Genomic DNA, 57671 nt, shown 5'->3' on the forward strand with positions numbered 1-57671 from the left:
ACGGACCGCGCGTGGTCGGCCACGGCCGACGCCTCCGCCGGGCCCAGGGGACCCGAGCGGGCGGCCGCCGCGTTGGCGAGGAAGTGCTCCGGCCGGGAGGTCGCCGTCAGGACGGTGGTGACCTGGGGGTGGGCGAGCACCCAGCGCAGCAGGGCCTCGGACCAGCTCGTACAGCCCAGTTCGCGCAGGAAGGCGGCGGGGGGCGGCGCTGCCAGCAACGCGCCTTCGCCGAACGGCCGCATCACGATCACGCCGATGCCGGCCTCGGCGGCGGCCGGGAGGATGTCCTCGGCCAGGGTGGGTTCCGCCGCGTTCATGTTGACCTGGACGAAGTCCACCCGGTCGGTGGCGATGACGTGGGCGAGGTCGGCCCGGGTGCCGCCCATGCCGAAGGCGTGGTCGAACTGGTAGGTGACGCCGGTGAAGCGGACCCGCCCGGCCGCCTTCTGCCGCTCCAGCCAGGCCAGGTTGGCCTGCCATCCGTTGAGGTTGTGCACCTGGAGGAGGTCGACGCAAGAGCGCGCGTATCCCGCGAGCTGGCCGGCGAAGACGGCTTCGACCGCCTCCGGTTCGGTGTCCCAGATCTTGGTGGCGACGAAGAACGACGGGTCCTCACGGAGCAGCCGCGCGAGTCGGGGTTCCGCGTCGGAGTAGACCGGGGCGGTGTCCACCAGCCGGGCGCCGACCGTGCGGGTGGCCTCGAGCAGCTCGGCCAGCCGGTCCGGGCCGGCCCGGTCGATCGTCCGCCAGGTGCCCAGTCCGAGGACCGGGAGGTCGACGCCGGCCTTGCGGGCCGGGCGCCTGGGCACGGTCGAGGTCATCGGTGATCCCTTCACTGCGAGAGGCCGGCGCACGGGGGTCGCGCCGGGTGTCAGGGCCCGAGGGGATCGTGGGCGGGGCCGGGAGGGTCCCCTCAGGCTGAGGCCGCGCCCGCGCCGGCCGGTTCCGCCTCCGGCGCGGGGCTGGTGATCTGCGTGGCGTCGAGGAGCCCGGGGAACCGGGCCTCGAGGTCGTCGCGCCGCAGGGTGATGATCCGGGTCGTGCCCCGGATCTCGGTGTGCATGACACCGGACTCGCGCAGCACCTTCAGGTGGTGCGAGAGCGTCGACTTGGCGATCGGGTAGACGAGCTGGCCGCAGGAGCGGGAGCCCTCGAGGAACATCACGCGGGCGATGTCCCGGCGAATGGGATCACTCAGCGCGTGCAGCACCCGGTCCAGGGAGACGTCGCACCGATCGGGGTGGTAGAGCGGGCTGCGCATGGGCGACCTTCTTCGTGTGGTGGGCACCAGGGCCGCGCCTTCCCGGCGAGTACCTCCAGGCCCGACAGATTCAACGTTCTACGATGATAGAAGAACCGAGTCGGCCGGTGGAGGTACAGAGGGCCTCGACGTCACGGGCTCATCCGCCGGGCACCAGCACGATCTTTCCGCCGACGCCTCCCCGCCGGGAGTGCGCCAGTGCCTCGCCGGCCCGCTCCAGCGGGTACCGGGCGACCACGGGCAGCTCGAACGGGGCGGTGCCCATCAGGTCCAGGGTGCTCGCCAGCTCCAGCGGGAGGTGCTCCAGCAAGGGGATCCCGCGTGCGCCGGCCGCCGGGTCCGGGACGATCGTGACCCGGCGGGCGGCGCCCGCGACGAGCCGGACAGCCGCCCCGGTGGACTCCGGCCCACCCGCGCAGTCGATGGAGGCGTGGAACGGCCCGTGTTCCGCGAGGCGTTCCGACAACCCTTCCCCGTACGCGACCGGGGTCGCCCCCACGGCACGGACCAGGCCGTGGCGGGCGGCCGAGGCCGTGCCGACGACCTCGCCCGCGCCCAGCAGCCGCGCGAGCTGCACCACGGCCAGGCCCACGCCGCCGGAGGCGCCGTGCACCAGCAGCCGCTCCCCGGGCCCCAGCCCCACCCGGCGCAGGGCCGAGTAGGCGGTGCCGACGGCCACCGGCAGGACGGCGGCCTGTTCGTCGGAGAACCGGTCGGGGCGCAGGGTGAGTTCGTCGGCCTCCTGGGAGGCCGCCACGGCTTCGTACTCCCGGAACGCGCCGGGCCGGCCGTGCCGGATGACGTGGTCGCCGACCCGGAAGCGGCGCACCCCGGCGCCGACCTCCACTACCTCGCCCGCCGCCTCGACGCCGAGGCAGCCGCCGGGCAGTTCCATCGGGACGTACTCACGGACCGCGCCGGAGAGGATCTTCCAGTCGACCGGGTTGACCCCGATCGCGGTGTACCGGACGACCACCTGACCGGGCCCGGCCACGGGATCGGGCACCTCCGCCGGGTACAGGACCCCGGGTTCCCCGTACTGGTCGAAGAGGACGGCGGTGCTCACGCGCTCACCTCCTGCTTGCGGAAGGCGCCGGCCGCCGCGTACACGCAGAGCGAGAGCAGGTAGGCGGCGACGGTGAACCCGGCCACGCCCCAGAAGCCCGTGACGTTGCCGAGGAGCACCCCTCCGACGGCGCCGCCGACGGTGGTACCCACGTACATCGCGGAGTTGGAGAGCGAGGAGACGGTGCCCCGGGCGGTCTCGGTCTGCGACTGCAGGATGCTCATGAAGACCGGGAAGACGCACCCGCCGGTCATCATCACCAGTGCCAGCAGCGTCAGCGCGACCGCCAGGTTCGGGGCGAGGGGGACCAGGCAGTACAGGACGGCCATGGTCAGCACGCCGGTCAGCAGGGACCGGTACAGACCCAGGCGCGCGACCAGGCGGCTGCCGAACAGGGAGCCGATCACGTTGCCCGCACCCACCGCCATCATCGCGGTGCCGACGGAGGCGACGTGCAGACCGAAGTCCTTGGTGAACCAGGACCCGAGGAAGGAGATCGCCTCGAAGTTGCCTGTCTGGAAGATGAGGTAGCCCAGCAGGTACCAGCGCAGCCGGCCGGTGCCCAGCACCGTCTTGTACACGCCGAAGACGGCCTTCGCCCCGCTCCCCGCGCCGGGCCGGCCCGGAACCGAGGGGAAGAGGCGGGCGAGCAGCAGCCACAGCGCCACCGAGAGGCCGCCGATGGCCCAGAAGGGCAGGTGCCAGGAGCCCGCGGCGAGCCAGCTGCCGAGCGGGATGCCCGCGAACTGGGCGATGGACAGCCCCGCGGTGGCGAAGCCCATCGTCCGGACGATCTCCTGGGGCTTGACCAGCACCGGGATGGACGCCCAGATCTGCGGGGAGACGAACGCGGCGCTCACACCGGCGAGGAACCGGAAGAGGATCATCGTCCAGAACCCCTGCGCGAACCCGCACAGCGCCGTCATGACGATGAACCCGGTCAGCCCGGCCAGCAGCACGCGGCGCCGGTCCCGGCCGTCCGATATCGGACCGGCGATCAGGGCGAAGACGGCGTAGCCCAGGGCGTACGCGCTCACCATCCAGCCCGCGATGTCAGGCGAGACGTCGAAGGCATCGGTCAGGGTCGGCAGCAGCGGGGCGACGAGGAAGGTGTCCGTCCCGATGACGAACATCGTGGCGAACGCGAGGAAGGCGACGGTCCGCGAGGAGCGGGCGGCCGGGGGCCGCGCGGATGTCGCGCCGGCCGTGGAGGATTCGGGTGAGGTGGTGGTCATGTCATCATCACCGCCCAGGAGCGGTTGAGTTTCCCTTCGAGCATGTGGAGTGCCTGTACCGCGATGAATCCCTCGTCGGTGGTCTCCGAGGGGGCGCCGGGTGCGCGGGAGAACCCTCCGTCGGCACTCTGGCGGTCGGCGATCCACCGGATGCAGGCCTCGGTGTCGGCCGGCAGCGCGCCCAGCATGTAGAGCCCGCCGATGGCGTGGTACGAGCCGACGAAGCTCTCCGCTCCGTCCGTCCGGTAGCGGAAGCCGCCGGTCCCGGTCTGCATGCCGCGCAGCCACCGGACCGTCTCGTCGGCGTGCGGCGGGCGCAGGCCGAGCGCGATCAGGGCGCCGATCGCACGGAAGGTCGCGAAGGTGTCGGACGGGGAGCCGGGCCGGTTGCCGTAGCCGCCGTCCGGGTTGCGGCACGCGAGCAGGTAGGCCGTCAGGTCGTCCTCCCGCTCGGGGCGGGCACCCAGGGCGACGAGGGTCAGGGTGGCGAGGTGGGAGTGCCAGGCGTCGCAGGGGAAGCCGGGCGCGTTGCCGAACCCGCCTTCCGGGCGCTGGCAGGAGCGCAGGAAGGCCACGCACGCGTCCCGGTCGAAGTCGGGGTGGTCCGCGCCTCCCAGTACGACGGCCGTCAGCACGGCGCAGTAGGTGGTGAACGCCTCGGAGGGCAGGCCGGGTTGTTCGCCGAAGCCGCCGTCCGGGTTCTGCGTGGCGAAGACACCGGTGAGCACACCGGGGGTGTTCGGCACCGGTTGGTCCAGGGCCAGCAGGTCGGACACCACGTGCAGCACCGAGAAGGTCTGTGCGGTGCGGTCGGAGCGCAGGCCGAGCGGGGACCGGTAGGGGGTGAGTCCGTAGCCCAGGCCGGAGGCGGTGGAGCGCAGCCAGCGCAGGTAGTGCTCGATGTCGATGAGCCCCTCGGACAGCCGCCCGGTGGTGACGTGTCCCAGGTCGTTGTCGAACGGGTCCGGCTCCGGACGCCCGGTCAGCGCCGGCGCGGTGCGGGGGGCGACCACCCGGTCTCCCAGGACGGCCAAGGCCAGCAGCTGGGTGCGCGCGTGCTTGCCGTGGAAGGGAACGTACGTGGTGTTGCCGACGGCGAACGCACCGGTGGTGCGCGGGGGCACCATGACGTGCCGGGCGAGGGGGACCGTCGGGTCGACGGGGGTGGAGAACCAGCTGCCCTGGCCGTGGAAGACACCACCCGCCACGGGGTCGGTGTTCCGTTCCAGCTCGGCTTCGGCCTCCTGCGCGAGGACCTTCAGGACCGGGCCGTACTCCGCGTCCGGATCGTCGAGCTCGGCGACGCTCCGCGCCGCCAGCACGAGGAGTGCGTGGTCGGCGACGAACTGCGCGGGGAACGGCGAGTCGGGGCGGCCGTGCAGGGCGGCGACGGCGTCGACGCGCACCGCCGAGTCGGCGGAGCTGCGGTCCCAGTAGCCGCCGGTGCCGACGTGCTGGTGGTGGTGGACGTGGACGAGGACCCGGCGGGCCCGGTCCGCGGCGCCGGCGCGGCCGCGCCGGTGGAGTGCCGCCCAGGCCATGGCGGCCAGGGCGGCCGGGCCGGTGCGGTGGCCGCGGAGCGTGTCCGGCACCCCGCGGGGGGTCAGCCGGTCCCAGACGGCGTCGCCGTGGACGTAGCGCTCCATCCGGTCGGCCGCCGCGTCGAGGAAGGCCGAACCGGTGCCCGGGGTGAGGGCGTCGGCGGCCAGGATGAGTACGGCGGTCTCCTCCAGCGGGCCCGACTCGTCCAGGACGATGCTCGCGGAGCGGTCGAGCCGGGCCGGCCAGTCGTGGCGCAGGACGGCCTCGACGACGCGCCGCAGGTGGCTCTCGGCTTCGGTGAGCAGGGCGTCGTCGCCGGTCAGCGTCCCGGCCCGGTGCAGCGCCCAGGCGGCGAGGGCCTGCACGGAGGGGGTGCGGACGTCGCCGATCGGGTGGGGTGCGCCGGTGACGTCGAGCAGTTCGCGGAAGCCCGGCAGGTCCGGGTCGCCGAACTCCCGGAGGGCGCCGAGCAGTTGATGAGCGAGGGCGGCGTCGTCCGGGCCGGGGAGGGTCAACAGGGCCAGGGCGGCGTCCCGCAGGGTGCGGTCGGGGGTGATCACGTCGGTGGAGTCGCGGCCGAGGACGGCCGGGATCCGGGCCCCTTCACCCAGGAGGTGTTCGCGGACGAAGGTGCGCAGAGAAGGAGGACTGGTCATGGGGTTCCTTTGGATCCGGAGCGCGTGGGTCGGGGCGCCCGCTCCCAAATTTCGTTATTCGAAGAAGTTCGAAGTATGGGCGAGCGTAGCAGAAGACGTGGTGTGACGACACGGGCAGGAAAGGGAGTTGGAGCCTGCGGCGGAGGTCAGGTGAGCGACAGGGCACGGCCGGGCCCGCCCGCGGTGGAGATCACGCCGGTGGTGAAACCGCCGGCGGGGACATCGCCGACGACGACGGAGTCGGGGGCGACGACCGCCCCGTCCCCGAGCCGGCAGGGGCCGACGATGGTCGCCCCCGCGCCGATGGCGACCCCGGCGCCGATCCGGACCGGCCCGCCCTGCCAGGGCAGGGAGCGGCGGCGCAGGTCATGACCGCTGGAGACGACCAGGACGCCGTCACCGAGGTCGGCCCCCGGCCCGATGTCGATGCCGCCGGACCCTTCGAGGATCGACCCGGCACCGATCGCGACTCGCGCACCGAGGCGTACGCCGCCGTGCGGTGACGGTCCGTCGGGGCGGCCCATCACGATCACCCCCGCACCCAGGTGCACGTCGACGCCACCGGAGAGGGCCGCGTCGACGAAGCCGCCCCCGCCCGAGGTCCAGCGGGCGGGCACGGGCATGCGTCCGGCGTCGCCGCGGGCCCGGACCCGTTCGATGATGGCGGTGAAGTCGGGCGCCTCGTCCTCCGCCACCTCGCGCCGGCGCAGCACGCGCGCCGGGCGGCCCACGACGATCACATCGGAGGGGACGTCGGCGACGACGTGCGCCCCGGCGGCGACGATCGCCCCGGGGGCGATGTCGACTCCGGGCTCCACCACGGCCCGCGCACCGATCCAGGCACCGGCCCCGATCGTGACGGGGGCGGCGCCCGGGCGTCCGATGCGGGACAGCGAGGCGATCTGACAACCGCTCGCCACGCGGACCCCGTCCAGCCGGCAGCGGAAGCCGACGAAGACCCCGCCCGCGAGGGCGGACCCGCTCACCGACGTACCGAACCGGATCCAGGTGCCGGGCCCGACGGTCGTTCCGGACGCCATCACGGTGCCGTCCTCCAAGAGCGCCGACGGCGCCAGGGAATGTTCCATGTAGCCGGAAATTAGTATCCCGCGGCCAGACTCCGCAACCGTCATCCGAGTTTCTGTCCGTTATCTCCGGCGCGTTCGCGAGGAACTGGAACAGTTCAGATTCACACCCCTTGGGGGAATGCTGAATTCCGATTCCACTTCCCAAGTGCGAACTTGACGAACCCATTGCCCTTCGTGTGGCCGCCGCCACGCCCCGCCGACCTGGGCAGTGGCTAGTATAGTGTTGCGCTGGCATGTTCGACGTTCTACGATCTTTGGACATCGCCTCCGAGCCGCGGCTGCACCCCGGCTCGAAGTGCACGAGGCAACGGGGGATCGCCGGACGGGCGATATCGTTCCGTTCCCTCTTCCTTCCGCATTTCCGGGCGGCGCCATGCGCCGCGGAATCCGAGTGGACACCGTCGAAGGGCGGATATATTCCATGCATGTATTAGTGACCGGTGGCGCCGGTTTCATCGGCGGCAATTATGTGAGAAGACTTCTCGACGGCCGGTCCGACCTCTCGGTCGACCGGGTGACCGTGCTCGACAAGCTGACGTACGCCGGCAACCTCGCCAGCCTCGCCCCGGTGGCGGACCATCCCGGACTGCGGTTCGTCGAGGGCGACATCGGTGACCCGGAGCTCGTCCCGAAGCTGCTGGGCGACGTGGACGCGCTGGTCAACTTCGCCGCGGAGACCCACGTCGACCGTTCCATCCACGACCCGGCCGAGTTCGTCCGTACCAATGTGCTCGGCACCCAGAACCTGCTGGACGCCGCACGGACCGCCGGCCTGCCGAGGTTCGTCCACATCTCCACGGACGAGGTCTACGGATCCATCGACGAGGGCGCCTGGACCGAGGAATGGCCCCTGGCCCCCAACTCGCCCTACGCGGCCGCCAAGGCGGGGGCCGACCTGCTCGCCCTGGCCTACACGCGGACCCACGGGCTGAACCTCTCCATCACACGCTGCAGCAACAACTACGGGCCGTACCAATTCCCCGAGAAGGTCATCCCGCTCTTCGTCACCACCCTCCTGCAAGGCGGATCGGTGCCGCTGTACGGCGACGGCCTCAACGTCCGCGACTGGCTCCACGTCGACGACCACTGCCGGGGTATCGACCTCGTCCTGGCCAAGGGCGAGTCCGGGGAGGTCTACAACATCGGCGGCGGCCGCGAACTGACCAACCGTCGCCTCACCGAAGTGATCCTCGACGCCTGCGGCGCCGACTGGTCCGCCGTCCGCCCGGTCGCCGACCGCAAGGGGCACGACCGCCGCTACGCCCTGGACGACTCCAAGCTGCGCGCCCTCGGCTACCGCCCGGAAGTCGCCTTCGAGGACGGCCTCACCAAGACGATCGCCTGGTACCGGGAGCGCACCGACTGGTGGCGCCCCCTCCTCTCCGCCACCCCCGCCGTCGCCACGAGCACGAGCGCCGACGCCGGCTGACGGTCCGTCCCACCTCACCCGCCCAAGGCCCGGCGCCCGTCGAACCGGCGCCCTGTGCCCAGTGCCCCGAAGGGGGAACCATGCGCGGCATCATCCTCGCCGGCGGCTCCGGCACCCGCCTGCGCCCGCTCACCAGCGTGCACTCCAAGCAGCTGCTGCCGGTCTACGACAAGCCGATGATCTACTACCCGCTGTCCGTGCTCATGCAGGCCGGGATCACCGAGATCCTGATCATCTCGGCCCCCGAGCACATCGACAGCTACCGGGCGCTCCTCGGTGACGGCGCACGCCTCGGTGTCTCGCTCACCTACACCGTGCAGCAGAAACCGAGCGGCATCGCCGAAGCCCTCGTCCTCGGCGGCCCGTTCGCCGACGGCCAGGACGTCTGCCTCATCCTCGGCGACAACATCTTCTACGGGCACCGGCTGCCCGACATGCTGCGCGCCGAAGCCGCCCGCCTCGACGGCTGCACGCTGTTCGGCTACCCGGTCAGCGACCCGGAACGGTACGGAGTGGCCACCGTCGACGAGGCGGGCACCATCCTCACCCTGGAGGAGAAGCCCACCGCCCCGCGCTCCAACCTCGCCGTCACCGGTCTGTACATGTACGACGGCGACGCGGTGCGCCGGGCCGCCGGGCTCACCCCCTCCGACCGCGGCGAGCTGGAGATCACCGACCTCAACCTCACCTACGTCCACGAGGACCGGGCCCGCCTGGTCAACCTGGGACGCGGCTCGGCCTGGTTCGACACCGGCACCCACGACAGCCTCCTGGAGGCCGCGATGTTCGTACAGGTGCTGGAGAAGCGCCAGGGCATCCGCATCTCCTGCCTGGAGGAGGTCGCCTACCGGATGGGCTACATCGACCGCGAGCAGCTGGCGCTGCTCGGCAAGGAGCTCTCCCCCTCATCCGGCTACGGACAGTACGTAATGGAGCTGGCGAGCGCCTGAGCCGCCCCCGGCCCGGATCCGGATCCCCCTCCGCCCTTCCGCCCCTCCGCTCTTCCGCCCCTCCGCCCCTCCGCCCTTCCGCCACTCCCCCACTCCGCCGTGGCCGTTGTGCTGCGGCCAGACGCTGCCTTGCCGCCGGCTCCGACCGGCCCACCGGGTTCCCGCCCGCCCGCTCGGCCGCTCGGACCGGCCCCGTACCCACCTCGAAAGGTGCCACAGATGAAGGTCCTCCACCTGCCCGCCGAGACCGGCACCGGCCACAACATGCGGGCCCTCGCGGTGGCCGCGAAGGTGCGCACGCTGTTCCCCGGAGCGGAGCAGCACGTGTACCTCGGTTCCAAGAGCGCCCTGTTCACCCCGATGTTCGAGGAGCTCGGCGTGCACGTGCACACCGCCTCCGATCAGCAGGACCACGCCAACACCTCGCAGCTCGCCCGGCGCTTCGACTGGACCTCGTACGTCACCGGCTACCTCAACCGGACCTTCATCAGCGGCGACCGGATGCTCGCCGCGGTCGCGCTGATCGGCTCGGTCCGGCCCGATGTGGTCGTCAGCGACTACAACGTCGCCGCCTGCCTGGCCGCCGAGATCTCCGGCGTCCCCTACGTCCTGGTCACCGAGCGCTACGACTTCACCCTCGGCCAGATCGACAACGCCGCGCTCCTGGAGGCCGGCTTCATCCTCGACGACCCCGATGAGGTCGACGCCATCCGGTCCTCGCTCACCACGCTCTTCGGCTGGGTGACCCGCCGGGCCCGCGCCGTCCTCACCGACAAGCCCAGCGTTCCCGAACTCGACCGCGGAACCCCGGTGTTCGAAGCCCTCGCGGCCGGCAACGGACACGTCGTCGGCCCGATCGTGCGCGACGAGTGCGCCGCCGACCCGGCTCCCCGCGCCGCGATCGACGCCCGTTTCGGTCTGCACGGCGCCGAGTACGCCATCGTCGGCTTCGGCGGCACCACCATGTTCACCGAGAACAAGGAGCGGCTGCTCGCCGAGTACCTGACCGCCTTCGAGAAGCTGCGCACCGACCACCCGAACGCCCGGCTCGTCGTGATCGGCCGCCAGACGTTCACCGAGGAGGTCGACGGGGTCGTCCTCGTCGACTACGTCTCCGACTGGCACTCCCTGGTCAAGCACGCCAAGGTCATCCTCTCGCCCCCCGGCTGGCTCTCGGTCACCGAGCTCGCCGTGATGGACGCTCCGGTCGCCTACGTGCTCAGCGGACGGGACGAGTACCACGAGCGGGAGGCCATGACCCGGCTCGACCACCTCGGATACGCCACGGCCACCGAGCCCGACGCCGACACCCTGCTCGCCATCCTGCGCACCGCCTTCGACGAACCGGAGGCCTTCCGCGGCCGGGCCGCGGAGGCGTCCCGGGCCATCGCGCCGACGGGCAACGGGGCCGAGGCGGCCGCGAAGCTGATCGGCCAGGTGGTGGCCGAGGCCTCCGCCGGCCGGGAGCCCGCCCAAGCGGCCTGACCGCCGCCCGGCCCGGCCGCACGTACCACCACCCCACCCCCACGCCACGAGACCGTCACCGACCCCAAGGGTGTTTCGATTGTCCGCGTACCCCGAATTTGCCGAGCCCCCCGCGCTGCCGTCGGCGACCCGCATGATGCTGCGCAACGAAGGCTCCACGACCGTGCTGCTGCAATCACTCATGGACTCCCCGCTCTCCGCCGAGGTACTGCCCGGCCCCGACCCGGCCGCTCTGCCGGCCTCCGGTCACCTGACCGACGTCTTCGGCGCCGGCCCCCACCCGGACCTGCTGATCCGTCGCTCCCGCCTGCGCGACCGCACGGGCGCCGTGGTCAGCGAGAACCTGATCACCTTCCGCCGGGCCGACGCGGCCCACGTGATACCCCGGGGCGACACCCCCTTCGGCCTGCACACGCGCAGCCTGGGCCTGTACGAACGCCGCCGGATCCTCGCCACCGGCCTCACCGCCGAACGCTTCGGCCTGTTTCCCGCCGGCGCGCCCGGCCGCGCCTACGAGATCGCCTTCTCCAACCACGCCACGGTCCTCGTGCACGAGGTCTTCAACCCCCGCTTCGTGCCCACCACGACCGAGGCCGGCACCCGGCCGCCCGCCGGGCTCCCCGACCACCAGCCCCGCTGGCCCGACCCCCGGGAAACGGCCCGCGTCCGACGGATCCTCACCCACGCCGACCCGCTCGTCCCGATGCAGGAAGCCCGCGCCCTGCGCACCGAACTCGCCGGCCCGTCCTTCCTCCTCCAGGGCGGCGACTGCGCCGAAACCTTCGCCGACAACACCCCGCTCTCCGTACGCAACCGTGTCGACCTGCTGCGCGCCATGTCCGAGCGGATCTCCGAGGGCTCGGGGGCCCGGGTCGTCACCGTCGGGCGGATCGCCGGCCAGTACGCCAAGCCGCGCTCGTCAGCCGTCGAACGACGCGGCGACACCTCCGCCCCCTCCTACCTCGGTGACGCCGTCAACGCCGCCGCCTTCACCGCGGCCGGCCGTGTCCCCGACCCGAAGAACCTGCTGCGCGCCTACCGCGAGTCGGCCAAGACCCTCTCCTTCCTGGCCGGTTCGGGGATCTACGCCTCCCACGAGGCCCTGCTCCTCGACTACGAACTCCCCCAGGTCCGCACCTCACCCGTCGACGGCGCCCGCTGGTCCCACTCCGGTCACATGCTGTGGATCGGTGAGCGCACCCGGTCGCTCAGCGGCCCGCACATCGGGTTCGCCGCCGCCATCGCCAACCCGATCGCCGTCAAGATCGGCCCCGGCTGCACTCCTGACGAACTCCTCGCCCTGCACGCGGTCCTCAACCCGGACAACGTCCCCGGCCGGCTGACCTTCGTACTGCGCATGGGCCGGGCCCTGGCCCACGAACGTGCCCGGGAACTTCTCACCGCGGCCTCCACCGTGGGCCTGGCCGACCGCTTCGTCAGCGACCCCATGCACGGCAACGGCGTCACCAGCCCGGGTGGGATCAAGACCCGCACCATGCGGGCGATCGAGGAGGAACTGTGCGGCTTCTTCGCCGCCTGCCGGGAGACCGGCACTCCTCCCGGTGGTGTCCACCTGGAGCTCTCCGGTGACGACGTCACCGAGTGCGTGGACGTGGACATCGACGACGCCTGGCTCGGGCACCGCTACCGCACCTCGTGCGACCCGCGCCTCAACCCGTCCCAGTCCCTGCGCCTGGCCGACCTGATCGCCACCCTCCTCGTCACCACCACCCCGGCCCTCAGCCTGACCGCCTGAGCGGTCGCCCGACGCCACCCCCGCCCGCCCGCCCCAGAAAGGAGCCCGCCCATGCGCGCATTCATCCTCGCCGGAGGCTCAGGCACCCGGCTCCGACCCGTCCTGTCCCCCTCCACCGGCCGCGGCCGGTGCATCCCGGAAGCGGCCCTCGCCGCATGAGCATCGCCCCGGCCCTGAGCGGGCAGCAGGCCGCCGCCGCGGCGGGCCACCGTCCGGCCCGCCGCCGTCGGCCCCTGGTCGTACTGGCCCTGTGCTGGCTGGTCGTCCTGCTCGACGGCATGGACGTCAACGTCTACGGCGCGGTGATGCCCCGGATGCTCGCCGACCCCGGACTGGGCCTCACCTCCGCCACCGCCGGGACCGTCGGCAGCTGGACCACCTTCGGCATGCTCGTCGGGGCCTTGGCCGCGGGCAACCTCACCGACTGGACCGGCCGTCGGCCGGTGCTCGTCGGCGGCACCCTGCTGTTCTCGGCCGGCTCGGCGCTGTGCGCCGCCGCCCAGGGAGTCGAGGCGTTCGGACTGGGCCGGTTCGTCACCGGTCTCGGCCTCGGCGGGGTCATGCCCGTCTGCCTGAGCATGGTGATGGAGTTCGCGCCGGGCGCCCGCGCCGCCCTGACCGCCGGCGCGCTGATGACCTCGTACCACGTCGGCGGCATGCTCGCGACCGGCCTGGGCCTCACCCTGGCGGCCGACAGCGGCTGGCGCGCGGTCTTCTGGGCCGGGGCCGTGCCCGCACTGGTGGCCGTACCGCTGCTGCTGTGGCTGCTGCCCGAGTCCCCGGCCGTCCTGCTCGCCAAGGGGCGCACGGCCGAGGCCAGGAAGCTGGCCCACCGCTACGGCCTGCGTCCCCCGCACACCACAACGGCGCCGGCGGCCGGTGCCAGGGCCCGCTGGCACACCGCCATAGCGCTGTTCCACGGCACCGGCCGCCGGGCCACTCCGCTGCTGTGGGCCGCGTCCTTCTGCGGACTGCTGCTCGTCTACGGCGTGAGCACCTGGCTGCCCCAGCTCATGCGGGCCGCCGGATACGGCCCCACGTCCTCGGTCGCCTTCCTCCTCGTCATCAACGCGGGCGGGATCGTCGGCATGCTGATCGCGGGCACCGTCGCCACCCGGTTCGGAGCCGCCCGCGTCTCGGCGCTCTGGTTCCTGCTGACCGCGGCCGGCGCCCTGCTGCTCACCCTGCGGCTGCCGCTCCCCGTCACCTACGTGATCGTCGCCGCCACCGGCATCTGGCTGTTCAGCGCCCAGGTCATGGTGTACGCCACCGTCCCCACCCTCTACCCGGCCCCACAACTCTCCGCCGCCCTGGGCTGGGCCACCGGAGTCGGCCGCCTCGGCGCAGTCCTGGGCCCCGCACTGGGCGGAGCCGTCATCGCCCACGGCGCACACCAGTGGGCCTTCATCACCTTCGCCGCAGCAGGCCTAACGGGCGCCCTGACCATCCACCTCGCAGCCAAAACCCCACACCGCGCATGACGCTCACTCACAGACCCACAGGTCAGGCGTCTTCCCTGATCGGCTCCAGGATCGCCACGCACTCCACGTAGTGCGTCATCGTTTACACGTGGATCAGAAACATGTGAACGAAAACCCCAGGTCAGCGAAATATCAGGAGCAGATCGCGCCTGAGCGACTATGCATTGCGTGCAGTAGGGGCATAACGCGCGGTCGCTTGACGCACACTCCAGTACAGCGTGAACGCACCTCCAGGTCAGACCAGAGGCACTTGGAGTCGCCGGTGAGTCATCGAACGGACCATGTCCTGGCTGACCGGCTGTTACCGGCTCAACCACCCCTACAAACGCCCCCCGAAACTACCTGGCCTTCCTCTGTCGCGCAGCGGACATCTGCTGCTACAAGCGCCCCATTCACCTCACCGCATAAGGCACGCTCTAAGACTCCGCCTGCTGATCAACCGCCGCTTCGTAGAAGGCATCCGCGAGGGCGAGGACGATCGCGTTGATGGCCGGCCCGTCGGTGAAGAAGTAGTCAGCCATCGTGTTGTGTGCATCCTGGTTGTCTGCGACTGCCTCTGTGACGGCTGCTTGGAAGTCCTGTGACTCCAGAAACTGCTTTTTAGAGTTCACCTTGGTTTGCTGGACCAGGTTCGGGTCGGCAAGCAGCCGCTGCACGAGACCCTGTACGAACTCCCTAATCTGGGAGGCAGCGAACGTTTCGGCGCCGAAGAGGTCGTTCATCCTGTCTATGACGACCTGAAGCGCGACGTACTTCGGATCCTTCTTCGCGCCCGTGCCAGCGGCGCTAATGCCCTTCAGCTGTCCGTCACCCACGAGTGAGATGTCGACCGGGATCGCCTTGTTGTGCTTGACCCCGACCAGCACCACGTCGGAGAGATCCACGTCGGCTGCCCAAGCGGACTCGGCGATGACCTTCTCCAGCAGGCGAAGGAAGATCGAGAGCATCTCCATGTAGGGATCGCCGTAGTCGACGATCTGAGACATGAAGTCATAGAGACGTACGTAGGTGGAGACGTCCTTACGGAACAGGTCGAGCACCTGGAGCGCGACCTTGTCCTCATTCTCGATCGCTCGCGCGTAGCGGCGCCGGAAGTCGTGCTGCGCCGGGCTGATCGCCGCCGAGAGCCTGTTGTTGCCCTTCCTGGTCACCCACAGCTCGGCGACCTTACGGACATCGTCCTCGGTGTAGATTCCGGCCTGGGCAAGCTTGTTGGCCAGGTGGACGACGACGTACGGATCGGTCTCAGTCTCCAGGGTCGCGTTCATGAAGTACGGCTCGAAGGCCGCCTTGATGTCCTCAGGCTTGTTGGCGAAGTCGATGACGAACGTCTTGCGCTTCTGCTCTCCACCAGCGGTGCGGTGGGTGCGGTTGAGCCGCGACAGCGTCTGCACCGCGGTGACCCCGGACAGCTTCTTGTCGATGTACATCGCCGAGAGCAGGGGCTGGTCGAAGCCGGTCTGGAACTTGTTGGCGACCAGCATGATCTTGTACGTGTCGCCCTTGAACGCAGCCGCCAGATCAGCCCCGGCGCCGGGGTTCATATTGGCCTCGGTGAACTGGTCGTCCTGCGACGGCTGCGGACCCCAGTCGCTGTGCCAGGTCTCGCCCTCGGGCATCGTCACCCCGCCCGAAAAGGCGACCAAGGTGCGGTAGTTATACGCGGCGTCCTCGGCGCGGCGCTTGGCGATGTAGGCATCTATCGCCAGCTTGTATTTCACCGCGGACTTGCGCGAGTCGGTCACCACCATCGCCTTCGCCTTGCCTTCGAGGAGGTAGGCGACGTTGGCGTGGAAGTGCTCGACGATGATCTGCACCTTCTGGCTGACGTTCGTCGGGTGGAGCTGAACCCACCTCATCAGCCCCTTGCGGGCGGCGGCCTCCTCGACCTCTCCCCCATCACCGCTCTCGGCCCTGCCGGCGATCTTCAGCGCGGTGTCGTAGGACTGATAGCCCTTGAGCACGTCGAGGATGTAGCCCTCCTCGATCGCCTGCTTCATCGAGTACAGCTGGAATGCGCACGGCTTCCCGTCAGGCCCCTTACGGCCGAACAGTTCGAGGGTCTTGCTCTTCGGCGTCGCGGTGAAGGCGAAGTAAGAGATGTTCTCCGACTCGGCCCGCTCGGTCATCTCCGAGGCCAGCACCGACTCCACATCGACCTCGCCGCCCTCCTCGATCTCCTTGACCTCCTCAGCGGTCAGCACCTGCTTCAGCTTCGAGGAGATCTGACCCGACTGGGAGGAGTGTGCCTCATCAGCAATGACGGCGAACTGCTTGCCCTTCAGGCCAGCGTCGGTCCTGATCTCGTCCAGCGCATGCGGGAAGGTCTGCACCGTCACCGCGATGATTAGCTCACCGTTCTTCAACGCCTGCGCCAGCAGACCAGACTTCGACTTCGCGCCGGCCTTGCGGACGTCCTCGGGGCTGATAGTTGCGACGATCTTGCCGGTGCCGTCAATCTGCCGGATCGCATCCTGCAGCTGAGAGTCGAGCACGGTGCGGTCCACGACTACGATGACCGAGTCGAACACCTTCCGATCATCGACATGCAGTCGCGCCAGCCGGTGGGCCGTCCAGGCGATGGTGTTCGTCTTCCCCGACCCGGCCGAGTGCTCAATTAGGTACCGCTGCCCAACGCCCTCCTCCTTCACCGCCTCGACGATGCTCGTGACGGCCTCCCACTGGTGGAACCGCGGGAAGAGCATGCTCGTACGCCGCACCGACGTGCCGGTGGTGACGTCCCACTCTTCCTTGGTCTGCACGATCATCAGCCGCCCGACGATGTCCAGCCAGGCATGCTTCTCCCAGACGCGTTCCCAGAGGTACGCCGTCGAGGACCGTCCCTCCGTGCCGGACGGGTTGCCGGCACCGCTGTCGAAGCCGATGTTGAACGGCAAGAAGTGGGTCTTCTCCCCCTCTAGCCTCGTGGTCATTGCTGCCAGGTCGTTCGAGACCGCGAAGTGCACCAACGCGCGGTGGCCAAACGACAGCAACGGCTCCGGCCGCCCGTTCGTCAACGGATTGCGATCCTGCTTGTACTGGTTGATCGCCTCGTCCAGCGACTGGGTGAAGTCGGTCTTCAGCTCTACGGTGGCCACCGGGAGCCCGTTGACGAAGAACACCAAGTCGAACCTGCGCTGGTCGGCGGACGAGAAGTACACCTGCCGCACTACCCGCACCCGCATCGCCTCGTAGTGCCCGGCCGTCGTGTCGTTGAGCGACGTCTCCGGACGGAACTGCGCCATCTTCAACCGACCACCGCCGATGTACTGCACCCCGTTGCGCAGGATGTTGAGCGTCCCACCGCCATGTTCCAACGGCCGGTCGAGCGCCGTGATCAGCACGTCGAGGAACTTCGCCTGCGACCCCGCCGCCTTCAGCGCCTTCTCGTAGGCTGCCTTCTGCGTCGCCTCCAGCCATGCGAACAGATCTGACGGGAACAGCGCCCGCTCTTGGTCGTACTCGCCACCATCGCGGTCGTTCTTCGAGTACAGCCAGCCGTGATCCCGCAGGTACTCGCAGATCTCCTTCTCGAAGACCGCCTCGTTATGGTCGGCCATCACGCCACCTTTCGGACGTCGATCTGCCCCGTTACCGCCGCCGTGATCAGTGCCGTCCGGCGCTCTTGCGAAATCTCGATGAAACTCTCCGTTTCAGCGATCAACCTGTCGATTCTTGCAGTCTGCTCGCCCAAATATGCACTGATGCGGCGCTGCTCATCGATATCTGTTGGGGCAGAGACCCTCAGTGCCATTAGGGCGCCTGCGGTCAACTTCGGCTGTGCCGAGCCAGACACGAAAGGGCTCACATCGAGCGCCTCCAGCCGACTCGCCCAGAAGTCGACGTCACCAGCGATCGGGCGAAGCACATGAGCATGGTTGTTGACCCAGTAGCGCCCCTTAGCCGAGAAGGAAATCGGCGTTGAGCGTGCCAACAAATTCGCGCCGTCCTCTGAGACAAGAACTAGAGGTTCATCGAACAGGAAGTTGTCGACATGGTCGATTACCCCTGATGCGCCATAGTAGTCGAATTCGCCTTGCCTCGTTCCCCGTTCTTCCGAACTCAACGGGACACGGAAACCATCCAAACTGACGAGCCAATGACGAACAGCGCGCAGTGCCCAATGCGCGGGCATCAGACCAATCGTAGGTTCCCCGGACTCGACCAATTCAACGCCATCATCCACTCCACGTGTCACTACGGTGAGGCACACTGCTCGCCGCCGCTCGCGGAGCATCTCGATCAAGCGCTGCTGTTCCTCGATGAGCGTGTCGATGCGGGCCGTCTCCCGATCGAGGTAGTCAGCAATGGCATGCTGCGTTTCGACATCCGGAAGATTGATCCGCATATCCAGGAAGTCACCCTGACTGATGTTCTGCATTGAGGAACTCGTTCCAACGCAGACAGCCTCCACCTGGTTTCGGTAAGCCTGAGTCTTTGTCCACCAACCGATAAATCGCGGGTCAGCACCACAAAGGGTCACCGCCCACAATCGGTCTGGAAGGTATAGATTTGGGTGGCTCTGAAGCACCACGGCAGCAACACCCAGGTGCTGCTTTGTGTTCATCCTGCTCACGACCAGCGAGCCCACTTGAACCGCGCACGACACCCGATCCAGGTCATAGCTATCGACCTGTTTGTTCTCTTCCGCCCTGAAGACTCCACCGTAAACTGCGCTCGTTTTGAGTACACCCAGCTCATCACCTTGAGCCGGCCAGGGGGCACCATTCACGCTGGTCCCGCTTTGAACAGAACTGACGATTCGCTTGAGTGGGATATTTTGCCAGGTCACCCGACTCATTTTTCAACCTCTCGCAGCAATTCAATGATCTTGGCGATCTGCTTCTCCAGATCAGCGTCGATCTCGGCGAGCGGGCGGGGCGGGACGTACTTGAAGAAGTGGCGGGCGAAGGGAATCTCGTAACCGGTTTTGATCTTGCTCCAGTCGATCCAGGCGTCGGGCACATGGGGCTTCACCTCGGCATCGAAGTACGCCTGGACGACCTCTTGCTCCCCCGCTGCTCCAGCCGTCGAGCTGCCGTAGGTGAAGGGCACGTTTTCGGTGTCGCGCTTTTTCGAGTCAGCCTTCGGGTTGCCCTTGCGGTCGACGACCGGCCTACCGCCTTCGTCCAACTGCGGGCGTTCTACGCTGATGCTCCAGTAGCCGAACGCCTCGTTGCGCAGCACCTTGGAAAGGTCGGGATCGGCGCCCTCGAAGTCGGCGTACAACTGCACGATCTTTGCGCGGTCATCGTTGCTGATCTCGCGGTTCTTCGACCCGAGACTCTTGCGCATCTTGGTCCAGAACGACGTGGCGTCGATGAGTTGGACCTTGCCCTGGCGGTCGGGGCGCTTGCTGTTGTCGAGGATCCAGATGCAGGTGGGGATGCCGGTGTTGAAGAACATATTGGTCGGCAACGCAACGATCGCCTCCACCAGGTCCTTCTCCAGCAGCCACCTGCGGATGTTGGAGGGGCCGGTCTCGGCGGCGCCGTTGAACAGCGGCGCGCTGTTCATGATGATGCCGACACGGCCACCGCCGTCCTCGGGTGCGCGCATCTTGTGGGTCAGATGGAGCAGGAAGAGCATCTGCCCGTCCGAGATCGCTGGGAGGCCCGGCGCAAAGCGACCGTAGGGGCCAGCAGAGTCGCGCTCCTTTTTGACTGCCTTGGCGTACTGCTTCCAGTCCACCCCGTAGGGTGGGTTGGACATGCAATAGTCGAACTGGCGGCCCTTGAAGGCGTCGTCGGTGAGCGTGTTACCGAAGGCGATGTTGGTCGCGTCGTGGCCCTTGGCAATCAGGTCGGACTTGCAAATTGCGTACGACTGAGGGTTGTACTCCTGACCGTACAGGCTCAGCTTCGCATCGGGGTTCTGGGTGAGCAGGTGCTCCTCTGCCAAGGAGAGCATACCGCCGGTGCCGGCGGTGGGGTCGTACAACGACCGGATGATGCCGCCCTCGGAGAGGTCGGCATCCTTCTCCGCGAACAGCAGGTCGACCAAAAGCCGGATCGCGTCGCGCGGCGTGTAGTGGTCTCCGGAAGTCTCGTTTGCGGCCTCGTTGAACTTGCGGATGACGTACTCGAACGCATCCCCCATGTCCGCGTTGGACACCACGCCGGGATGCAGGTCGACAGCGCCGAAGGACTTGACGATCTCGCGCAAGAGCCCGGCCTTCTCCAAGGCCAGGATCTCCTTCTTGAAGTCGAAGTACTCGAACACGTCCACGTCGGCGGAGAACCGGTCGATGTAGTCAGCTAGGTTGTCCGCCAGCCCGTCCGCGTCGGCCAGGAGGTTCGCGAACTCGTAGTTGGAGGTGTTGTAGAAGGTCCGCCCCGTGGCCTTCTTGACCTCGACCTTGAGCCGGTTCGGGTTCTCGTAGCTCGCAGCCAGCTCCCGTACCGCCGCGCGGTCCGGCTCAAGTACGCAATCAAGCCGTCTCAGGATCGTAAACGGAAGAATCACCGTCCCGTACTGGTTGGGGCGATAGGGGCCCCGAAGCTGGTCAGCGATTGACCAGATGAAGCTACCGAGCGTGCTCACAAGGTTCCTCACGAGAATCGTCTAGCAGTAACGATCACTTTGCCAGAGGCAGCAGCCAGCGTCCCAAGGTTCAGCTATGGGACTCCGTCGACGTGCTCTTGCCGATCGGCCCGGGTGCCTGCACGAGCTGCCACAACGAAATCTCGGCAAGGCGTTGGAAGATGGCGAAACAAACCAGGTGCGGCGGACTCCCACTACGGCGAGATGGGGATGCGCAGGCCGGGTGCCGAAGTACCCCTGGGCGAGCGACTGCTTCTGAGCTTGTACTGGGCAGTGTCCCACCTCCTGCAGGAGGACTCCGGCCCACCGTCACCTGCGGGATTCGTCACCTGACACCACATCAGAACGAGCGTCACGGGCGTCATCTCAGCGTCGAGATATCGCCCGTGACGCCCACAATGCACATGACACAGTCCGGGAAACCTACAGGTCAGGCGCTCTTCGCGATCGGCTCCAGGATCGCGACGCACTCCACGTGGTGCGTCATCGGGAAGAGGTCGAAGACGCGGAGGGTGCGGACTCGGTAGCCGGCTTCCTTGAAGTAACCCAGGTCTCGGGCCAGGGCTGCCGGGTCGCACGCCACGTACGCGACGCGGCGGGCCGAGAGGCCCGCGATGTGGCGGACCGTCTGCTTGCCCGCGCCCGCGCGGGGCGGGTCCAGGACGACCAGGTCGCACTCGGTGATCCCGGTCTTCGGGAGGATCTGCTCGACCTTGCCCTGCTCCACGCGGACCCGCGGGAAGTCCGCCAGGTTGTGCCGGGCGTCCTCGACCGCGCGCTTCGTCGACTCGATGGCGAGCACCGCGCCCGTCTCGCCGAGGCGCTCCGCCAGCGCGCCCGCGAAGATGCCGACGCCGCAGTACAGGTCGAGCGCCATCTCGCCCTTGCGCGGCATCAGGCCCTGCATGACGGCCTTGATCAGGGTGTCGGCGGCCTGCGGGTGGACCTGCCAGAAGCCGCCCATGCCCACGCGGTACGTACGGCCGTCTGCGCGCTCCCGTACGAAGGGGCGGCCGTGGACGCGGTGCACGCCGCCGTCCTTCTCCTCGACGCGCAGGACCGAGACCGGCTTGTCCAGCTCCACGAGCGGGAGGCGGCCGCCGGGGCGCGGGGTCAGGACGACCTGGCGGTCCTGGGAGCCGGTCGCGGCGATCGCCTCGACCGTGGCCATCTGCGGCCAGTCCTGCTGCTCGATGCCGAGCTCCGAGACACCCGGGGCGGCGATCATGCAGTGGTCGATCAGTTCGATGTCGTGCGAGCGGTGCTTGCGCAGGCCCGCGTTGCCGTCCTCGTCGATCGCGAACTGCACGCGGGTGCGCCACTGCGGCACCTGACCGGCCGGCAGCTTGTCGCCCTCGGCGGGCATCACGGTGCCGTCCCAGCCGGCTTCCTCCGGGGTGAGCCCGGCGAGCCGCTTCAGCTGCTCGGCGACGACCTCGCCCTTGAGCCGGCGCTGCGCGCCCGGCTTGGCGTGCTGCCAGTCGCAGCCGCCGCACTTGCCGGGGCCGGCGTACGGACAGGGGGCCTCGACGCGGTCCTTGGAGGCGTCGAGCACGGTGATCGCGTCGGCGCGCAGGTAGCGGGAGTCGACGTCGCCCTCGGTGACCTTGGCGACGACCTTCTCGCCGGGCAGGGTGTGGCGGACGAACAGGACACGACCGTCCTCGGTGCGGGCGATGCAGTGCCCACCGTGCGCGACGGGGCCGACCTCGACCTCGTACTCCTCCCCCACCAGTGACTGCTTCTCGTTCTGCTCGGCGCTCGTCATGGTGGGAAGACTCCAAAAACCTGAAACGGGGAACGGCCGGACGACCGACCCACCAGTTTACGTGGATCTCGTCCGGCCGTTCACCAACCGGTCACCCGGCTCAGCGCTTCGAGGTGGGCTCCTTCGGTGGTCGCGGGGTGTCCACCGGGCCGCGGCGCACGGCGCCCGGGGCGTTCCAGTCCTGACGCTTCTTCGCCCGCTTCTTGGCGAGCTCCGAGGACTCCAGCTGGTAGGGCACCGAGGTGACCATCACACCGGGCGTGAAGAGCAGCCGGCCCTTGAGGCGCAGCGCGCTCTGGTTGTGCAGCAGGTGCTCGTACCAGCGCCCGACGACGTACTCCGGGATGTAGACGCTGACGGCGTCGCGCGGGTTCTCGCTGCGCAGGCCCTTCACGTACTCGACCACCGGGCGGGTGATCTCGCGGTACGGCGAGTCGAGGATCTTGAGCGGGACGTTGATCCCGCGCCGGTCCCACTCGTCGCGCAGCGCCTTGGTCTCGGCCGGGTCCACGCTGATGCTGAGCGCTTCCAGGGTGTCCGAGCGGGTCAGCTTGGCGAAGGCCAGGGCCCGCAGCGTGGGCTTGTGGACCTTGGAGACCAGGACGATGGAGTGGACCCGGGAGGGCCGCACGCTGTCGTCGCTGGGGCCCTCGGCGGCCGCGATCTCGGCGGAGACGCGGTCGTAGTGCTTGCGGATCGCGCTCATGGTGCCGTAGAAGATCAGCATGCCGAGCAGGGCCACCCAGGCACCGTGGGTGAACTTGGTGGCGAGGACGATGACCAGCACCATGCCGGTGAAGAAGGCGCCGAAGGCGTTGATCGCCCGGGAGCGGTGCATCCGGCGGCGGGCTGCGACCTCGCGCTCCGTCTTCAGGTGACGGTTCCAGTGCCGGACCATGCCGATCTGGCTCAGCGTGAAGGAGACGAACACGCCGACGATGTAGAGCTGGATCAGCTTGGTCGAGTCCGCGTCGTAGATCCAGACGAGCAGGATGGCCGCGCCGGCGAGGAGCACGATGCCGTTGGAGAAGGCGAGCCGGTCGCCCCGGGTGTGCAGCTGGCGCGGCAGGTAGCGGTCCTGCGCGAGGATCGAACCGAGCAGCGGGAAGCCGTTGTACGCGGTGTTCGCCGCCAGGAAGAGCACCAGCGCGGTGGCCGCGGCCAGCAGGATGAAGAGGAAGCTGCCGTCACCGAAGACGGCCTCGGCCACCTGCGAGATCACCGGGTTCTGGATGTATTCGGGGCCGACCGGGACGCCGTTCGCCAGCAGGTCCTCGGCGGGGTTCTCGGCCATCCTCACGTCGCTGGCCATGGCCAGGCCGATGATCCCGCAGAACATGGTGACCGCCAGGCCGCCCATGTAGGCGAGGGTGGACGCGGCGTTCTTGCTCTTCGGCTTGCGGAAGGCGGGTACGCCGTTGCTGATGGCCTCGACGCCGGTCAGGGCCGCACAGCCGGATGAGAAGGCCCTCAGCAGCAGGAAGACCATCGCGAAGCCGGCCAGCCCCTGTTGCTCGGGTTTGATCTCGAGGTCGGCGGTCGGCGCCGTCAGGGTCTCGCCGAGGACGATGCCCTTCCAGGCACCCCAGCCGATCATGACGAATACGGCGGCGACGAAGACGTAGGTCGGGATCGCGAAGAGCTTGCCGGATTCCTTCACACCGCGCAGGTTCATCAGCGTGAGCAGAAGGATCATGACGGTCGCCGAGAGCACCTTGTGCTCGATGACGAAATGCACCGCGGATCCGAGGTTCTCGACTCCGGAGGAGATCGAGACGGCGACGGTCAGGACGTAGTCGACGAGCAGGGCGCTCGCGACGGTGAGACCGGCCCTGGGTCCGAGGTTGGTGTTGGCCACCTCGTAGTCGCCACCACCGCTCGGGTAGGCGTGGACGTTCTGCCGGTAGGACGCGACGACCGTGAACATCAGCACGACGACCGCGAGCGCGATCCACGGGCTGTACTGGTACGCCGACACGCCCGCGATCGACAGGACCAGCAGGACCTCGCCAGGGGCATATGCCACGGAGGAGAGCGGGTCGGAGGCGAAGACGGGAAGGGCGATCCGCTTGGGCAGGAGGGTTTCTCCGAGGCGGTCGCTGCGTAGCGCCCGGCCGATCAGGATCCGTTTGGGCACGTCGGTCAGTTTGGACACGCAGAGGATCGTAAGCGTTCGAAATCAGCCTGACGAACCCGCACCCCGCCCGTACGGCATTGCGCCGCCTATACGCAGTGCATACGTCGTCCCTACGTCGCCCAAACGCCCGAGGGACCGCGGGACCGCGACCGAAGAGGTCCCATCGGTGACCACCCGTGTGTAGCTTGGGCCATGGTCTGAGACCCTGTTAAACCAGAGCATGCAATGAGGCTGGAAACCAGCGAGTCGCTGACAGCCGGAAGGACGGCCGTGCACATCGTCATTATGGGCTGCGGAAGAGTGGGCTCCGCCCTCGCGCAAACCCTGGAACAGCAGGGACACACGGTCGCCGTCGTCGACCAGGACCCCACCGCATTCCGCCGGCTCGGCGCCGGATTCGGCGGCCGCCGCGTCACCGGGGTCGGCTTCGACCAGGACACCCTGAGGGAGGCGGGAATCGAGGACGCGGGCGCCTTCGCCGCCGTCAGCAGTGGTGACAATTCCAACATCATCGCTGCCCGCGTGGCCCGGGAGATGTTCGGCGTCGAGAACGTCGCCGCCCGCATCTACGACCCCAAGCGCGCCGAGGTCTACCAGCGCCTCGGCATCCCCACCGTCGCCACCGTGCGGTGGACCGCGGACCAGATGCTGCGCCGGCTGCTGCCGTCGGGCGCCGAGCCGCTGTGGCGCGACCCGAGCGGCGGCGTGCAGCTCGCCGAGGTGCACACCTCCGCCGCCTGGATCGGGCACAAGGTCAGCAAGCTCCAGGAGGAGACCGGCGTCCGCGTCGCCTTCCTCACCCGCTTGGGCGAGGCCATGCTGCCCACGTCGGCGACCGTCCTCCAGGAGGGCGACCTCGTCCACGTGATGATGCGTACGGACGAGATCGACAAGGTCGAGGCGGCGTTCGCCGAAGGGCCTGAGGAGGCACACGCATGAGGGTCGCGATCGCCGGGGCGGGCGCGGTGGGTCGCTCCATCGCGGGTGAACTGCTGGAGAACGGCCACGAGGTGCTCCTGGTCGACAAGGCGCCGACCGCCATCTCGGTGGAGCGGGTGCCGCAGGCCGAGTGGCTGCTGGCCGACGCCTGCGAGATCACCTCGCTCGACGAGGCCGCGCTCCAGCGCTGCAACGTGGTCATCGCGGCGACCGGCGACGACAAGGTCAACCTCGTCGTCTCGCTGCTCGCCAAGACCGAGTACGGGGTGCCGCGCGTGGTGGCCCGTGTGAACAACCCGAAGAACGAGTGGCTCTTCAACGAGTCCTGGGGCGTCGACGTCGCCGTCTCCACGCCGCGCCTGATGTCGGCCCTGGTCGAGGAGGCCGTCAGCGTCGGCGACCTGGTACGGCTGCTGCGCTTCAGCCACGGCGACGCCAACCTCGTCGAGCTGACCCTGCCGGCCGACTCCTCGGTCGCGGGCACCCAGATCAGCGAGATCACCTGGCCGGAGGACACCTCGCTGGTCACGATCATCCGCGGCAACCGGGTCCTCACCCCGCACGGCGAGGAGACCCTGGAGCCGGGCGACGAGCTCCTCTTCGTGGCCGCCCAGGCCCGCGAGGAACAGCTGGAGGACCTCCTCCAGGCCCGCAACTAGGAGCCCTGCGGGCACGCTCGCACGACGAAGGGGGCGGAGCGACCAACTGGTCGCTCCGCCCCCTTCACGTCCGTCCGGCTCAGGACCCCTGCTTCTCCGCAGCGGCCTCCTTCGCCTCCCACTCCGCGATCACGTCGATCGGCGGCGGCGCCTTCGCCAGGAAGACCCAGGTGAAGTACACGGCGAGCACCATCGGCGGCAGCTTCAGCGCGATCAGCACCCAGCCCAGCTGCGTCGCGTCACCCCACCAGTACAGCGGGAAGAGGATCGCGTACTTGGCGAGGAAGATCAGGCCCCAGGCCAGGCTGGCCTTGGTGTACGCCTTCTTGCGCCCGGGGTTGCGGGTGCGCCAGGACAGGTTCTCCTTGAACACCGGGCCCAGGATCACGCCCAGCAGCGGGAAGCCCACGAGCGCGGAGAGCGTGAAGGCCACCCCGAGCCCGGCTCCGTAGATCATGCCCGGCAGGTAGAAGCCCTTCGGGCTGCCCGTGAAGAGTGCGAAGGCCACGCCCACGCCCACGCCGAAGACCCCGCTGAAGGCGTGCTTCACCGTGTCCTTGCGCAGCAGCCGCACGATCACCAGGAGCACCGCGACGGCGCCCGCGGCGAAGGCGGACCACTTCAGGTCCTTGTTGATCGTGTAGATCATGACGAAGAGCAGCCCGGGGAGCATCGTCTCCACGGTGCCCCGGATGCCTCCGAAGGCGTCGAACAGCGCCGCCTGCGTCACCGCGCTCTGGTCCTCGGACGGCGTGGCGGCGGGTTCCGGGGTGGTCGGTTTGTCGAATGACGTCACCGGTCAGTGCTCCTGTCCGAGCGGTCGGAGTTCGTACTTCGGGTTGAAGAGCACCCGACGGCCATGACTCATCGAAATGCGCCCGGAGGCGATCATGCGCCGCCCCGGCTCGATTCCCACGATCGAGCGACGCCCGAGCCAGACCACGTCCAGTGCGGCGGAGCCGTCGAACAGCTCCGCTTCCAGTGCGGGGACGCCCGCCCGCGGCCGCAGGGTGACGGTACGCAGGGTTCCGGTCACCTTGACTATCTGACGGTCGTGGCAGTCGCAGATCCGCGTGCACCCCGCGGCTTCTGCGTCCTCCTGCAGCTCCGCCGAATGCAGCTCCTCCTGCGAGGTGGACAGCCGCTCGATCATCCGGCGGAACCGGCCCGCCGGCCTGGCCGGCTTCGCGGGCTTCTCGGGACGCGGTTCAGCACTCATACAAGGAAGCCTACCGGCGTGCCCACTACCTCTCGAAGCGGTATCCCATGCCCGGTTCGGTGATGAAGTGCCGGGGGTGCGAGGGGTCCGCCTCCAGCTTGCGCCGCAGTTGGGCCATGTAGACCCGCAGATAGTTGGTCTCGGTGCCGTACGACGGCCCCCAGACCTCCTGGAGCAGCTGCTTCTGGCTGACCAGCTTGCCGCCGTTGCGGACGAGCACCTCCAGCAGGTGCCACTCGGTCGGCGTCAGGCGTACGTCGCGCCCCTCGCGCACGGCCTTCTTCGCGGCCAGGTCCACCGTGAAGCCCTCGGTCTCCACGATCACCTCGTCCTCGCCGGAACCGGCCGAGGGCTCGGCGCGGCGGACGGCGGCGCGCAGCCGGGCCAGCAGCTCGTCCATGCCGAAGGGCTTGGTGACGTAGTCGTCGGCCCCCGCGTCCAGCGCCTCGACCTTCTCGTCGGAGGTGTGGCGGGCGGACAGGACGAGGATCGGCACGCGGGTCCAGCCGCGCAGCCCCTTGATCACCTCGATGCCGTCCATGTCGGGCAGCCCGAGGTCGAGGACGACCACGTCGGGGTGGCGGGCCGCCGCGAGCTCCAGTGCGCTCGCACCGTCGGCGGCGGCGTCGACCTCGTATTTGCGTGCCTTCAGATTGATCACAAGGGCTCGGACGATCTGCGGCTCGTCTTCCACCACGAGCACCCGGGTCATTGAGGTCCTGCCTTCTGTCGCGTCATCCGATCACTGCTGTGATCACGTTCCGTGGGTTCCATCGGTTCGAGCGGGCCTTGCGGCACGGGTCCCGGGGGCACCGCGCGCAGGGTGAGCACCATCGTCAGCCCTCCGCCGGGGGTGTCCTCGGCCGCCAGGGTGCCGTCCATGGCCTCGGCGAACCCGCGGGCGACCGCGAGCCCGAGGCCCACGCCGGACCCGCGCGGGGCGTCACCGTACCGCTGGAAGGGGGCGAAGATCCGGCCCTTGGCCTCCTCGGGCACCCCCGGCCCGCGGTCGACGACCCGTACCTCGACGCGGTCGCCGAGGCAGCTGGCCGCCACCAGCACCGGTTTCCCGGGCGGACTGTACTTGACGGCGTTCTCCACCACGTTGGCCACGGACCGCTCCAGCAGCCCGGGGTCCACCGCCACCATCGGCAGCGTCTCGGGCACGTCCAGCACCACGCTGTCCTCCGGTACGCCGCCCAGCGCCATCGGGACCACCTCGTCGAGGTAGATCTCCCGGATGAGCGGGGTGACGGTGCCGGTCTGCAGCCGGGACATGTCGAGCAGGTTGCCCACCAGGTGGTCGAGGCGGTCGGCGCCGTCCTCGATGCCTTCCAGGAGCTCGGCCCGGTCCTCCTCGGACCACTCCACGTCGTCGGAGCGCAAGGAGGTCACCGACGCCTTGATGGAGGCCAGCGGCGTACGGAGGTCATGGCTGACGGCGGCCAGCAGCGCGGTCCGGATCCGGTTGCCCTCGGCCAGCCGGCGGGCCTCCTCGGCCTCTCCGACGAGCCGCTGGCGGTCCAGGACCACGGCCGCCTGGGCCGCGAAGGCGCCCAGCACCCGGCGGTCCTCGGCGGGCAGGACCCGCCCGGACAGGGCCAGCGCCATGTGGTCGCCGATGGGCATGTCCACATCGGCGTCCTCGGGCCGCTCGGCGGGGCTCGGGCCGACGCTGCCGGCCGGTTTCCAGGGATCCACGTCGTCCGCGCGCTCCAGCAGGGCCACGGACTCCATCGCGAAGGTCTCGCGCACCCGCTCCAGCAGGGCGTCCAGCGTGGTCTCCCCGCGCAGCACGCTGCCGGCCAGGAAGGAGAGGATCTCGGACTCGGCGCGCAGCCGGGCCGCCTGGTGGGTGCGCCGCGCGGCCAGGTCGACCACGGAGGCCACGGAGACGGCCACCCCGACGAAGACGACGATGGCGACGATGTTCCGGGCGTCGGAGATGGCGAACCGGTGCAGCGGCGGGGCGAAGTAGTAGTTCAGCAGCAGCGAGCCGACGGCGGCGGAGGCGAGGGCCGGCCAGAGGCCGCCGAGCAGCGCCGCGGCGACCGTCAGGGACAGGAAGAGCAGCATGTCGTTGGCCAGCCCGGGGTCCCAGGCGGCGTGCGTCAGCAACAGGCACAGCAGCGGCGGGAGGACCACGCCCACCAGCCAGCCGGCGAGGATCCGGGTCCGTCCGAGCCGGGCCGCCGAGCGGACCACGGGCAGGCCGCGCCCCTTGGCGACCTCCTCGTGCGTGACGATGTGCACGTCGAGGTCGGGTCCCGAGTCGCGGGCGACGCTCGCGCCGACGCCGGGGCCGAAGACGTACTGCCACGAGCGGCGGCGGCTGGAGCCGAGCACGATCTGGGTGGCGTTGACCCCGCGCGCGAACTCCAGCAGCGCGTCCGGGATGTTGTCGCCGATCACATGGTGAAACGTTCCGCCCAGGTCCTCGACCAGCGTCCGCTGGACCGCCAGCTCCTTCGGCGAGGCCGCGGTCAGCCCGTCGCTGCGGGCGATGTAGACGGCGAGGATCTCGCTGCCCGAGCCCTTGGCCGCCATCCGCGAGGCGCGCCGGATGAGCGTGCGCCCCTCCGGCCCGCCGGTCAGCCCGACGACGATCCGCTCGCGCGCCTGCCAGGTCGAGCGGATGCCGTGCTCGCCCCGGTACTGCTGGAGGTACTCGTCCGCCCGGTCGGCGACCCACAGCAGCGCGAGCTCGCGCAGGGCGGTGAGGTTGCCGGGCCGGAAGTAGTTGGACAGGGCCGCGTCGACCTTTTCGGGCTTGTATATGTTCCCGTGCGCCATCCGCCGGCGCAGCGCCTGCGGGGACATGTCGACCAGCTCGATCTGATCGGCCCGGCGGACCACCTCGTCGGGCACGGTCTCCCGCTGCCGCACCCCGGTGATCGACTCGACCACGTCCCCGAGGGACTCCAGGTGCTGGATGTTGACGGTGGACACCACGTCGATCCCGGCCCGCAGCAGCTCCTCGACGTCCTGCCAGCGCTTGGCGTTGCGCGAACCGGGCACGTTGGTGTGGGCGAGTTCGTCGACGAGCGCGATGGCGGGCCTGCGGGCGAGCAGCGCGTCCACGTCCATCTCGGTGAAGGAGGCTCCGCGGTAGGTGAGGGCCTTGCGCTCCACCCGTTCGAGACCGTGCAGCATGACCTCGGTACGCGGCCGCCCGTGGTGTTCGACGAAGCCGACGACGAGGTCCGCGCCCCGCTCCACCCTGCGGTGGCCCTCGGAGAGCATCGCGTAGGTCTTGCCCACACCGGGTGCCGCGCCGAGATAGATCCTGAGCTTGCCGCGTCCCATGGGCCCATTCTCGGGGACGTCCGGGATGGCCACGCACCGATGACCGTCCGGGCGGCGATCCCTGACGGATCTCTGACGCCGCGGGCACGGTCCGCGCACGGCCGCCGGAGGCGGCCACGGTGGGGTGCGGGCACACAGGGCCAGGCACGGGTGGGCTCGGACGGGCGCGGGCGGGCACGCGAAGGCCGGTGGGCCCCACCCCGAGGGAGTGGGGCCCACCGGCCGAAAACATGCGACGGCCCCCTGTGCGCACGGGGCCGTCCGGGGTCAGCGGACCTCGGTGATCTCCGGGCCGCGCTCCAGCTGGCCCATGCCGCCGCCGAAGCGGGAGCCTTCCTGCTCCTCCGTCTGCACGCCGTCCGGCACCATCTGGGCGTCGTTCGGCAGCTTCAGGACGATCGGGTCGCGGGGGGCCATCGGGCCGTCGCCGCGGACGACGACGGTGTCCCGGAAGATCTGCTCCAGCACGCCCGCCGACTCGGGGCGCACCGCGCCCTGGCCGGAGATGACGCCGCGCAGGAACCAGCGCGGACCGTCGACGCCGACGAAGCGGACCAGCTGGGCGCCGGTCTGCCCGTCCGGGAGCGGTACGGGCACCTGTGCCCGCAGCTCCCAGCCCAGCGAACCCTGGGCCTCGTCGATGATGCCGCCCTGCTGGGTGATGCCCGCGGCGATCTCTTCGCGGACCTCGCCCCAGATGCCTTCCTTCTTGGGCGCGGCGAAGGCCTGCAGCTGCACGGCGCTGTCGCCCAGGACCACGGTCGCGGCCACGATCGCGTCACCCGCGACCTCGACGCGCAGTTCCATGCCCTCGACACCGGGTACGAGGATGCCGCCCAGGTCGACCCGGCCGTCGGCCGGGTTCCCGAGCACCTCGGAAACGTCCCAGGGGCCGTCGGGCCGCGGGGCGGGCGGCAGGTTCACCCGGCGCGGCGTGGCAGCGCCGTCCTGCTCGCCCGTGTCGTCCGGCTCACCGGATTCGACGCCGTCTACGACCTGCTCGGCCGCGCCGCCGTCCTGGGCGGAGTCGTTCTTCTTGCGACGTCCGAACACGTCACTGTCCTTCCCGGTCGGTAACGACCGAAGCGTAGCCATTCCCACCCTGCTGACCAGCCCCGGATCCGGCCACGGCCGCATGACCGCCGGTGGAGCCGAAACCCCCCTCGGCCCGGGCCGAGCCGGGAAGTTCCGCCACCTCGTGGAAGCGCACCTTCTCGACCCGCTGGACAACCAGCTGGGCAATGCGGTCGAAACGCTCGAACCGGACGCTCTCGCGAGGGTCGAGATTGACCACGATCACCTTGATCTCCCCACGGTACCCGGCATCCACCGTCCCCGGGGCATTCACGAGGGCGAGCCCGCAGCGTGCGGCCAGGCCGGACCTGGGGTGCACGAAGGCCGCGTACCCGTCGGGCAGGGCGATGGACACTCCGGTGGGCAGCACGGTCCGCTCGCCGGGCGCCAGCTCCGCGGCCAGGGTCGTCACCAGGTCGCAGCCGGCGTCGCCGGGGTGGCCGTACGCGGGAATGGGGACCTCCGGATCGACGCGGCGGATCAGCACGTCGACCTCATGGCGGGGTCCGTTGTGGTTCAGGGACATCAGGGGTTCACCTCGAAGGCGCGTGCGCGCCTGACCTGGTCCGGGTCGGCCATCGCCGCCCGGATCTCCTCGGGCCGTCCGTTGTCGATGAAGTGGTCGGCCTTCACCTCGATGAAGAGGGCGTCGGCGCGCACGGCGACCGGGCCCTGCGGGCCGCCTATCCGGCCGACGGCGGTGCAGTAGATCTTCCGCCCGGCGACGGCGGTGGCCTCGGCCTCCAGGTGCAGCACGGTGTCCACGGGCACGGGCCGTACGAAGTCGGTCTCCAGCCGCCCCGTCACCGCGATGACGCGCAGCAGCCAGTTCAGGCAGCCCAGCGTGTCGTCGAGCGCGGTGGCGAGCACCCCGCCGTGGGCGAGTCCGGGAGCACCCTGGTGTGCGGGCTTGACGGTGAACTCCGCGGTGACGCGCACGCCTTCGCCCGCGCGGGCCTCCAGGTGGAGGCCGTGCGGCTGGCTCTCGCCGCAGCCGAAGCAGTGCTCGTAGTGCGCACCGAGGAGCTCGCCGGGTGCCGGGGCATCGGGGTGCCGGACCGGGGCGGCGGCATCGGCCGGGGGCGTCAACGCTGTGTTTCGTCCACTCACAGCCGCAGACCTTACCCGCGCGGCTACCCACCGGTCGCCTCGTGGCAGGCTTGAGCTCATGCAGCTCTCCCCCGCGCACCACGACGAACGCCTGACCGCCCCCCGCTCCTGGTGGGGCGTCGCCGTACTGACCGGCCTCGCGTGCGCACTGATGCTGCTGCCGCTGGGCACGATGCCGCTGCTGGCCGGCCTGGTCGGGGGCACCGCGCTGAGCGGGCTGCTGGTGAGCTCGTACGGTTCCGCGCGCGTGCGCGTGGTGAACGGGGCGCTGGCGGTCGGGGACGCCCGGATCCCGGTGACCGCGCTGGGTGAGCCGGAGGTCCTGGACGCCGAGGAGTCGCGCGCCTGGCGCACGTTCAAGGCCGACCCGCGCGCCTTCATGCTGCTGCGCAGCTACGTGCCGACCGCGGTCCGCGTCGAGGTCGCCGACCCGGCGGACCCCACCCCGTACGTCTACGTCTCCACCCGCGAGCCCGGGGCCCTGGTCGCGGCGATCCGCGCGGCGAAGGCCCAGGCCGTCCCGGCCGAATAGGGCCCGCGTCCCCGGCGGCGGCCGGCCTCAGCCGAACGGGCCGGGATCCCGACCCTCGAGTGCGGCCCTGGTGGCCTCGGGAAGGGGCTGTGTGGGCTGCTCCAGGGGCGGCAGGGCGGGCAGGGCATCCCACGCCACGGCCCTGCTCCGGAGGTCGGCACGGACCTTCTCGGCGAGTTTGCGGGTGTCGCGCCGGTTCATGACCGCGCCGACGGCGGCGCCCACCATGAACGGCATCAGGTTCGGCAGGTTGCGGAACATCCGCTTCGTGATCTGCTGGCGCAGTTCGCGCTTCATCTGTCCGCCGAGCGCCAGGTTCAGCGTCGCCAGGTTGGTCAGATCGACTCCGCGCTCCTCCGTCCAGGCGGTCAGGTAGGCGAAGCTGCGCTGTTTGAGGTTGCCGGGCGCACGGAGCCCGTAGACCTCGTGGAGTTCGGCGACGAGCTTCAGCTCGATCGCGGCGACCCCGGTGATCTCGGCCGCCATCTCCGCCGGCATCGCGGGCGGGACGGGCAGCATCGCCGCCGCGCCGATTCCGGCGCCGACGGTCGAGGTGGCGTTGGCGGCGCCCGCGATCAGCTTGTCGGCAAGCTGATCGGGACCGAGGCCCGGGAACTGCGCGCGCAGGGTCGCGAGGTCCCGAACCGGAACGCGTGGTGCGTTCTCGATGACCCTCTCGGCGATGTACAGGGCGGCGTGCCGGACACTTTCGCCGCCCTTGCGTACACCCTTCTTGACGGCTTGCAGCCGACGGGCCCCGGGCCTGGGCCGGGCCCCCTCGCCGGGCTCTGTGACCGACGGCACCGCCGGGGCGGTGTCGGAGGGCACGGCGATCGCTTCACCGGCGGAGTCGCCGGGGGCTCCGGAACCCGTTTCCGGGTCCGTGGGTGCCACCTGCGCCTCCGCCTGATCACCAGACTTCCGGAAGCGTCGCTTCCGAAAGGGTGTCGAGCCAGCCACGGCCGACGCCTCTCAGTCGCAGTCGCGACAGATCGGCTGACCGTTCTTCTCACGCGCCAGCTGGCTGCGGTGGTGCACCAGGAAGCAGCTCATGCAGGTGAACTCATCGGCCTGCTTGGGCAGGACCCGGACGGCCAGCTCCTCATTGGAGAGGTCCGCACCGGGAAGCTCCAGGCTCTCGGCCGAGTCGAATTCGTCCATGTCCACGGACGAGGACGACTTCTCGTTACGTCGGGCCTTCAGCTCTTCAATGCTGTCGTTGTCGACGTCGTCGTCTGTCTTGCGCGGGGTGTCGTAGTCCGTTGCCATTGTTCGCTCTCCCCCTCTGGGTGTTAGCGGTGTCTCAGCGCACGTAACGCACGAGAGGCCGGACTTGTGCCCGACCTGAGGCGGAGATTTTGCCTCACATCAAGGTCTGTTACTCAATCGACACCCAGCCGCCCACCTGAAGGGGCGATTGGCTGGGATGACGACCGGGACCGTACACGGTCCGGGGGCCGTCTTGCACAAACGCCACCCCGTGTATTTCCCGCCATACGGGGGGCCGGAAACCCGGACTTCCCGGGCTTTCCGGCCGCCCCGGGGTCACTGAACGCACATGCGCCGACACTCGCCACTGTGATCGATCACACAGGAGCAATTGCTTTCAAAGGGCAAGCGTTCAGCCAACAGCGAACACAGAGTGCATGACTCACAAGGGAAGAGTGACACGCATCACGAGGCCACCGCCTTCCCGGGGTGTTGCCTGGATCCTTCCGCCGTGTGCGCGCGCCACGGAGCGCGCGATCGACAGACCGAGCCCGACACCCTTGTCACTGCCCGTGCGCTCCGTACGCAGCCGCCTGAAGGGCTCGAAGAGGTTGTCCACCTCGTACGCGGGAACAACGGGACCCGTGTTCGATACCAGCAGGACCGCCTGACCGTGCTGGGCCTCGGTCGTGACCTCCACCCAGCCGTCCTCCGGCACGTTGTACCGGACGGCGTTCTGCACCAGGTTGAGGGCGATCCGCTCCAGCAGCACGCCGTTGCCCTGGACGACGGCCGGCGCGCGCTCGCCGCGGATCTCCACGCCCTTCGCCTCGGCCTCGCCCCGCACCTGGTCGACGGCGCGCGAGGCCACCTCCGCCAGGTCCACGGGCTTGCGCTCGACTATCTGGTTCTCGCTCCGGGCCAGCAGCAGCAGGCCCTCGACCAGCTGCTCGCTGCGCTCGTTGGTGGCGAGCAGGGTCTTGCCGAGCTGCTGGAGCTCCACCGGGGCCCCCGGATCGGAGAGGTGCACCTCCAGCAGCGTCCGGTTGATCGCGAGTGGCGTGCGCAGCTCGTGCGAGGCGTTCGCGACGAACCTCTGCTGCGCCGTGAAGGCCCGCTCCAGCCGGTCGAGCATCTCGTCGAAGGTGTCGGCGAGCTCCTTGAGCTCGTCGTCCGGCCCGTCCAGCTCGATCCGCCGGGTCAGGTCGGTGCCGACCACCCGGCGGGCGGTACGGGTGATCTTGCCCAGCGGCGAGAGCACCCGGCCGGCCATCGCGTAGCCGAAGGCGAAGGCGATGATGCTCAGCCCCAGCAGGGCCATCAGCGAGCGGCTCAGCAGGTCGTCCAGGGCGTGCCGGCGCTGCTCCAGCGCGCAGGCCTTCATCGCGGTGTTGAACTGTTCGAGCTGGTTGATCCTCGACACCGGGCAGGTGGTGCTGGTGACCTGGACGTTCTGGCCGTCGACGATCTCGTACATGAGGGCGTTGCCCTGCCGCAGCGCCTGGGCCGCCAGCAGGTAGATGATCGACAGCAGCAGGATGCCCGCGATCAGGAACATCCCGCCGTAGAGCAGCGTGAGGCGTATCCGGATGGTCGGGCGCAGCCACGGGAAGGGACCCTCGGGCTGGCCGGGGTCCCAGGTCGGTTTCGGTGGCGCCGCCGGTGGCGCCGGGCTGGTTGCCACGCGGGTCAGATCCGGTATCCGGAACCGGGCACGGTGACGATGACCGGCGGCTCCCCGAGCTTGCGCCGCAGGGTCATGACCGTCACCCGTACGACGTTGGTGAACGGGTCGGTGTTCTCGTCCCAGGCCTTCTCCAGCAGCTGCTCGGCGGAGACGACGGTCCCCTCGCTGCGCATGAGGACCTCCAGCACCGCGAACTCCTTCGGCGCCAGCTGCACCTCCTTGCCCTCGCGGAACACCTCGCGCCGGTTCGGGTCCAGCTTGATCCCGGCTCGCTCCAGTACGGGCGGCAGCGCGACGGTGGTGCGCCGGCCGAGGGCCCGCACGCGGGCGGTCAGCTCGGTGAAGGCGAAGGGCTTGGGCAGGTAGTCGTCCGCCCCGAGCTCCAGGCCCTCCACGCGATCGCTGACGTCGCCCGAGGCGGTCAGCATGAGCACGCGCGTGGGCATGCCGAGCTCGACGATCTTCCGGCACACGTCGTCGCCGTGCACGAGCGGGAGGTCCCGGTCGAGCACGACCACGTCGTAGTCGTTCACGCCGACCCGCTCCAGGGCGGCGGCGCCGTCGTACACGACGTCCACGGCCATGGCCTCCCGGCGCAGTCCGGTGGCCACCGCATCGGCGAGCAGCTGCTCGTCCTCGACGACGAGTACGCGCACGTCGTTTCCTTCCTCCGAGCCCAGAAGGGCACACGTGTATTGCGTCGACCATCCTGCACGTTTCGGCCGTAAACCGGCTGTAAGGCGGGTCGTGGAGGGGCTCACGGGACGGAAGTGAGGATTCCCTGGCCTGGAGAGGTTTCTGGGCCCAGGGTGCCGGGGAGGACGACAGCACACCCCATCCACTCCCTGACGGCGGACAGCCACGTGCCGCCGCCGACCCACGAAGAGGGGGCGAACCCATCATGGACGCATTCACCGCGGGTCTCCTGCAGCGCATCAGGTCCACGCAGTCGGACCTCATGCACGCCCGCGAGACGGGCGACGACTTCCTCGCGGAAGTGGAACAGGCGGAGCTGGAAGACCTCCAGCGACTCGCCGCCGAGCACGGTGTCCCGGTCTCGGCCACCGTACCCGCCTGCTGACCCCTGCCTGCCGACCCGATCCCGAGCCGACCTGCTGATCCCCCACGGCTCCCGCACGACGCGAACCCCGGCCGCCCCCTCGGGCGGCCGGGGTTCGCGTGCTTCCGGCGTCCCGACCCGGAGTGACCGGACCGGGGCGCCGCAGGACCGGTCGGTCAGTGGCCGGTCAGTCGTGCCAGGCCCCGGACTCCTCCAGCAGCGGCTGCAGCGAGGCGAACACGGCGGGGGTGGCGGCCAGGGTCAGCTCCCCCGAGGCGCGCTCCCCCGGCCGGCCGCCCGTCACGGCCCCCGCCTCCCGCGCGATCAGCTCGCCGGCGGCCAGGTCCCAGGGGTTCAGCCCCCGCTCGTAGTACCCGTCCAGCCGCCCGGCGGCCACGTCGCACAGGTCCAGCGCCGCCGACCCGCCCCGCCGGATGTCGCGTACCAGCGGGATGATCCGGGCCGCGATCCCGGCCTGGTGGGCCCGCCGGGTCTGCACGTACGCGAAGCCAGTGCCGAGCAGGGCCTGGTCCAGCGGCGCCGCCGGCCGGCACGCGAGGCGTGCCGTGCCCATCCAGGCCCCGCCGCCGAGCACCGCGTGGTAGGTCTCCCCGCGCATCGGCGCCGCCACGACGCCCACCACGGTCTCGCCCTCGTACTCGGCGGCGATGGACACGCCCCAGCTCGGGAGCCCGTAGAGGTAGTTCACGGTGCCGTCGAGCGGGTCGACGACCCAGCGCACCCCGCTGGTCCCCCGGGTGTCCGCGCCCTCCTCGCCCAGCAGCCCGTCCTCGGGCCGCCGTTCGGCGAGGATGCCGGTGATCAGCTTCTCCGCCGCGATGTCCATCTCGGTCACCACGTCGATCGGGCTGGTCTTCGTCGCCGCCACCGCCAGATCGGCCGGCCGGCCGTCGCGCAGCAGAGCCCCGGCCTGCCGGGCGGCCTCCAGGCCCACGTCCAGCAGTTCTGCCTTCAGCTCTTCGGAGATCACGGTTCCTCTTCCTAGGCGTACGGACTGTCGGCGCCCGCGGCCGCCGGCCGGGGGCTGCGCGCCGGGCAGCAGCCCACCGCGCACAGGTCGTGGCTCTGCCCCAGCGTGCCCACCCAGCACTCCGCGGCCGGCTCCCCGCGCTCCTTGGCGGCCCGCTCCAGCACCAGTTCCCGTACGGCCCCGGCGAACAGCGGATCGGCGCCGACGGTCGCGGAGCGCGCGACGGGCAGGCCCAGTTCGGCCGCCTTGGCGGTGGCCTCGGTGTCCAGGTCGTACAGGACTTCCATGTGGTCGGAGACGAAGCCGATGGGCACCATCACGACGGCCGGGGCGCCCTCGGCGTGCAGGGCCTCCAGGTGGTCGCAGATGTCCGGCTCCAGCCACGGGATGTGCGGGGCGCCGCTGCGGGACTGGTAGACGAGCTGCCAGGCGTGGGCGGTCCCGGTCCGGGCGGCCACCTCGTCCCCGATGACGCGGGCGACGTCGAGGTGCTGCTTGACGTAGGCGCCGCCCTCGCCGTCCCCGGTGTGGTCCTCGACGGGGCCGGAGGCGTCCGCGGCGGCCGTCGGGATGGAGTGGGTGGTGAAGGCGAGGTGGGCCCCGTCCCGGACCTCCTCGGGCAGCGCGGCGAGCGAGGCCAGCACCCCGTCGATCATGGGCTGCACGAAGCCGGGGTGGTTGAAGTAGTGCCGCAGCTTGTCGACCTCCGGCAGCTCCAGCCCCTCCTCGGCGAGGGTGGCCAGCGCGTCGGCGAGGTTCTCGCGGTACTGCCGGCAGCCCGAGTACGAGGCGTACGCGCTGGTCGCGAGCACCGCGATCCGGCGCCGGCCGTCGGCGACCATCTCCCGCAGCACGTCGGTCAGGTACGGGGCCCAGTTCCGGTTGCCCCAGTAGACCGGCAGGTCCAGCCCGTGCCCGGCGAAGTCCTTGCGCAGCGCGTCGAGCAGCGCGCGGTTCTGCCCGTTGATCGGGCTGACCCCGCCGAAGCCGAAGTAGTGCTGCCCGACCTCCTTGAGCCGCTCGCGCGGGATGCCGCGCCCGCGCGTGACGTTCTCCAGGAACGGCACGACGTCGTCGGGTCCCTCGGGGCCGCCGAAGGACAGCAGCAGGAGGGCGTCGTACGGGGCGGCGGGCCCGCCGGCGGGCGGGAGGAGCTGGTCTGACATGCGTCGAATCCTGCCACCCGGCGTCCCCGCGGGAGAAGCGGCCCGGCCAGGAGCAGCCCCGCGACAAAAGGTAAGGTAAACCTTAGTTCCGGGTCCGGAACCTTCCCCGTGCGGGTGCCCGGTAGGCGGTCGTAACCTGTATGGGCCCACGACGTCCCTTACGGAGGGCCCTTGCCCAGTCCCTATCGCGCCATCTTCTCGGCCCCCGGCACCAAGGGGTTCAGCGCCGCCGGCCTCATAGGCCGGCTGCCGATCTCCATGGTCGGCGTGGGCATCCTCACGATGATCTCCGAGATCACCGGCCGCTACGCCATGGCGAGCGCGCTCACCGGCACGCTGGCGCTCGCCGCCGCGGTCATCGGCCCCCAGGTCTCCCGGCTCGTGGACCAGTACGGCCAACGGCGCGTCCTGCGGCCCGCGACCCTGATCTCCGTGGCGGCGGTCACCGGGCTGCTGCTGGCCGCCGCGAACGGCCTGCCGGACTGGACGCTCTTCGTCTGCGCCGCGATCGCCGGCTGCGTGCCCAGCGTCGGCTCGATGGTCCGCGCCCGCTGGACCGTCATCTACCGGGACTCCCCGCGCGAGCTGCACACCGCGTACTCCTTCGAGTCGGTGGTGGACGAGGTCTGCTTCATCTTCGGCCCGATCCTCGCCATCGGGCTGTCCACCACCTGGTTCCCGGAGGCCGGGCCGCTGATCGCCGCCGTCTGCCTGATGGTCGGCGTGTGGCTGCTCACCGCCCAGACCTCCACCGAGCCCGCCCCGCACCCGCGCGACGAGAACGCGGAGCGCACCTCCGCCCTGCGCTCGCCGGGCCTGCAGGTGCTGACCGCCACCTTCGTGGCGACCGGCGCGATCTTCGGCTCCATCGACGTGGCCACCCTGGCCTTCGCGGAGGAGCAGGGCAGCAAGTCCTCGGCGAGCTTCATCCTGGCCGTCTGGGCCCTCGGTTCCTGCCTGGCCGGCATCGTGTTCGGCCTGCTGCATCTCAAAGGCCGGACAGAACGCCGTTGGGTACTGGGCGTATGTGCGATGGCCGTGAGTATGATCCCCCTCCTACTGGCCGGGAACCTTCCGTTTCTGGCCGTGGCGCTCTTCGTCTCGGGCCTCGCCATCGCTCCCACGATGATCACCACGATGGCCCTGATCGAGGCGCACGTACCACACGCGAAGCTGACCGAGGGCATGACGTGGATCAGCACCGGCCTCGCGGTCGGCATCGCGCTCGGGTCCTCCGTGACCGGCTGGGTCGTGGACGCGGCCGGCGCGCGGACCGGGTACGTCGTCTCCATCTCGGCGGGGGTGGCCGCGGCGGCGGTGGCGTTCGCGGGATACCGCCGGCTGACGAGGCCGGCGCAAGGGGAGGAGCCCTCTAGCGATGGCGACGGCGACAGCGGGGACAGCAGGGAACAGCAGGCCGGCCACCACGTGGCATAACTGGGCGGGCAACGTCACCGCCACGCCCGCCCGCGTGGTGACCCCGGCCTCGGTCGGGGAGCTCCAGGAGACGGTCCGCCGGGCCGCCGAGGAAGGACTGCGGGTGAAGGCGGTCGGCACCGGCCACTCCTTCACCGCGGCCGCCGCGACCGACGGGGTGCTCGTACGCCCCCAGGCCCTGGCCGGGATCCGGGCCATCGACCGGACCGCCGGCACCGTCACGGTGGAGGCGGGCACGACCCTCAAGGATCTGAACCGGGCCCTGGCCCGGGAGGGCCTGTCGCTGACCAACATGGGCGACATCATGGAGCAGACGGTCTCCGGCGCCACCAGCACCGGCACCCACGGCACCGGCCGCGACTCGGCGTCCATCGCCGCCCAGATCCGCGGCCTGGAGCTGGTCACCGCCGACGGCCGGCTGCTCGTCTGCTCGGAGAAGGAGAATCCCGAGGTCTTCGCGGCGGCCCGGATCGGCATCGGCGCGCTCGGCATCGTCACCGCGATCACCTTCGCCGTCGAGCCGCTCTTCTTCCTGACCGCCCGTGAGGAGCCCATGGGCTTCGACCGGGTGACCGCGGAGTTCGAGGAGCACTTCGCGGAGAACGAGCACTTCGAGTTCTACTGGTTCCCGCACACCGGCAACTGCAACACCAAGCGGAACAACCGCAGCCAGGGTCCCGCCGCCCCGCCCGGACCGGTGAGCGCCTGGGTCGAGGACGAGCTCCTGTCCAACGGCCTCTTCCAGGTGGTGAACTCCCTGGGCCGCGCGGTGCCCGCCACCATCCCCTCCATCGCCCGCGTGGCCAGCCGCGCCCTGTCGGCGCGCACCTACACGGACATCCCGTACAAGGTGTTCACCAGCCCGCGGCGGGTGCGGTTCGTGGAGATGGAGTACGCCCTTCCGCGCGAGCGGGTGGTCGACGCGCTGCGGGAGCTGCGCGCGATGGTCGACCGCTCGGGGCTGCGGATCAGCTTCCCGGTGGAGGTGCGGACGGCCCCGGCGGACGACATCACGCTGTCGACGGCCTCGGGGCGCGAGACGGCGTACGTCGCGGTGCACATGTACCGGGGCACCCCGTACCAGGCCTACTTCACGGCGGCCGAGCGCATCTTCACCGCGCACGGCGGCCGGCCGCACTGGGGCAAGGTGCACACGCGGGACGCGGAGTACTTCGCGCAGGTCTACCCGCGGTTCGGCGAGTTCACCGCGGTGCGGGACCGGCTCGACCCGGGCCGGGTCTTCGGCAACGACTACCTGCGGCGCGTCCTGGGCGACTGAGGTCCGGCCGGGCCGCCCGGCATCACGTGGCGTCAGGGAGTGCTCTGCCGTGCGGCCGGTGTCGACGCGTCAGGACCCGGTGGCGGGGTCGGCGGCGCGGGGGTCGGCGTCGGCGTCTGCTTCGAGGGGGAGGGGCCGGGCGTCGGGCCTCCGGAACCGGAGGGGCCGGGGTCGGGACGCGGACTCCCGCTCGCGTCGTGGCTCGGGCTCGGGCTCGGGCCGCCGGGCGCGGGCGAGGAGTCGGGGGTGGCTCCCGGCCCGGGGCTCCTGCCGCCCTTCCCGCCGCCCGCCGGCTCCTCCCGGGGCGTCGTGGGCCGGTCCTGGCCGGCCTTGCGGGTGCCGCCGGAGAAGAGGGTGCCGCCGCCGCTGCTGACGGAGGTGCCGGCCATCGCCTCGTAGGTGCCGAGGCCGCCGATGGCGAGGGCGAAGGCCGCTCCGGAGGCCACCGCGGTGCGCTTCCAGCCCCGTACCCGGGTGCCGTGCACGGTGGCCTCGCCGAACTCCTCGCCGAAGTCCCCGACGGGCGCGGCCGTGTGCGGTGCCGTCATGGCGTCGGCCGGCTCCCGCTCCTCACGGGACGGCGGCACCCGGCGGGTCCCGGTCCGGGCGCTCCCGCGCAGCCGGCCGCCGGTGCGCCGGAAGAAGTGCTGGATGACGGGCCCGCCGGCGGTGGCGACGACGCTGACCACGCCGGCCCCGAGGATGGTCCCGTAGACGCCCGTCTTCGAGGCGAGCAGGGCCGCCGCCACGGTGGCGAGCGAGGAGCCCGCGACCTGGGCCGCGCTCAGGTCGAGCTTCTTCTCCTCCGGTGCGTCCCCGGCGTCCTGCGTCGTCTTCTGACCCGTCGACATCCCGTGTGTGTCCCGCCTCTCACGCTTCTCCTCTTCCAGCAGTTACTGACCGCCGAGCGAAGCGGATAGTTCCGTTTCTGGTGATTCTGTGAAGCAAGACACCCGAAATCGGACGAGGGGGCAGGTGGGGCCCGACGGAGGGCAGCCCAACTCCCGCCGTCCGGGAGAAGTTCGGCGGCGCGGCGGTCCACCCAGGTGGCCCGAATGGAGTACTGTGGCGAGCCCTGGGGCCGTCCTTCCTTTCGGATGTCCGGACTCGGGAGAGGGGGCCGACTGATGGAGAACGGCACTCAAGACCGGTGATGCCGCGGTATTGCACGGGCTCCTGCTGCGCACAGTAACCGTTCGGTCACTGTGCGTGCCCAACAGGTAACCGTGCCATAACGGCGATCAAGGGCGCATGCCCGACACGCCGGTTTAACTCGGCAAGGTTGTGGCAGGCTGCACCCGGGCAGGCCACACTCGACTAGCGGAAGCAGCGACGCACGTGACGTCGGCAGGCACCACCCGGGAGGTCCCCATGCCCGAACTGCGTGTCGTGGCCGTCTCAAATGACGGCACACGACTGGTGCTCAAGGCTGGGGACAGCACGGAGTACACGCTTCCGATCGACGAACGGTTGCGGGCTGCCGTGCGCAACGACCGCGCGCGCCTGAACCAGATCGAGATCGAGGTCGAGAGCCACCTCCGCCCCCGCGACATCCAGGCCCGCATACGGGCCGGTGCCTCCGCGGAGGAGGTCGCTCAACTCGCCGGCATCCCCGTCGACCGCGTACGCCGCTTCGAGGGCCCCGTGCTCGCCGAGCGCGCCTTCATGGCCGAGCGGGCCCGCAAGACCCCCGTGCGCCGCCCCGGCGAGAACACCGGGCCGCAGCTCGGCGAGGCCGTGCAGGAGCGGCTGACCCTGCGCGGGGCCGAGAAGGAATCCGTGCAGTGGGACTCCTGGCGCCGCGACGACGGCACCTGGGAGGTCCTCCTCGTCTACCGGGTCGCGGGCGAGCCGCACTCGGCGAGCTGGACCTACGACCCGCCGCGCCGGCTGGTCGTGGCCGTGGACGACGAGGCCCGTTCCCTGATCGGCGAGTCGGAGGACCTGCCGGCGACGCCGGAGCCGAGCTTCCCCTTCGTGCCGAGGATCGCGCGGCTGCCGCGCGACCGTCCGCTGGACCGCGCCCTGGACCGGCAGCTGGAGCGGCCGGACAACAGGCCGGCGCCCGCGCCGGACCCGGAGGAGGAGCGGGACACCCTGACGAGCCTGCTGGAGGCGGTCCCGAGCTTCCGCGGCGACATGGTGGTCCCCGAGCGCACCGACGCCCCGGCGACGGAACCGGAGGCGGAGGAGCCGCCGGCCCCGGCCGCCTCGGCGGGCGCGGGCTCCGCGTACGCCGACGTCCTGATGCCCCGCACGGTGGCGGGCCACCGCGACCGCCTGACGGGCACCACCGACCGCCAGGCGGAGGCCGACGGGGTCCGCCCCGGGCGGCGCGCGGCGGTGCCGAGCTGGGACGAGATCGTCTTCGGCACCCGCCGCAAGAAGCAGGAGTAGCACCACCGCCGACGCCTGGGGCGGCGGACCGGGCAGTACGGCGGGGCCGGCGAGCGGGCGGGTTGTGCCGGGGCCGGGCGCCCGCCGGGGCGCCGCCCTGGGGGGAGCGCCCCGGCACACACGCCCGGCCCCGCGACTACTGGGGGTCCGGTCCCGTGGCCACCGGGCGGGCCGGGTCCGAGGACCACTGCGACCAGCTGCCCGCGTAGAGGTCGGACGCGATGCCCGCCACCTCCAGTGCGAGGACCTCGTGGGCTCCGGAGACCCCCGAGCCGCAGTACACGCCCACCGGGCCGGCCCCGGAGGCGCCGAGCCCCTCGAACCGGGCGCGCAGCGCGTCCGCGGGCAGGAAGCGCCCGTCCGGGCCCACGTTCTCCGTGGTCGGCGCCGACAGGGCGCCCGGGATGTGGCCGCCGACGGGGTCGATCGGCTCGACCTCGCCGCGGTAGCGCTCCCCCGCCCGGGCGTCGAGGAGTACCCCTTCGCGCGCCCGTACGGCCGCCGCGTCCGCGTCCAGCAGCCCGACCGCACCCGGAGTTGGCTTGAAATCGCCTTCCTCGGGAGTCACCCGATCGGCCGTCACCACACCCCCGGCCACCGTCCACGCGTCCAATCCCCCGTCCAGGACCCGCACGTTCGGGTGACCCGTCCAGCGCAGCAGCCACCACGCCCGGGCGGCTGCCCAGCCCTGGCCGCCGTCGTACACAACGACGGGCGCGTCCACGCGGACGCCGGCCCGCCGCATCACCGCCCCGAAGGCTTCCGGGTCCGGCAGCGGGTGGCGCCCGCCGGCCCCCGGCGGACCTGCCAGTTCGCGGTCGAGGTCGACGTACACCGCGCCGGGCAGGTGTCCTTCCTCGTAGGCGGGCCGCTGGTCGGGGCCGCCGAGCTGCCAGCGGACGTCCAGCAGCACCGGCGGCCGGGGGCCCGCCAGCTCGTCCCTCAGTTCGGCGGCGGAGAGGATCGCAGGTTTCGCAGTCATGCCGGCCATCTTCCTCCCCGCCCGGAACCGGCGTAACAAGCCCGTCATCGGTGGGGCGCACCGATCCGGTCAACTCCGTGCCAGGACCCCGCGATGCGGCGCGGTCGGGGCGCGCCGGGTCCTCCGGAGTGGAAGCATCAGCACCGGTAAGCGGCACGACGGAGGAGACGGCTGACATGACCGAGGCAGCGGAAGCAACCCGGCGCACGCCCGGTACCCCGTGCTGGGTGAGCCTCATGGTGCACGGGCTCGGGACCACCGAGGACTTCTACGCCGACCTGTTCGGCTGGGAGTACGTACCCGGACCCGAGCAGCTCGGCCCGTACGTACGCGCCGTGCTGAACGGCCGGGAGGTGGCCGGGATCGGCGAGATGCCGCCGGACCGGCATCTTCCGGTGGCCTGGACGACGTACCTCGCCACGGACGACGCCGACGCGACGGCCGAGTCGGTGCGTTCGTGCGGCGGCACGGTCGCGGTGGGCCCGCTGGACGCGGGCATCGCGGGGCGGGTGGCGATCTGCTCCGACCCGCTGGGCGCGATCTTCGGGCTGTGGCAGGCGCAGAGCCGCATGGGCACCCGGCTGCCCGGCGGACCGGGCACCCCCGTCTGGAACGAGCTGGTCACCCAGGACACCTCGACGGTCGGGAAGTTCTACGAGCACGTCTTCGGCCACGAGGCGCTGGCACACAGCACGGCCTCCGACGACTTCGACTACCTGACCCTCAACCTGGAGGGCCGGCCGGTGGCCGCGGTGCACGGCGTGGGCCGCTCGCTGCCGCACGACCGCGGCCCGCACTGGATGGCGTACTTCGAGGTGGCGGACACCGACGCGGCCACGGCCCGCGTCGCGGACCTCGGCGGCCGCGTCATCGACCCGCCCCGCGAGGGCGTGCGCGGCCGCCAGGCCACGGTCGCGGACCCGGAGGGGGCGGTCTTCACCCTCGTCCGGTCACGGGACTAGGCCGAAGGCTACGGCCCGGCGCCCCGTACCGGCGCGCCCTGAGCGTGGTGGGCGCGGTGACGGCGTGCTGGCTGTTGTCCCTGACGCCTTCGGCGGCGTCGACGCCGGACGGCACGGGTGGTTCCGAGTCGCCCGGGGCCGTGCACCCGCCGCGCCCGCGCCCGGCACCGGAACGCCTCCCACCGCACCGGTCCCCGACGCCGCGGACCTGACGGTGTCGGGCGGGCTGCGCCCGGGTGCCTCCCTCGGCGCGGAGCAGCGGGAGGGCAGCGGCTCGGCGGCGCGGGAGACCTTCGACTACCTCGTGACGGTGACCAACCACGGACCGTCCACCGCCCGGCAGGTACGGGTCACCGACCAGCTGCCCGTCTCCCTGGAGTTCGTCTCGTCCCCCGACGGCTGCGCCGCGGAGGGCAGGACGGTGGTGTGCGGCCCGCTGGCCGCCCTCGCGGTGGGCCGGACCCACAGCTGGGTGATCACCGTACGGCTGTCGGCCGGCTACCTCGGCGACGGTGCGGACATCGTCAACGAGGCGGTCGTCGGCTCCGACACCGCGGACCCGGATGCCGCGAACAACTCGGCATCGCTCACGGGGTTGGAGATCCCGCCCACGGTCAAGGATCCGACGGCCGACCTGGAGGTCGGCAAGACGACCCCGTGACCCGTTGACCCGGTGACAGCGACGGAAGGCCGGCAGAGCACCCCGCTCTGCCGGCCTTCCGGCTTCGGTTCCCCCGCCTCTGCGGGAACGGTCAGGCGTGGTTGACCGGGAGGACGTCCGGGGAGAGGGCGCCCGCGTGGGCGGCGGCCGAGGTCATGCGGCGGCGGTGGTGACGGCGGCAGAGGACCTCGTAACCGATCTCCCCCGCCGGGCGGTTCACGTCGCCGACGACGACCTGGGCGCCCTCGACGACCATCTCACCGTCTATCGTGCGGGCGTTGTGGGTGGCGCGGGCCCCGCACCAGCACAGGGCCTCGACCTGCAACTGCTCGATCCGGTCCGCCAGCTCGATCAGGCGCTGCGAACCCGGGAAGAGCTTCGTGCGGAAGTCCGTCGTGATGCCGAAGGCGAAGACGTCCATGTCCAGGTCGTCGACGATGCGGGCCAGCTGGTCGATCTGCTCCGGGGCCAGGAACTGGGCCTCGTCCACGATCACGTAGTCCGCCCTGCCGCCCTTGGACAGCTCGGCGACCAGGTACGCGTACAGGTCCATGCCCTCGCCCGCCTCGACGGCCTCCGTCACCAGGCCGAGCCGGGAGGAGAGCTTGCCCTCGCCCGCCCGGTCGTCACGCGTGAAGATCACGCCCACCAGGCCGCGCGCCGAACGGTTGTGGGTGATTTGCAGAGCCAGCGTGCTCTTTCCGCAGTCCATCGTTCCGGAGAAGAACACCAGCTCGGGCATGGGGAGTACGGGACCTTTCGGATCGGGGGTGGGAGGTGCGGGAGGGGAGGAAGAGGGGGAAGGGGCGGAGGTTCAGGAACGGATCTCGAGCAGCGGGACCAGCTGCTCCGCCGCGGTCATGGAGCCGTGCATGCCGACGAGCGCGGACTCGTTCGGCTCGTTGCGCGACGCGGTGATCGCGACATCGGCCTGGGCGGCCGCGACCACGTCGCCGATGCGTCCCAGCACGCGCTCGTCGCACTCCCCCGGCGTGCCGAACCAGCCCAGTTCCAGGGCCTCTTCGCGGCTCGCGACCCAGAACCTGTCGCCGAGCACCTCGCGCCACACGGTCAGTACGTCGTTCTGCGCGCCCGGCACCGCGTACACGTGCCGGGCCCGGCCCTCGCCGCCCAGCAGCGCCACACCGGCGCCGAGCTCCCAGTCCTCGTCGAAGTCGATCCGCGCGTCCTCGTCGAGCGGGACGTCGACCATGCCGTGGTCCGCGGTCACGTACAGCGCGGTGCGCGGCGGCAGCTGCTCGGCGAGCCGCTGCACGAGCCGGTCGACCAGCATCAGCTGGCCGCGCCAGGCGTCGGAGTCCACGCCGTGGCGGTGGCCGGCCCCGTCGAGCTCGCTGTAGTACGTGTACACGAGGGAGCGGTCACCGGCCGCGAGGCGGTCGGCCGCCAGGTCCATCCGCTCCTCGCCGGTCATCCGGCCGAGGAAGGTTCCGCCGCTCAGCGCGACCTTGGTGAGCGGGGTGGTCTGGAAGGTGGGCGAGGACACCTGGGCGGTCGCCACACCGGCCTTGTCGGCCAGCTGGAAGACCGTCGGGTACGGCTGCCAGGGCTTGGGCGGGGTCCACGGGTGCCAGCGGAGCTGGTTCATCAGCTCGCCGGTGGCCGGGTTGCGCACGGCGTAGCCGGGCAGGCCGTGCCGGGCGGGCGGCAGGCCGGTACCGACGGAGGCCAGCGAGGTGGCGGTGGTCGCCGGGAAGCCCGCGGTGATCGGGCGGCCGGTGCCGCCGCGCGAGCTGCCGAGGAGGGAGGTGAGGTACGGGGCCTCGTCCGGGTGGGCCTTGATCTGCTCCCAGCCCATGCCGTCGACCAGGAACACGCAGTTCCGGTCGGCCGGGGTCAGCTCGGCGATGGCGGCGGTGAAACCGGGGACGCCCTGGCCGGCCACGAGCGTGGGCAGCAGGTCGGCGAGGGACCCGGTGCCGTACTCCGGGACGGGTGCGCCGGCCAGGTCCAGCAGCTCCGGCTCGGGCCAGTCCTGCGCCGCGGAGTACGCCATCAGCGGGCGGGGGTGGAGGACGTGGCCGCCGTGGCTTCGGAGAGCGCCTGGGCGAAGAGCAGCGTCTGACGCACCGCCTCGGGGCCGTCGCCGGCCTCGCTGACCCGCAGGCTGAGGTCGTCGGCGGTGGAGTTGCCGGTGTAGCCGTGGTCGGAGTCGCAGTTCGGGTCGCCGCAGGCGGCCGGCTCCAGGTCGATCCGCGAGACCGCGCCCCAGCCGATGGTCAGGACGACCTCGCGGGGCAGCGTGCCCGGGGTGTAGGACTCCGGGTTGGCGACGACACGGCTCAGCACCACGGAGGAGATGCTGGACAGCTTGACCGACTCGGTGGAGGTGGTCGCGTACGGGGACGGGGACCCGGCGTCGGCGGCCTGCTCGTCGGTGTGGCTGACGATGAAGCGGTTACCGGTGAGGACCAGCACCGTGACGTGGCGGCGCACCTCGTTGGAGTCGAAGGTCGTCTCCTGGTGGACCAGGTACGACGAGATCGGCTCGCCGCCCACCGCGGCCTCCACGGCCTCGGCCACGAGGGCCGGGTAGTAGCCGCTGCGCTCGATCGCCGTGCGCAGCCCCTGGGTCGTCGTACCGGATTTCGCCATGAGGTCCATCCTAAGGCCCGTACGGGGCCCCCAGGCCGCGTCGTACTCGCTCAGTAACTGGGGAGGGTGCGCGGGCCGAGGTCGCCGCGGGCCGGCGGGTGCGCGACGCGGACGGTGGCGCTGAGCACCGAGAGGCCCTCGGCCGCGACCACGACGGGCTCCAGGGAGACCCCGATCACCTCGGGGTGGTCGTCCACCAGGCGCGACAGTCGCAGGAGCAGTTCCTCCAGGGCGGCGGTGTCCACGGGGTCGCTGCCGCGCCAGCCGAAGAGGAGGGGGGCGGCGCGGATGGAACGGATCAGTCCGGCGGCGTCCTTGTCGGTGGCCGGAACCAGCCGGTGGGCGGTGTCGCCGAGCAGCTCGGAGGCGACGCCGGCGAGCCCGAAGGAGAGGACGGCGCCCGCGGCCGGGTCGATGACGGAGCGGACGACGGTGTCCACCCCGCGCGGCACCATGGCCTGGACCACCGGCTGGAGCTCGGCCGGCTTGCCCAGCAGGTCGGTGAGCTCCTCGTACGAGCGCCTCAGCCCGGCCTCGTTCGTGAGGTCGAGCCGTACGCCGCCCAGGTCGGCGCGGTGGCGCAGGTGCGGGGCGGTGGTCTTGAGGGCCACCGGGTAGCCCAGGATCGCTGCGGCCCGCACCGCCGCGTCGGCGCTGGGCGCGGGCAGGGCGGAGCGGACCGTGATCCCGTACCGGGCGAGCAGCTCGCGTGCGTCCCACTCCGCCAGGGTCAGCACGGCCCCGTCGTCGACGTCGGCGAGCAGCCCGGCCAGCTGGGCCGCCGCCCCGGCCTCGTCCACGTCCTCGAACTCGGGGACGTACCCGCCCTCGGCGAGGCCGCGGCGCCACTGTCCGTACCGGACGGCTTCGGCGAGGGCCCGTACGGCCCGCTCGGCGGCGGGGTAGCTGGGGATCCGGTCCTCGGACGCCGGGCGGGCCGGAATCGGCCCCGCCGGCTCCCGGGGTGCGGGGGCCGGGGCGGACCCCCGGTTCCCGGACGGGTCCGGGTGGGGCAGGCCCCGCGTGGCGGACAGGGCTTCGACGAGCGCGCCGAGCTCCACGTGCACCACCGCCACGGGCTTGCCCGGGACCTCGGCCACGGCCTCCCGCAGCGCGTCGGCCAGGTCGTCGGCCAGGGCGTGCTCGCTCACCCAGGGAATGGCGGTGACCACGACCGCGTCGCAGTCGCCGGAGGCGAGGGCGGCGGCCAGGGCGGCCCGGAAGTCCTCCGGCGCGGCCGCCGTCGTCAGGTCCAGCGGCGGCAGCGGCCGCAGGCCCTGGGCCAGGCAGGCGTCGTAGGTGAGGACCCCGAGGGACTCGGAGTTCCCGAGGATGGCGACCCGCGGCCCGGCGGGCAGCGGCTGCGCGGCCAGCAGGAGGCCGACGTCCACCAGCTCCGTGACCGTGTCGACCCGGATGACGCCGGCCTGCCGCAGCAGGGCGGACACGGTCGCCTCCGGCAGTCTGGTGCCGGGGACGACGTGTCCGGCCGGGGTGTGGCGGCCGCCCTTGGCGACGACCACCGGCTTGACCGCGGCCGTGCGGCGGGCGAGGCGGGTGAACTTCCGCGGGTTGCCCAGGGTTTCGAGGTACAGCAGGGCGACGTCGGTGGCCTCGTCGTCGTACCAGTACTGGAGGATGTCGTTGCCGGAGACGTCGGCCCGGTTCCCGGCGGAGACGAAGGAGGACAGGCCCTCGCCGCGCCGCAGCAGCGCGGAGAGCAGGGCGATGCCGATCGCCCCGGACTGCGTGAAGAGGCCGATCCGGCCCCGCATCGGCATGGGCGCGGGCGTCAGCGAGGCGTTGAGCTCCACCTCCGGCGCGGTGTTGATCACCCCGTAGGCGTTCGGTCCGATCAGCCGCATTCCGTACGAGCGCACCTGCCGCACCAGTTCGCGCTGGCGGGCGAGTCCGTCGGGGCCGCTCTCCCCGTATCCGGCGGACAGGACGACGAGCCCCTGCACCCCGTGCTCGCCGCAGGCGGCCACGGCGTGGGGAACCCGCTCGGCGGGTACGGCGATCACGGCGAGGTCGACGGGGGCGTCGATGGCCTCGACGGTGCGGTAGGCCCGTACGCCGTCGAGCAGATCGCGCGTGACGGCCTCGTTGACGGCGTAGAGGTGGCCGTGGAAGCCGCTGTCGCGCAGGTTGCGGAGCGCGGCCGCGCCCACGCCCGCGCCGGAGCGGCTGACTCCGATGACGGCGACCGAGCCGGGGGCGAGCAGCCGCTGCACCGAGTGGGCCTCGGCGCGCTGTTCGCGGGCGCGCTGCACGGCGAGGGACTCGGCGGTGGGTTCGAGGTCGAGGGTGAGGTGGACGGAGCCGTCCTCGAAGCTGCGCTTCTGCTGGTAGCCGACGTCCGTGAACACCTTGATCATCTTGGTGTTGGCGGGCAGCACCTCGGCGGCGAACCGGCGGATGCCGCGCTCCCGGGCCACCGCCCCGATGTGTTCGAGGAGGGCGGAGGCGACCCCGCGGCCCTGGTGGGCGTCCTGGACGAGGAAGGCGACCTCGGCCTCGTCGGCGGGTGCGGAGGCGGGCCGGCCGTCGGGGCCGATGCGGTCGTAGCGGACGGTGCCGATGAACTCCCCGCCGATGGTCGCGGCGAGGCCGACCCGGTCCACGTAGTCGTGGTGCGTGAAGCGGCGCACGTCGCGGTCGGAGAGCCGGGGGTAGGGGGCGAAGAAGCGGTAGTACTTCGACTCGTCGGAGACCTGCTCGTAGAAGCTGACGAGCCGGCCCGCGTCCTCGGTGGTGATGGGCCTGATCCGGGCGGTGCCGCCGTCGCGGAGGACGACATCGGCTTCCCAGTGGGCCGGGTACGAGGGGTCCGACTCGATGGTCATGGGGCCACCTTAAGGCCGGGAGGGGCCGCTCAGCCCCCGCGCGGCGCATGAGGCAACCCGGGACAAATGAGTGCAAGCTGGGGAAGGTCGAACGGCGGCAGATCCGGGCCGAAGGTCGGTCGGAGCATTCCGGGCGTCGTGAGAGACTGGTCTAGACAACCGTAAGAACCTGAAGGGCATCACCATGGCAGAGCGCCGCGTCAACGTCGGCTGGGCCGAGGGCCTGCACGCTCGTCCCGCCTCGATCTTCGTCCGTGCGACGACCGCTTCCGGCGTCCCGGTGACCATCGCGAAGTCCGGCGGCGACCCCGTCAACGCCGCCTCCATGCTGGCGGTCCTGGGCCTGGGCGCCCAGGGCGGCGAGGAGATCGTCCTCGCCTCCGAGGCCGAGGGTGCGGACGCCGCACTGGACCGCCTCGCGAAGCTGGTCGCCGAGGGTCTCGAGGAGCTCCCCGAGACCGTCTGACCCTTCGGGTTCGACCCCGCGCACAGCACGCGCACCACGCGTCACATGCGCCACCCACGGCGAAGCCGCGGCCCCCGTTCCTCCGGGCGCCGCGGCTTCGTCGTTCGCATGGAAATCGGAGCCACCCGGCGGGAAAACACCCCTGCCCGAACCCCGGCGCACCGGAATTCAGCTCCACGGGAATTCGCCGCACAGCGGCAGGTCGAATTCACGCCATAAATTCGCCCCACCCCTGCACGGCGAATTCGCGCGACGCCATCCTTTGTATACGGCTCCTGTTAATGCCGGCCGCTCGACATGTTTACGGCAGGTTGCGAAGTGCTCACCGCCGGACGGAGCCGCAGCCGGTGCGCCCCCGCCGCTCGGTCGGCGTGCACCGCGGTCAGCGCCCGCGCCCGCTCCGCGTCCCCGCGCGCCACCGCGTCCACGATCGCCCCGTGCTCCGCCCAGGACTCCACCGGCCGCACCGGTGCCTCCACCACGTACATCCACGCCACCTTGTGCCGCATCTGCGTGAGCAGCGCGATCAGCCCGGGGCTGCCGGAGGCCTGGGCGAGCGTCTCGTGGAACCAGCCGCCCAGGGACCGCAGATCCCCCCCCTGCCCCCGCCTGGCCCGCTCCTGCCCCAGCCTGACCAGCCCGCGCAACACCTTGAGGTGCGCCTCGGTGCGCCGCCGGGCGGCCCGGGCGGCCGCCAGGGGCTCCAGGAGCATCCGCACCTCCAGGAGGTCCAAGGCCTCCTGCTCGGTCGGCTCGGCCACGCAGGCCCCCGCGTGGCGCCGGGTGGTCACGAAGCCCTCGGACTCCAGGGTCCGCAGCGCCTCGCGGACCGGGACGCGCGAGACCCCGTACCGGCGGGCCAGCACCTCCTCGGTCAGCCGGCTGCCCGGCTCGAACGCCCCGGAGACGATGTCGTCGCGGATTGCTGTGCATACCGCGTGCGCAGGAATACGCAAGACCGAACCTCCGCCTATTTCCGACTGCCAGCCTCATTGCACGCACATGCGCGTGCTGAGACTCTATTGCAACACACGATAATTTCCGAGAGCGGCCGGAAATGCGAAACATTTGCACAAGGACGCAACACGAAGGCCCCGGCTCGGGGAGCCGGGGCCTTCGGAAAAGGTGCGGGACGGGGTCAGAGGCTGACGCCGTGCGAGCGCAGGTACGCGATCGGGTCGATGTCCGAGCCGTACTGCGAGCCGGTGCGGGCCTCGAAGTGCAGGTGCGGGCCGCTGGAGTTGCCGGTGGAGCCCGACAGGCCGATCTGCTGGCCCGGGGTGACCTGCTCGCCGACGGAGACGTTCAGCGAGGTCATGTGCCCGTACTGGGTGTAGGTGCCGTCGTTGTGCTTGATGACGACGTTGTTGCCGTACGCGCCGCCCCAGCCGGCCTCGACGACGGTGCCGAAGCCCACCGCGTGGACCGAGGTGCCGGAGGCCGCGTGGAAGTCGATGCCGGTGTGGCTGCCGGAGGACCACATGCCGCCGCCCGCGTGGTACTGCGTGCTGACGTACGAGCCGTCGACCGGGGCGACGAAGGTGTTGAGGCGCTTGCGCTCCTCCTCGCGGGCCGCACGCTCGGCGGCGTCGCGCTCGGCCTTCGCCTTGGCCTCGGCGAGGCGCTTGGACTCGGCGGCCTTCTGCTTGGCCTCCGCCTCCGCCTGCGCCTTGGCGGCGGCGTGCTCGGCGGCGCGCTGCTGGGAATCGGCCTGGTCGGCGATGTCACCCGCGAGGTCCTCGGCGACGACCACGGCACCCAGCCCGTTCTCCGGGGCGGAGCTGCTGTGGTTGTCCGCGGCGAAGGCCGGGGCGGCGAGGGAGCCGACGACACCCGTGGTCGCGATCGCGGCGATACCGGCGTAACCGGCGGTCTTCTTGCTCAGACGGCTGGAGCCACGGTGCTTACCGGTACCAGCGGGACGACTGCCAAACGCCATGAAGGGTTTGATCCTTTCCTTCCTTCTCGCCTACCGGGTTAGCTGACGGGTTCGGAGCAGGAAGGTCTCCTACGGGCCTCCTCTTGCGAGGGGGTCCGATTCACCCCAGGGACTCATGTGGGTCCCCGGCTCCCCAGGCTCGCGCCTGACGGGGACTCGGCGATCGCTGTCCGGTGCCGCGGATGCGGCGGGCACAACTGACGGACAGCAGGGCCGACGCTAGGCGGATCATCAGTCAATCGCCAAACAGACGCGCCTTTTTGTTGCGTACGCCACACCACATACAAGCAACCTCACCGCTAAACGGACAAAAGGGGCTCCGGCGGATAAGCCCGCCAGAGCCCCTGCGCGATCCGTCGGTCGGCCGTCAGCCGGCCATCACCGACAGGTCAGTTGGTGACGACCGTGACGTCCCCGATCCCGAGGGCGCGCACCGGCTCCTCGATCACTGCCGCGTCGCCCACCAGGACCGTGACCAGGCGGTCCGCCGGGAAGGCCTTCACGGCCGCCGAAGTCGCCTCCACCGTGCCCGTTTCGGCCAGCCGCGCGTACAACTGCGCCTGGTAGTCGTCCGGCAGCTCCTGCTCGACCTGGTCGGCGAGGGTGCCGGCGACCGAGGCCGCCGTCTCGAACTTCAGCGGGGCCACGCCCACCAAGTTCTGTACGGCCACATCGCGTTCGGCGTCGGTCAGACCGCCCTCCGCGAGGGTGCGCAGCACCTTCCAGAGGTCCTCCAGCGCCGGACCCGTGTTCGAGGTGTCCACCGAGCCGCTGATGGCCAGCATCGAGGCGCCCTTGCCGTCCGCGGTGGAGCGCAGCACCTGGCCGAAGGCGCGCACGCCGTAGGTGTACCCCTTCTCCTCGCGCAGCACCTTGTCCAGGCGGGAGGTGAGGGTGCCGCCCAGGCAGTACGTGCCCAGCACCTGGGCCGCCCAGACCTGGTCGTGGCGGTCCGGCCCGATCCGGCCGATCAGCAGCTGCGTCTGGACCGCTCCGGGCCGGTCCACGATGACCACGCGGCCGGTGTCGTCGGCGGTCACCGGCGGCACCGGAAGGGCCGCGGCGGTGTTGCCCGTCCACGCGCCCAGGGTGTCCGCCAGCACGGCGTCCAGGTCGATGCCGGTCAGGTCGCCGACGACCACCGCGGTGGCCGTGGCGGGGCGTACGTGGGCCTCGTAGAAGGCGCGTACGGCGGCGGAGTCGATCCGGGCGACGGTCTCCTCGGTGCCCTGGCGCGGCCGGGACATCCGCAGGGACGCCGGGAACAGCTCCTTGGAGAGCTGCTTGGCGGCACGGCGCTGGGGGTTGGCCAGCTCGTGCGGGATCTCGTCGAGCCGGTTGCGGACCAGGCGGTCCACCTCGGCGTCGGCGAAGGCGGGGGCGCGCAGCGCCTCGGCGAGCAGGCCCAGCGCCTTGGCCAGCCGGGAGGCCGGGACCTCCAGGGAGACCCGGATGCCCGGGTGGTCGGCGTGCGCGTCGAGGGTGGCGCCGCAGCGCTCCAGCTCGGCCGCGAACTCCTCGGCGGAGTGCTTGTCGGTGCCCTCGGAGAGCGCCCGCGCCATGATGGTCGCCACGCCGTCCAGGCCCGCGGGCTCCGCGTCGAGCGGGGCGGCGAGATTGACCTCGACCGCGATCACCTGCTGGCCCGGCCGGTGGCAGCGCAGCAGGGTCAGCCCGTTGGACAGCTCCCCGCGGTCGGGGGCCGGGAAGGCCCACGGCTGCGGCTCGCCGGCCTGCGGGCGCGGGTGGAAGGTCATCGTGACGGCTGCGGTGTCGCTCACTGCTCCGCCCCCTCGTTCTCGTCGGACTCGTCGTTCTCGTCGTCGTCTGCCGCGATCGGCTCGTAGACGAGCACCGCGCGGTTGTCCGGGCGCAGTCGGGCCGCGGCCACGGCCTGCACCTCCTCGGCGGTGATGTCGAGGACGCGCTGGACGGCGGTCAGCGCCAGCTGCGGGTCGCCGAAGAGCACCGCGAAGCGGCACAGTTCGTCGGCGCGGCCGGCCACCGTGCTCAGCCGGTCCAGCCACTCGCGCTCCAGCTGCGCCTGGGCCCGCTCCATCTCCTCGGCCGTCGGGCCCTCGGCGGCGAACCGCGCGAGCTCCTCGTCCACGGCCGCCTCGATGGCGGGGATCTCCACGCCGCTGGAGGTCTTGACGTCCAGCCAGCCCAGCGAGGGCGCACCGGCCAGCCGCAGCATGCCGAAGCCGGCCGCGACGGCCGTCTGGTCACGGCGTACCAGCCGGTTGTGCAGCAGCGAGGACTCCCCGCCGCCCAGGATCGTCAGCGCCACGTCGGCGGCGTCGCACTCGCGGGTGCCGTCGTGCGGCAGCCGGTAGGCGGCCATCAGCGCCCGCGCCGGGACCTCCTCGACGATCTCCTCGCGCAGCTGCTCCCCGATGACGTCGGGCAGCGAGCCGTCGCGGGGCGGCTGCTTGCCGTCGTGCGCGGGGATGGTGCCGAAGTACTTCTCGACCCAGGCGAGCGTCTGCTCGGGGTCGATGTCACCGACGACCGAGAGCACCGCGTTGTTGGGCGCGTAGTACGTACGGAAGAAGGTGCGCGCGTCCTCCAGGGAGGCGGCGTCCAGGTCGGCCATGGAGCCGATCGGGGTGTGGTGGTACGGGTGGCCCTCGGGGTACGCCAGGGCCGTCAGCTTCTCGAAGGCCGTGCCGTACGGGACGTTGTCGTACCGCTGGCGGCGCTCGTTCTTGACGACGTCGCGCTGGTTCTCCATGGA

At 70.9% G+C, this 57671-nt stretch carries 49 protein-coding genes, 1 pseudogene and 1 riboswitch (2 of these 51 cut by a window edge); of the genes and pseudogenes, 16 read left to right on the top strand and 34 right to left on the bottom strand.

The genetic code is table 11. From position 1 onward, the window contains the following. The 6 genes from AB0D29_RS18955 to AB0D29_RS18980 form a co-directional block, all read right to left on the bottom strand. A protein-coding gene (locus AB0D29_RS18955) for an aldo/keto reductase (RefSeq protein WP_362855515.1) crosses the window boundary here: on the bottom strand, positions 1 to 821 show its 5' portion. It extends 25 nt beyond the left edge of the window; 821 of the gene's 846 nt are visible here — the first part of the coding sequence; it begins with the start codon at positions 819 to 821; the stop codon falls past the left edge of the window. 92 nt (positions 822 to 913) lie between these two features. Next, positions 914 to 1261: a helix-turn-helix domain-containing protein gene (locus tag AB0D29_RS18960; RefSeq protein WP_362855516.1), complete on the bottom strand. Its 348-nt coding sequence runs from the start codon at positions 1259 to 1261 to the stop codon at positions 914 to 916. A gap of 139 nt (positions 1262 to 1400) precedes the next feature. After that, positions 1401 to 2327: an NADP-dependent oxidoreductase gene (locus AB0D29_RS18965; RefSeq protein WP_362855517.1), complete on the bottom strand. Its 927-nt coding sequence runs from the start codon at positions 2325 to 2327 to the stop codon at positions 1401 to 1403. Then, positions 2324 to 3562 (bottom strand): MFS transporter, encoded by a 1239-nt coding sequence (locus AB0D29_RS18970; protein ID WP_362855518.1) that lies wholly within the window; start codon positions 3560 to 3562, stop codon positions 2324 to 2326. The genes AB0D29_RS18965 and AB0D29_RS18970 overlap by 4 nt, the downstream gene beginning before the upstream one ends. Beyond that, complete coding sequence (locus AB0D29_RS18975; RefSeq protein ID WP_362855519.1) at positions 3559 to 5760, bottom strand: prenyltransferase/squalene oxidase repeat-containing protein; 2202 nt, start codon at positions 5758 to 5760, stop codon at positions 3559 to 3561. Before AB0D29_RS18975 ends, AB0D29_RS18970 begins: the two co-directional genes overlap by 4 nt. Positions 5761 to 5906: 146 nt before the next feature. Then, positions 5907 to 6848 carry a DapH/DapD/GlmU-related protein gene (locus AB0D29_RS18980; protein WP_362855521.1) on the bottom strand — a complete coding sequence of 314 codons (942 nt, stop codon included), beginning with the start codon at positions 6846 to 6848 and terminating at the stop codon, positions 5907 to 5909. Positions 6849 to 7269: 421 nt separating this feature from the next. On the opposite strand from AB0D29_RS18980, the gene rfbB reads away from it, so the two are divergent. The 6 genes and pseudogenes from rfbB to AB0D29_RS19010 form a co-directional block, all read left to right on the top strand. Continuing rightward, complete coding sequence (gene rfbB, locus AB0D29_RS18985; RefSeq protein WP_362855522.1) at positions 7270 to 8277, top strand: dTDP-glucose 4,6-dehydratase; 1008 nt, start codon at positions 7270 to 7272, stop codon at positions 8275 to 8277. Positions 8278 to 8357: 80 nt separating this feature from the next. Further along, the gene (rfbA, locus tag AB0D29_RS18990) at positions 8358 to 9227 is read left to right on the top strand and encodes a glucose-1-phosphate thymidylyltransferase RfbA (protein WP_362855523.1); all 870 of its coding nucleotides are present in this window, start codon (positions 8358 to 8360) and stop codon (positions 9225 to 9227) included. Positions 9228 to 9446: 219 nt separating this feature from the next. Then, positions 9447 to 10712 carry a hypothetical protein gene (locus tag AB0D29_RS18995; protein ID WP_362855524.1) on the top strand — a complete coding sequence of 422 codons (1266 nt, stop codon included), beginning with the start codon at positions 9447 to 9449 and terminating at the stop codon, positions 10710 to 10712. A 79-nt stretch (positions 10713 to 10791) separates the two neighbouring features. Next, positions 10792 to 12468: a 3-deoxy-7-phosphoheptulonate synthase gene (locus AB0D29_RS19000; protein ID WP_362855526.1), complete on the top strand. Its 1677-nt coding sequence runs from the start codon at positions 10792 to 10794 to the stop codon at positions 12466 to 12468. Between the two features lie 155 nt (positions 12469 to 12623). Then, positions 12624 to 13949 (top strand): MFS transporter, encoded by a 1326-nt coding sequence (locus AB0D29_RS19005; RefSeq protein WP_362855528.1) that lies wholly within the window; start codon positions 12624 to 12626, stop codon positions 13947 to 13949. Positions 13950 to 14215: 266 nt separating this feature from the next. Continuing rightward, positions 14216 to 14357: pseudogene (locus tag AB0D29_RS19010) on the top strand (IS5/IS1182 family transposase); the annotation flags it as partial. A gap of 8 nt (positions 14358 to 14365) precedes the next feature. On the opposite strand, the gene AB0D29_RS19015 reads toward AB0D29_RS19010, so the two are convergent. The 5 genes from AB0D29_RS19015 to AB0D29_RS19035 form a co-directional block, all read right to left on the bottom strand. Beyond that, positions 14366 to 17509, bottom strand: coding sequence for a type I restriction endonuclease (locus tag AB0D29_RS19015; protein ID WP_362855529.1), 3144 nt, complete (start codon positions 17507 to 17509; stop codon positions 14366 to 14368). After that, positions 17509 to 18741, bottom strand: a complete 1233-nt coding sequence (locus AB0D29_RS19020; RefSeq protein WP_362855531.1) for a restriction endonuclease subunit S — start codon at positions 18739 to 18741, stop codon at positions 17509 to 17511. Before AB0D29_RS19020 ends, AB0D29_RS19015 begins: the two co-directional genes overlap by 1 nt. Positions 18742 to 18746: 5 nt before the next feature. Further along, complete coding sequence (locus tag AB0D29_RS19025) at positions 18747 to 20492, bottom strand: class I SAM-dependent DNA methyltransferase (RefSeq protein ID WP_362855532.1); 1746 nt, start codon at positions 20490 to 20492, stop codon at positions 18747 to 18749. Between the two features lie 430 nt (positions 20493 to 20922). Further along, positions 20923 to 22260 carry a class I SAM-dependent RNA methyltransferase gene (locus AB0D29_RS19030; protein ID WP_362855533.1) on the bottom strand — a complete coding sequence of 446 codons (1338 nt, stop codon included), beginning with the start codon at positions 22258 to 22260 and terminating at the stop codon, positions 20923 to 20925. 100 nt (positions 22261 to 22360) lie between these two features. After that, positions 22361 to 24415: an APC family permease gene (locus AB0D29_RS19035; protein WP_362855535.1), complete on the bottom strand. Its 2055-nt coding sequence runs from the start codon at positions 24413 to 24415 to the stop codon at positions 22361 to 22363. A 252-nt stretch (positions 24416 to 24667) separates the two neighbouring features. Between AB0D29_RS19035 and AB0D29_RS19040 the strand changes: the two genes are divergently transcribed. Next, positions 24668 to 25336 (top strand): TrkA family potassium uptake protein, encoded by a 669-nt coding sequence (locus tag AB0D29_RS19040; protein ID WP_030385679.1) that lies wholly within the window; start codon positions 24668 to 24670, stop codon positions 25334 to 25336. Further along, complete coding sequence (locus AB0D29_RS19045) at positions 25333 to 25995, top strand: TrkA family potassium uptake protein (protein ID WP_362855536.1); 663 nt, start codon at positions 25333 to 25335, stop codon at positions 25993 to 25995. The genes AB0D29_RS19040 and AB0D29_RS19045 overlap by 4 nt, the downstream gene beginning before the upstream one ends. Before the next feature lie 79 nt (positions 25996 to 26074). Here the strand turns inward: AB0D29_RS19045 and AB0D29_RS19050 are convergent, their stop codons facing one another. The 7 genes from AB0D29_RS19050 to AB0D29_RS19080 form a co-directional block, all read right to left on the bottom strand. Further along, positions 26075 to 26791: a DUF3159 domain-containing protein gene (locus AB0D29_RS19050; protein WP_351584564.1), complete on the bottom strand. Its 717-nt coding sequence runs from the start codon at positions 26789 to 26791 to the stop codon at positions 26075 to 26077. A gap of 3 nt (positions 26792 to 26794) precedes the next feature. After that, complete coding sequence (locus AB0D29_RS19055) at positions 26795 to 27214, bottom strand: OB-fold nucleic acid binding domain-containing protein (RefSeq protein ID WP_125816976.1); 420 nt, start codon at positions 27212 to 27214, stop codon at positions 26795 to 26797. Between the two features lie 25 nt (positions 27215 to 27239). Then, positions 27240 to 27926: a response regulator gene (locus AB0D29_RS19060; protein WP_351288719.1), complete on the bottom strand. Its 687-nt coding sequence runs from the start codon at positions 27924 to 27926 to the stop codon at positions 27240 to 27242. Further along, entirely contained in the window at positions 27923 to 30520 is a 2598-nt protein-coding gene (locus AB0D29_RS19065; RefSeq protein ID WP_362855537.1) for a sensor histidine kinase KdpD, read from the bottom strand. Before AB0D29_RS19065 ends, AB0D29_RS19060 begins: the two co-directional genes overlap by 4 nt. 267 nt (positions 30521 to 30787) lie before the next feature. Next, complete coding sequence (locus tag AB0D29_RS19070; RefSeq protein WP_362855539.1) at positions 30788 to 31573, bottom strand: DUF3710 domain-containing protein; 786 nt, start codon at positions 31571 to 31573, stop codon at positions 30788 to 30790. Between the two features lies 1 nt (position 31574). Further along, on the bottom strand, positions 31575 to 32120 hold the full coding sequence (gene dut, locus AB0D29_RS19075; protein WP_362855541.1) for a dUTP diphosphatase: 546 nt from the start codon (positions 32118 to 32120) through the stop codon (positions 31575 to 31577). Beyond that, a complete protein-coding gene (locus AB0D29_RS19080) occupies positions 32120 to 32704 on the bottom strand; it encodes a PaaI family thioesterase (protein WP_362855542.1) in 585 nt (194 codons plus the stop codon). Before AB0D29_RS19080 ends, dut begins: the two co-directional genes overlap by 1 nt. Positions 32705 to 32762: 58 nt before the next feature. On the opposite strand from AB0D29_RS19080, the gene AB0D29_RS19085 reads away from it, so the two are divergent. Continuing rightward, on the top strand, positions 32763 to 33236 hold the full coding sequence (locus AB0D29_RS19085; RefSeq protein WP_362855544.1) for a DUF3093 domain-containing protein: 474 nt from the start codon (positions 32763 to 32765) through the stop codon (positions 33234 to 33236). Positions 33237 to 33263: 27 nt separating this feature from the next. On the opposite strand, the gene AB0D29_RS19090 is transcribed toward AB0D29_RS19085, so the two are convergent. The 4 genes from AB0D29_RS19090 to AB0D29_RS19105 form a co-directional block, all read right to left on the bottom strand. Further along, on the bottom strand, positions 33264 to 34196 hold the full coding sequence (locus AB0D29_RS19090) for a hypothetical protein (protein WP_362855545.1): 933 nt from the start codon (positions 34194 to 34196) through the stop codon (positions 33264 to 33266). 12 nt (positions 34197 to 34208) lie between these two features. After that, positions 34209 to 34505, bottom strand: coding sequence for a DUF4193 domain-containing protein (locus AB0D29_RS19095; protein WP_030036261.1), 297 nt, complete (start codon positions 34503 to 34505; stop codon positions 34209 to 34211). Positions 34506 to 34887: 382 nt separating this feature from the next. Then, positions 34888 to 36129, bottom strand: a complete 1242-nt coding sequence (locus tag AB0D29_RS19100; RefSeq protein ID WP_362855547.1) for a HAMP domain-containing sensor histidine kinase — start codon at positions 36127 to 36129, stop codon at positions 34888 to 34890. Between the two features lie 5 nt (positions 36130 to 36134). Further along, positions 36135 to 36788: a response regulator transcription factor gene (locus AB0D29_RS19105; protein ID WP_030008767.1), complete on the bottom strand. Its 654-nt coding sequence runs from the start codon at positions 36786 to 36788 to the stop codon at positions 36135 to 36137. Positions 36789 to 37033: 245 nt separating this feature from the next. Here AB0D29_RS19105 and AB0D29_RS19110 point away from each other — a divergent pair, with 245 nt between their 5' ends. After that, on the top strand, positions 37034 to 37213 hold the full coding sequence (locus AB0D29_RS19110; protein WP_319728675.1) for a hypothetical protein: 180 nt from the start codon (positions 37034 to 37036) through the stop codon (positions 37211 to 37213). Between the two features lie 166 nt (positions 37214 to 37379). Here the strand turns inward: AB0D29_RS19110 and AB0D29_RS19115 are convergent, their stop codons facing one another. Then, entirely contained in the window at positions 37380 to 38180 is an 801-nt protein-coding gene (locus AB0D29_RS19115; protein ID WP_362855678.1) for an inositol monophosphatase family protein, read from the bottom strand. 14 nt (positions 38181 to 38194) lie between these two features. Next, positions 38195 to 39349 (bottom strand): ferrochelatase, encoded by a 1155-nt coding sequence (locus AB0D29_RS19120; RefSeq protein WP_362855548.1) that lies wholly within the window; start codon positions 39347 to 39349, stop codon positions 38195 to 38197. Positions 39350 to 39520: 171 nt separating this feature from the next. On the opposite strand from AB0D29_RS19120, the gene AB0D29_RS19125 reads away from it, so the two are divergent. Continuing rightward, positions 39521 to 40786, top strand: a complete 1266-nt coding sequence (locus AB0D29_RS19125) for an MFS transporter (RefSeq protein WP_362855549.1) — start codon at positions 39521 to 39523, stop codon at positions 40784 to 40786. Beyond that, positions 40728 to 42065, top strand: coding sequence for a D-arabinono-1,4-lactone oxidase (locus AB0D29_RS19130; protein WP_362855550.1), 1338 nt, complete (start codon positions 40728 to 40730; stop codon positions 42063 to 42065). Before AB0D29_RS19125 ends, AB0D29_RS19130 begins: the two co-directional genes overlap by 59 nt. A gap of 32 nt (positions 42066 to 42097) precedes the next feature. On the opposite strand, the gene AB0D29_RS19135 is transcribed toward AB0D29_RS19130, so the two are convergent. Continuing rightward, entirely contained in the window at positions 42098 to 42916 is an 819-nt protein-coding gene (locus AB0D29_RS19135) for a hypothetical protein (RefSeq protein ID WP_362855552.1), read from the bottom strand. Positions 42917 to 43403: 487 nt separating this feature from the next. Here AB0D29_RS19135 and sepH point away from each other — a divergent pair, with 487 nt between their 5' ends. Further along, complete coding sequence (gene sepH, locus AB0D29_RS19140; RefSeq protein WP_362855553.1) at positions 43404 to 44462, top strand: septation protein SepH; 1059 nt, start codon at positions 43404 to 43406, stop codon at positions 44460 to 44462. 136 nt (positions 44463 to 44598) lie between these two features. On the opposite strand, the gene AB0D29_RS19145 is transcribed toward sepH, so the two are convergent. Further along, entirely contained in the window at positions 44599 to 45444 is an 846-nt protein-coding gene (locus AB0D29_RS19145) for a sulfurtransferase (RefSeq protein WP_362855554.1), read from the bottom strand. 176 nt (positions 45445 to 45620) lie between these two features. On the opposite strand from AB0D29_RS19145, the gene AB0D29_RS19150 reads away from it, so the two are divergent. Both AB0D29_RS19150 and AB0D29_RS19155 read left to right on the top strand, forming a co-directional pair. Further along, a complete protein-coding gene (locus tag AB0D29_RS19150) occupies positions 45621 to 46406 on the top strand; it encodes a VOC family protein (RefSeq protein WP_362855555.1) in 786 nt (261 codons plus the stop codon). 64 nt (positions 46407 to 46470) lie between these two features. Beyond that, positions 46471 to 47067: a DUF11 domain-containing protein gene (locus tag AB0D29_RS19155; RefSeq protein WP_362855557.1), complete on the top strand. Its 597-nt coding sequence runs from the start codon at positions 46471 to 46473 to the stop codon at positions 47065 to 47067. 91 nt (positions 47068 to 47158) lie between these two features. Here the strand turns inward: AB0D29_RS19155 and AB0D29_RS19160 are convergent, their stop codons facing one another. The 4 genes from AB0D29_RS19160 to AB0D29_RS19175 form a co-directional block, all read right to left on the bottom strand. Next, positions 47159 to 47809 carry a thymidine kinase gene (locus tag AB0D29_RS19160; RefSeq protein WP_362855559.1) on the bottom strand — a complete coding sequence of 217 codons (651 nt, stop codon included), beginning with the start codon at positions 47807 to 47809 and terminating at the stop codon, positions 47159 to 47161. Between the two features lie 72 nt (positions 47810 to 47881). After that, a complete protein-coding gene (locus AB0D29_RS19165; RefSeq protein WP_362855560.1) occupies positions 47882 to 49084 on the bottom strand; it encodes a nucleotide pyrophosphatase/phosphodiesterase family protein in 1203 nt (400 codons plus the stop codon). Further along, a complete protein-coding gene (locus tag AB0D29_RS19170) occupies positions 49084 to 49683 on the bottom strand; it encodes a DUF5998 family protein (protein WP_362855561.1) in 600 nt (199 codons plus the stop codon). The genes AB0D29_RS19165 and AB0D29_RS19170 overlap by 1 nt, the downstream gene beginning before the upstream one ends. A gap of 50 nt (positions 49684 to 49733) precedes the next feature. Continuing rightward, positions 49734 to 52529: a GNAT family N-acetyltransferase gene (locus tag AB0D29_RS19175; protein WP_362855562.1), complete on the bottom strand. Its 2796-nt coding sequence runs from the start codon at positions 52527 to 52529 to the stop codon at positions 49734 to 49736. A 184-nt stretch (positions 52530 to 52713) separates the two neighbouring features. Between AB0D29_RS19175 and AB0D29_RS19180 the strand changes: the two genes are divergently transcribed. Next, entirely contained in the window at positions 52714 to 52995 is a 282-nt protein-coding gene (locus AB0D29_RS19180) for an HPr family phosphocarrier protein (RefSeq protein WP_030012489.1), read from the top strand. A 278-nt stretch (positions 52996 to 53273) separates the two neighbouring features. On the opposite strand, the gene AB0D29_RS19185 is transcribed toward AB0D29_RS19180, so the two are convergent. The 4 genes from AB0D29_RS19185 to AB0D29_RS19200 all read right to left on the bottom strand — a co-directional run. Then, complete coding sequence (locus tag AB0D29_RS19185) at positions 53274 to 53951, bottom strand: GntR family transcriptional regulator (protein ID WP_362855564.1); 678 nt, start codon at positions 53949 to 53951, stop codon at positions 53274 to 53276. Positions 53952 to 54133: 182 nt separating this feature from the next. Beyond that, positions 54134 to 54934, bottom strand: a complete 801-nt coding sequence (locus AB0D29_RS19190; protein WP_362855565.1) for a M23 family metallopeptidase — start codon at positions 54932 to 54934, stop codon at positions 54134 to 54136. Positions 54935 to 54946: 12 nt separating this feature from the next. Beyond that, positions 54947 to 55106, bottom strand: a riboswitch (cyclic di-AMP (ydaO/yuaA leader). A gap of 217 nt (positions 55107 to 55323) precedes the next feature. Further along, complete coding sequence (locus AB0D29_RS19195; RefSeq protein WP_362855679.1) at positions 55324 to 56691, bottom strand: pitrilysin family protein; 1368 nt, start codon at positions 56689 to 56691, stop codon at positions 55324 to 55326. 20 nt (positions 56692 to 56711) lie between these two features. Beyond that, a protein-coding gene (locus tag AB0D29_RS19200; protein ID WP_361762468.1) for a pitrilysin family protein crosses the window boundary here: on the bottom strand, positions 56712 to 57671 show its 3' portion. The gene runs 390 nt beyond the window's last position; 960 of the gene's 1350 nt are visible here — the last part of the coding sequence; its start codon lies off the right edge, out of view; it ends in the stop codon at positions 56712 to 56714.

It is taken from the genome of Streptomyces sp. NPDC048424 (genome assembly GCF_040651555.1).
Lineage (GTDB): Bacteria > Actinomycetota > Actinomycetes > Streptomycetales > Streptomycetaceae > Streptomyces.

Excerpts from the sequence above, each read along its gene's own strand:
- AB0D29_RS19130 (WP_362855550.1), top strand. The coding sequence starts at position 40,728 with ATGGCGACGGCGACAGCGGGGACAGCAGGGAACAGCAGGCCGGCCACC.
- AB0D29_RS19145 (WP_362855554.1), bottom strand. The coding sequence starts at position 45,444 with ATGACTGCGAAACCTGCGATCCTCTCCGCCGCCGAACTGAGGGACGAG.
- AB0D29_RS19030 (WP_362855533.1), bottom strand. The coding sequence starts at position 22,260 with ATGACGAGCGCCGAGCAGAACGAGAAGCAGTCACTGGTGGGGGAGGAG.
- AB0D29_RS18970 (WP_362855518.1), bottom strand. The coding sequence starts at position 3,562 with ATGACCACCACCTCACCCGAATCCTCCACGGCCGGCGCGACATCCGCG.
- AB0D29_RS19085 (WP_362855544.1), top strand. The coding sequence starts at position 32,763 with ATGCAGCTCTCCCCCGCGCACCACGACGAACGCCTGACCGCCCCCCGC.
- AB0D29_RS19195 (WP_362855679.1), bottom strand. The coding sequence starts at position 56,691 with ATGACCTTCCACCCGCGCCCGCAGGCCGGCGAGCCGCAGCCGTGGGCC.
- AB0D29_RS18980 (WP_362855521.1), bottom strand. The coding sequence starts at position 6,848 with ATGGAACATTCCCTGGCGCCGTCGGCGCTCTTGGAGGACGGCACCGTG.
- AB0D29_RS19110 (WP_319728675.1), top strand. The coding sequence starts at position 37,034 with ATGGACGCATTCACCGCGGGTCTCCTGCAGCGCATCAGGTCCACGCAG.
- AB0D29_RS19015 (WP_362855529.1), bottom strand. The coding sequence starts at position 17,509 with ATGGCCGACCATAACGAGGCGGTCTTCGAGAAGGAGATCTGCGAGTAC.
- AB0D29_RS19120 (WP_362855548.1), bottom strand. The coding sequence starts at position 39,349 with ATGTCAGACCAGCTCCTCCCGCCCGCCGGCGGGCCCGCCGCCCCGTAC.
- AB0D29_RS19170 (WP_362855561.1), bottom strand. The coding sequence starts at position 49,683 with ATGGCGAAATCCGGTACGACGACCCAGGGGCTGCGCACGGCGATCGAG.
- AB0D29_RS19175 (WP_362855562.1), bottom strand. The coding sequence starts at position 52,529 with ATGACCATCGAGTCGGACCCCTCGTACCCGGCCCACTGGGAAGCCGAT.
- AB0D29_RS19045 (WP_362855536.1), top strand. The coding sequence starts at position 25,333 with ATGAGGGTCGCGATCGCCGGGGCGGGCGCGGTGGGTCGCTCCATCGCG.
- AB0D29_RS18975 (WP_362855519.1), bottom strand. The coding sequence starts at position 5,760 with ATGACCAGTCCTCCTTCTCTGCGCACCTTCGTCCGCGAACACCTCCTG.
- AB0D29_RS19055 (WP_125816976.1), bottom strand. The coding sequence starts at position 27,214 with ATGAGTGCTGAACCGCGTCCCGAGAAGCCCGCGAAGCCGGCCAGGCCG.
- AB0D29_RS19060 (WP_351288719.1), bottom strand. The coding sequence starts at position 27,926 with ATGACCCGGGTGCTCGTGGTGGAAGACGAGCCGCAGATCGTCCGAGCC.
- AB0D29_RS19095 (WP_030036261.1), bottom strand. The coding sequence starts at position 34,505 with ATGGCAACGGACTACGACACCCCGCGCAAGACAGACGACGACGTCGAC.
- AB0D29_RS19065 (WP_362855537.1), bottom strand. The coding sequence starts at position 30,520 with ATGGGACGCGGCAAGCTCAGGATCTATCTCGGCGCGGCACCCGGTGTG.
- AB0D29_RS19165 (WP_362855560.1), bottom strand. The coding sequence starts at position 49,084 with ATGGCGTACTCCGCGGCGCAGGACTGGCCCGAGCCGGAGCTGCTGGAC.
- AB0D29_RS18995 (WP_362855524.1), top strand. The coding sequence starts at position 9,447 with ATGAAGGTCCTCCACCTGCCCGCCGAGACCGGCACCGGCCACAACATG.
- AB0D29_RS19005 (WP_362855528.1), top strand. The coding sequence starts at position 12,624 with ATGAGCATCGCCCCGGCCCTGAGCGGGCAGCAGGCCGCCGCCGCGGCG.
- AB0D29_RS19150 (WP_362855555.1), top strand. The coding sequence starts at position 45,621 with ATGACCGAGGCAGCGGAAGCAACCCGGCGCACGCCCGGTACCCCGTGC.
- dut (WP_362855541.1), bottom strand. The coding sequence starts at position 32,120 with ATGTCCCTGAACCACAACGGACCCCGCCATGAGGTCGACGTGCTGATC.
- AB0D29_RS19190 (WP_362855565.1), bottom strand. The coding sequence starts at position 54,934 with ATGGCGTTTGGCAGTCGTCCCGCTGGTACCGGTAAGCACCGTGGCTCC.
- rfbB (WP_362855522.1), top strand. The coding sequence starts at position 7,270 with ATGCATGTATTAGTGACCGGTGGCGCCGGTTTCATCGGCGGCAATTAT.
- rfbA (WP_362855523.1), top strand. The coding sequence starts at position 8,358 with ATGCGCGGCATCATCCTCGCCGGCGGCTCCGGCACCCGCCTGCGCCCG.
- AB0D29_RS18960 (WP_362855516.1), bottom strand. The coding sequence starts at position 1,261 with ATGCGCAGCCCGCTCTACCACCCCGATCGGTGCGACGTCTCCCTGGAC.
- AB0D29_RS19160 (WP_362855559.1), bottom strand. The coding sequence starts at position 47,809 with ATGCCCGAGCTGGTGTTCTTCTCCGGAACGATGGACTGCGGAAAGAGC.
- AB0D29_RS19135 (WP_362855552.1), bottom strand. The coding sequence starts at position 42,916 with ATGTCGACGGGTCAGAAGACGACGCAGGACGCCGGGGACGCACCGGAG.
- AB0D29_RS19180 (WP_030012489.1), top strand. The coding sequence starts at position 52,714 with ATGGCAGAGCGCCGCGTCAACGTCGGCTGGGCCGAGGGCCTGCACGCT.